Origin of the sequence: uncultured Psychroserpens sp. (assembly GCF_947503375.1) — a bacterium.
Taxonomy (GTDB): Bacteria; Bacteroidota; Bacteroidia; order Flavobacteriales; family Flavobacteriaceae; genus Psychroserpens.
Genome location: NZ_CANNDQ010000001.1, coordinates 576,715 through 634,385, shown reverse-complemented (window position 1 = coordinate 634,385; position 57,671 = coordinate 576,715). Strand labels below are relative to the sequence as shown.

General features: G+C 33.4%; 55 protein-coding genes and 1 tRNA gene (2 of these 56 only partly in view). 36 read left to right on the top strand and 20 right to left on the bottom strand.

Annotation, left to right across the window (positions count from 1 at the left end; genetic code table 11):
• The 8 genes from Q0876_RS02845 to Q0876_RS02810 form a co-directional block, all read left to right on the top strand.
• A protein-coding gene (locus tag Q0876_RS02845) for an RHS repeat domain-containing protein (protein ID WP_367276631.1) crosses the window boundary here: on the top strand, positions 1-364 show its end. It extends 644 nt beyond the left edge of the window; 364 of the gene's 1,008 nt are visible here — the last part of the coding sequence; its start codon lies off the left edge, out of view; its stop codon occupies positions 362-364.
• Entirely contained in the window at positions 345-1,079 is a 735-nt protein-coding gene (locus Q0876_RS02840) for a hypothetical protein (protein WP_299223808.1), read from the top strand. The genes Q0876_RS02845 and Q0876_RS02840 overlap by 20 nt, the downstream gene beginning before the upstream one ends.
• 181 nt (positions 1,080-1,260) lie before the next feature.
• The gene (locus Q0876_RS02835) at positions 1,261-1,923 is read left to right on the top strand and encodes an IS1 family transposase (RefSeq protein ID WP_299223806.1); all 663 of its coding nucleotides are present in this window, start codon (positions 1,261-1,263) and stop codon (positions 1,921-1,923) included.
• A gap of 99 nt (positions 1,924-2,022) precedes the next feature.
• Positions 2,023-3,042 carry an RHS repeat-associated core domain-containing protein gene (locus Q0876_RS02830; RefSeq protein WP_299223804.1) on the top strand — a complete coding sequence of 340 codons (1,020 nt, stop codon included), beginning with the start codon at positions 2,023-2,025 and terminating at the stop codon, positions 3,040-3,042.
• 1 nt (position 3,043) lies between these two features.
• Positions 3,044-3,277, top strand: a complete 234-nt coding sequence (locus tag Q0876_RS02825; RefSeq protein WP_299223802.1) for a hypothetical protein — start codon at positions 3,044-3,046, stop codon at positions 3,275-3,277.
• Positions 3,278-3,451: 174 nt separating this feature from the next.
• On the top strand, positions 3,452-3,661 hold the full coding sequence (locus tag Q0876_RS02820; RefSeq protein WP_299223801.1) for a hypothetical protein: 210 nt from the start codon (positions 3,452-3,454) through the stop codon (positions 3,659-3,661).
• Positions 3,662-3,664: 3 nt separating this feature from the next.
• Positions 3,665-4,159 (top strand): Imm26 family immunity protein, encoded by a 495-nt coding sequence (locus Q0876_RS02815; RefSeq protein ID WP_299223799.1) that lies wholly within the window; start codon positions 3,665-3,667, stop codon positions 4,157-4,159.
• Complete coding sequence (locus Q0876_RS02810; protein ID WP_299223797.1) at positions 4,156-4,398, top strand: hypothetical protein; 243 nt, start codon at positions 4,156-4,158, stop codon at positions 4,396-4,398. The genes Q0876_RS02815 and Q0876_RS02810 overlap by 4 nt, the downstream gene beginning before the upstream one ends.
• 496 nt (positions 4,399-4,894) lie before the next feature.
• Here Q0876_RS02810 and Q0876_RS02805 read toward each other — a convergent pair whose 3' ends face one another.
• The 4 genes from Q0876_RS02805 to Q0876_RS02790 form a co-directional block, all read right to left on the bottom strand.
• Positions 4,895-5,203, bottom strand: coding sequence for a hypothetical protein (locus Q0876_RS02805; RefSeq protein WP_299223795.1), 309 nt, complete (start codon positions 5,201-5,203; stop codon positions 4,895-4,897).
• Positions 5,204-5,481: 278 nt separating this feature from the next.
• A tRNA-Asn gene (locus tag Q0876_RS02800) sits at positions 5,482-5,555 on the bottom strand.
• Positions 5,556-5,698: 143 nt separating this feature from the next.
• The gene (rseP, locus tag Q0876_RS02795; protein ID WP_299223793.1) at positions 5,699-7,129 is read right to left on the bottom strand and encodes an RIP metalloprotease RseP; all 1,431 of its coding nucleotides are present in this window, start codon (positions 7,127-7,129) and stop codon (positions 5,699-5,701) included.
• A gap of 112 nt (positions 7,130-7,241) precedes the next feature.
• Positions 7,242-9,179, bottom strand: coding sequence for a M1 family aminopeptidase (locus tag Q0876_RS02790; protein ID WP_299223791.1), 1,938 nt, complete (start codon positions 9,177-9,179; stop codon positions 7,242-7,244).
• A gap of 115 nt (positions 9,180-9,294) precedes the next feature.
• Here Q0876_RS02790 and Q0876_RS02785 point away from each other — a divergent pair, with 115 nt between their 5' ends.
• From Q0876_RS02785 to feoB, 3 genes are all read left to right on the top strand, one after another.
• Entirely contained in the window at positions 9,295-9,966 is a 672-nt protein-coding gene (locus Q0876_RS02785; protein ID WP_299223789.1) for an SCO family protein, read from the top strand.
• A 72-nt stretch (positions 9,967-10,038) separates the two neighbouring features.
• Entirely contained in the window at positions 10,039-10,272 is a 234-nt protein-coding gene (locus Q0876_RS02780) for a FeoA family protein (protein ID WP_299223787.1), read from the top strand.
• Positions 10,265-12,364 carry a ferrous iron transport protein B gene (gene feoB / locus Q0876_RS02775; protein WP_299223785.1) on the top strand — a complete coding sequence of 700 codons (2,100 nt, stop codon included), beginning with the start codon at positions 10,265-10,267 and terminating at the stop codon, positions 12,362-12,364. Before Q0876_RS02780 ends, feoB begins: the two co-directional genes overlap by 8 nt.
• A gap of 427 nt (positions 12,365-12,791) precedes the next feature.
• Here the strand turns inward: feoB and Q0876_RS02770 are convergent, their stop codons facing one another.
• Positions 12,792-14,819, bottom strand: coding sequence for a S9 family peptidase (locus Q0876_RS02770; RefSeq protein ID WP_299223783.1), 2,028 nt, complete (start codon positions 14,817-14,819; stop codon positions 12,792-12,794).
• 124 nt (positions 14,820-14,943) lie between these two features.
• Here Q0876_RS02770 and Q0876_RS02765 point away from each other — a divergent pair, with 124 nt between their 5' ends.
• The 6 genes from Q0876_RS02765 to Q0876_RS02740 are packed head-to-tail and all read left to right on the top strand — an operon-like array spanning position 14,944 to position 20,342.
• Positions 14,944-15,600: a metal-dependent transcriptional regulator gene (locus Q0876_RS02765; RefSeq protein ID WP_299223974.1), complete on the top strand. Its 657-nt coding sequence runs from the start codon at positions 14,944-14,946 to the stop codon at positions 15,598-15,600.
• Complete coding sequence (locus Q0876_RS02760) at positions 15,590-16,411, top strand: transporter (protein ID WP_299223781.1); 822 nt, start codon at positions 15,590-15,592, stop codon at positions 16,409-16,411. Before Q0876_RS02765 ends, Q0876_RS02760 begins: the two co-directional genes overlap by 11 nt.
• Positions 16,408-17,325 (top strand): zinc ABC transporter substrate-binding protein, encoded by a 918-nt coding sequence (locus Q0876_RS02755; RefSeq protein ID WP_299223779.1) that lies wholly within the window; start codon positions 16,408-16,410, stop codon positions 17,323-17,325. Before Q0876_RS02760 ends, Q0876_RS02755 begins: the two co-directional genes overlap by 4 nt.
• Positions 17,325-18,062: a metal ABC transporter ATP-binding protein gene (locus Q0876_RS02750; RefSeq protein ID WP_299223777.1), complete on the top strand. Its 738-nt coding sequence runs from the start codon at positions 17,325-17,327 to the stop codon at positions 18,060-18,062. Before Q0876_RS02755 ends, Q0876_RS02750 begins: the two co-directional genes overlap by 1 nt.
• Entirely contained in the window at positions 18,062-19,189 is a 1,128-nt protein-coding gene (locus Q0876_RS02745) for a metal ABC transporter permease (protein ID WP_299223775.1), read from the top strand. Before Q0876_RS02750 ends, Q0876_RS02745 begins: the two co-directional genes overlap by 1 nt.
• Positions 19,182-20,342: a metal ABC transporter permease gene (locus tag Q0876_RS02740; RefSeq protein ID WP_299223773.1), complete on the top strand. Its 1,161-nt coding sequence runs from the start codon at positions 19,182-19,184 to the stop codon at positions 20,340-20,342. The genes Q0876_RS02745 and Q0876_RS02740 overlap by 8 nt, the downstream gene beginning before the upstream one ends.
• Here the strand turns inward: Q0876_RS02740 and Q0876_RS02735 are convergent.
• Positions 20,332-20,769 (bottom strand): hypothetical protein, encoded by a 438-nt coding sequence (locus tag Q0876_RS02735; protein WP_299223771.1) that lies wholly within the window; start codon positions 20,767-20,769, stop codon positions 20,332-20,334. The genes Q0876_RS02740 and Q0876_RS02735 overlap by 11 nt on opposite strands.
• A gap of 53 nt (positions 20,770-20,822) precedes the next feature.
• Positions 20,823-21,146, bottom strand: a complete 324-nt coding sequence (locus Q0876_RS02730; RefSeq protein WP_299223769.1) for a TraR/DksA C4-type zinc finger protein — start codon at positions 21,144-21,146, stop codon at positions 20,823-20,825.
• 89 nt (positions 21,147-21,235) lie between these two features.
• Between Q0876_RS02730 and Q0876_RS02725 the strand changes: the two genes are divergently transcribed.
• The gene (locus Q0876_RS02725; RefSeq protein ID WP_299223767.1) at positions 21,236-21,391 is read left to right on the top strand and encodes a hypothetical protein; all 156 of its coding nucleotides are present in this window, start codon (positions 21,236-21,238) and stop codon (positions 21,389-21,391) included.
• On the opposite strand, the gene Q0876_RS02720 is transcribed toward Q0876_RS02725, so the two are convergent.
• On the bottom strand, positions 21,388-22,191 hold the full coding sequence (locus Q0876_RS02720) for a TerB family tellurite resistance protein (RefSeq protein ID WP_299223765.1): 804 nt from the start codon (positions 22,189-22,191) through the stop codon (positions 21,388-21,390). The genes Q0876_RS02725 and Q0876_RS02720 overlap by 4 nt on opposite strands.
• Positions 22,192-22,379: 188 nt before the next feature.
• Between Q0876_RS02720 and Q0876_RS02715 the strand changes: the two genes are divergently transcribed.
• From Q0876_RS02715 to Q0876_RS02705, 3 genes are all read left to right on the top strand, one after another.
• Positions 22,380-22,790, top strand: a complete 411-nt coding sequence (locus Q0876_RS02715) for a BrxA/BrxB family bacilliredoxin (RefSeq protein ID WP_299223763.1) — start codon at positions 22,380-22,382, stop codon at positions 22,788-22,790.
• 87 nt (positions 22,791-22,877) lie between these two features.
• On the top strand, positions 22,878-23,621 hold the full coding sequence (locus Q0876_RS02710) for a 1-acyl-sn-glycerol-3-phosphate acyltransferase (RefSeq protein ID WP_299223761.1): 744 nt from the start codon (positions 22,878-22,880) through the stop codon (positions 23,619-23,621).
• Positions 23,618-24,277: an HD domain-containing protein gene (locus Q0876_RS02705; RefSeq protein ID WP_299223759.1), complete on the top strand. Its 660-nt coding sequence runs from the start codon at positions 23,618-23,620 to the stop codon at positions 24,275-24,277. Before Q0876_RS02710 ends, Q0876_RS02705 begins: the two co-directional genes overlap by 4 nt.
• A 50-nt stretch (positions 24,278-24,327) precedes the next feature.
• Here the strand turns inward: Q0876_RS02705 and Q0876_RS02700 are convergent, their stop codons facing one another.
• The 11 genes from Q0876_RS02700 to Q0876_RS02650 all read right to left on the bottom strand — a co-directional run bounded on the left by Q0876_RS02700 (position 24,328) and on the right by Q0876_RS02650 (position 40,513).
• Complete coding sequence (locus tag Q0876_RS02700; RefSeq protein ID WP_299223758.1) at positions 24,328-25,104, bottom strand: hypothetical protein; 777 nt, start codon at positions 25,102-25,104, stop codon at positions 24,328-24,330.
• Positions 25,105-25,202: 98 nt separating this feature from the next.
• Positions 25,203-28,580, bottom strand: coding sequence for a VCBS repeat-containing protein (locus Q0876_RS02695; RefSeq protein ID WP_299223756.1), 3,378 nt, complete (start codon positions 28,578-28,580; stop codon positions 25,203-25,205).
• Positions 28,573-29,886 (bottom strand): vanadium-dependent haloperoxidase, encoded by a 1,314-nt coding sequence (locus tag Q0876_RS02690; protein WP_299223754.1) that lies wholly within the window; start codon positions 29,884-29,886, stop codon positions 28,573-28,575. Before Q0876_RS02690 ends, Q0876_RS02695 begins: the two co-directional genes overlap by 8 nt.
• A gap of 95 nt (positions 29,887-29,981) precedes the next feature.
• The gene (locus Q0876_RS02685) at positions 29,982-31,055 is read right to left on the bottom strand and encodes a PA0069 family radical SAM protein (protein WP_299223752.1); all 1,074 of its coding nucleotides are present in this window, start codon (positions 31,053-31,055) and stop codon (positions 29,982-29,984) included.
• Between the two features lie 74 nt (positions 31,056-31,129).
• Positions 31,130-31,912, bottom strand: a complete 783-nt coding sequence (locus Q0876_RS02680) for an enoyl-CoA hydratase-related protein (RefSeq protein WP_299223750.1) — start codon at positions 31,910-31,912, stop codon at positions 31,130-31,132.
• Between the two features lie 14 nt (positions 31,913-31,926).
• A complete protein-coding gene (locus Q0876_RS02675) occupies positions 31,927-33,381 on the bottom strand; it encodes an ATP-binding protein (RefSeq protein WP_299223748.1) in 1,455 nt (484 codons plus the stop codon).
• A 45-nt stretch (positions 33,382-33,426) separates the two neighbouring features.
• The gene (locus Q0876_RS02670) at positions 33,427-33,975 is read right to left on the bottom strand and encodes a CopD family protein (protein WP_299223971.1); all 549 of its coding nucleotides are present in this window, start codon (positions 33,973-33,975) and stop codon (positions 33,427-33,429) included.
• Position 33,976: 1 nt separating this feature from the next.
• Positions 33,977-37,072, bottom strand: a complete 3,096-nt coding sequence (locus Q0876_RS02665) for a glycosyl hydrolase (protein WP_299223746.1) — start codon at positions 37,070-37,072, stop codon at positions 33,977-33,979.
• Between the two features lie 49 nt (positions 37,073-37,121).
• Entirely contained in the window at positions 37,122-38,474 is a 1,353-nt protein-coding gene (locus tag Q0876_RS02660) for an MATE family efflux transporter (protein ID WP_299223744.1), read from the bottom strand.
• Positions 38,474-39,505, bottom strand: a complete 1,032-nt coding sequence (hemH, locus tag Q0876_RS02655) for a ferrochelatase (RefSeq protein ID WP_299223742.1) — start codon at positions 39,503-39,505, stop codon at positions 38,474-38,476. Before hemH ends, Q0876_RS02660 begins: the two co-directional genes overlap by 1 nt.
• Before the next feature lie 87 nt (positions 39,506-39,592).
• Positions 39,593-40,513 carry a helix-turn-helix transcriptional regulator gene (locus Q0876_RS02650; RefSeq protein WP_299223740.1) on the bottom strand — a complete coding sequence of 307 codons (921 nt, stop codon included), beginning with the start codon at positions 40,511-40,513 and terminating at the stop codon, positions 39,593-39,595.
• 170 nt (positions 40,514-40,683) lie between these two features.
• Here Q0876_RS02650 and hemA point away from each other — a divergent pair, with 170 nt between their 5' ends.
• From hemA to Q0876_RS02575, 15 genes are all read left to right on the top strand, one after another.
• Positions 40,684-41,946: a glutamyl-tRNA reductase gene (gene hemA, locus Q0876_RS02645; protein ID WP_299223738.1), complete on the top strand. Its 1,263-nt coding sequence runs from the start codon at positions 40,684-40,686 to the stop codon at positions 41,944-41,946.
• Entirely contained in the window at positions 41,939-43,513 is a 1,575-nt protein-coding gene (gene hemC / locus Q0876_RS02640) for a hydroxymethylbilane synthase (protein WP_299223736.1), read from the top strand. Before hemA ends, hemC begins: the two co-directional genes overlap by 8 nt.
• 1 nt (position 43,514) lies before the next feature.
• The gene (hemE, locus tag Q0876_RS02635; RefSeq protein ID WP_299223734.1) at positions 43,515-44,540 is read left to right on the top strand and encodes a uroporphyrinogen decarboxylase; all 1,026 of its coding nucleotides are present in this window, start codon (positions 43,515-43,517) and stop codon (positions 44,538-44,540) included.
• A 1-nt stretch (position 44,541) separates the two neighbouring features.
• Positions 44,542-45,897 carry a TrkH family potassium uptake protein gene (locus Q0876_RS02630; RefSeq protein ID WP_299223732.1) on the top strand — a complete coding sequence of 452 codons (1,356 nt, stop codon included), beginning with the start codon at positions 44,542-44,544 and terminating at the stop codon, positions 45,895-45,897.
• 2 nt (positions 45,898-45,899) lie between these two features.
• Positions 45,900-46,670, top strand: a complete 771-nt coding sequence (locus Q0876_RS02625; RefSeq protein ID WP_299223730.1) for an EI24 domain-containing protein — start codon at positions 45,900-45,902, stop codon at positions 46,668-46,670.
• Entirely contained in the window at positions 46,667-47,203 is a 537-nt protein-coding gene (locus tag Q0876_RS02620) for a GNAT family protein (protein WP_299223728.1), read from the top strand. Before Q0876_RS02625 ends, Q0876_RS02620 begins: the two co-directional genes overlap by 4 nt.
• A 3-nt stretch (positions 47,204-47,206) precedes the next feature.
• A complete protein-coding gene (gene hemF / locus Q0876_RS02615; RefSeq protein WP_299223726.1) occupies positions 47,207-48,109 on the top strand; it encodes an oxygen-dependent coproporphyrinogen oxidase in 903 nt (300 codons plus the stop codon).
• 2 nt (positions 48,110-48,111) lie between these two features.
• Positions 48,112-49,101: a porphobilinogen synthase gene (gene hemB, locus Q0876_RS02610; RefSeq protein WP_299223724.1), complete on the top strand. Its 990-nt coding sequence runs from the start codon at positions 48,112-48,114 to the stop codon at positions 49,099-49,101.
• Between the two features lie 3 nt (positions 49,102-49,104).
• Positions 49,105-49,491 (top strand): cytochrome c, encoded by a 387-nt coding sequence (locus tag Q0876_RS02605; RefSeq protein ID WP_299223722.1) that lies wholly within the window; start codon positions 49,105-49,107, stop codon positions 49,489-49,491.
• 42 nt (positions 49,492-49,533) lie between these two features.
• Positions 49,534-50,658, top strand: a complete 1,125-nt coding sequence (locus Q0876_RS02600; protein ID WP_299223720.1) for a CNNM domain-containing protein — start codon at positions 49,534-49,536, stop codon at positions 50,656-50,658.
• Between the two features lie 4 nt (positions 50,659-50,662).
• Positions 50,663-51,136: a methylated-DNA--[protein]-cysteine S-methyltransferase gene (locus Q0876_RS02595; protein WP_299223718.1), complete on the top strand. Its 474-nt coding sequence runs from the start codon at positions 50,663-50,665 to the stop codon at positions 51,134-51,136.
• Positions 51,137-51,216: 80 nt separating this feature from the next.
• Positions 51,217-51,648 carry a PaaI family thioesterase gene (locus Q0876_RS02590; RefSeq protein ID WP_299223716.1) on the top strand — a complete coding sequence of 144 codons (432 nt, stop codon included), beginning with the start codon at positions 51,217-51,219 and terminating at the stop codon, positions 51,646-51,648.
• A 69-nt stretch (positions 51,649-51,717) separates the two neighbouring features.
• Complete coding sequence (locus Q0876_RS02585; protein WP_299223714.1) at positions 51,718-54,135, top strand: penicillin acylase family protein; 2,418 nt, start codon at positions 51,718-51,720, stop codon at positions 54,133-54,135.
• Complete coding sequence (locus Q0876_RS02580; RefSeq protein WP_299223712.1) at positions 54,132-54,494, top strand: hypothetical protein; 363 nt, start codon at positions 54,132-54,134, stop codon at positions 54,492-54,494. Before Q0876_RS02585 ends, Q0876_RS02580 begins: the two co-directional genes overlap by 4 nt.
• Positions 54,495-54,497: 3 nt before the next feature.
• The gene (locus Q0876_RS02575) at positions 54,498-55,211 is read left to right on the top strand and encodes a 3'-5' exonuclease (RefSeq protein WP_299223711.1); all 714 of its coding nucleotides are present in this window, start codon (positions 54,498-54,500) and stop codon (positions 55,209-55,211) included.
• Between the two features lie 73 nt (positions 55,212-55,284).
• Here the strand turns inward: Q0876_RS02575 and Q0876_RS02570 are convergent, their stop codons facing one another.
• Positions 55,285-57,671, bottom strand: the 3' portion of a protein-coding gene (locus Q0876_RS02570; RefSeq protein ID WP_299223709.1) for an immunoglobulin-like domain-containing protein. 2,323 nt of this gene lie beyond the right edge of the window; 2,387 of the gene's 4,710 nt are visible here — the last part of the coding sequence; the start codon falls outside the window, past its right edge; its stop codon occupies positions 55,285-55,287.

Here is a 57,671-nt window from a genome sequence, read left to right as displayed (position 1 = left end):
TACTAATAATATTAGGAAATATTTTCTTGCCGATCGTAATACATATGCATTTGATCTTCCTTTTGAGATTGGAGATAGAACTCTTATTGCAAAAGTTGAGATATATTTGAAAGCAAGTAGAAGAGATCTAAATTTTAAGTATCTTAATTTTGGGGCTTCTGGTAATGATCAAAATGGAGCGGTCTTTGGCCAATTTGCAATATTAAATGACAAAGGGTTTTTAGTTGCCAGAATTCGTTTTGCAAATCAACAAGAGTTTAACGCTTTTGAGAAAAAATATGTGACTAATCCAAGGTTGAGAGCGCATTACGGATATATAAGAGAGTATAATGAAAAAAAGAGAAATGAAAAAAAGAAGAATTAAAATTGGTTTTTTAATTCTTACATTAATTATCCTATTTTATATCTTAATTACCAACAGTAAGCTAGGTAGTATAGTAATTCAAAATATAGATAGACATCAGGTTAGCCAAATTGATAAAAACACTCTAGGAAAAATATATGATGCATACAGATTTAAAAATTATTTTGGTTCAAATAATAAAAAAGAATTTTTAGAATATGTTAAAACCTATGATAAAGTTTTATACAAGCAACTGCAGAATAATAAAATAGATTTATATGCTCTCCCTAAGTCAAGAAATTATTATGATTTTGAAGGTGTTTTTTATTATGGATTGAAACTGTCAAATGATGGTAGTTTTGATTCTATAGATCAACCGATTCACGTATTCAATTCACAGAAATATAAACTAAATACAATATATGGTATTAGCGATAATGAAATTACACCTTTAAAAAATATTAGTATTTTTAAATTGGCTTCTGAATTAATGCCTTGTAAAATAGAAAATATTAAAACTGTTTTTAATGACACTATTTATGATAATAATTACCCAGAGTTTAAATTTTTGATAAAATCAGAGAAAGATATTCAATACTCTAACGATATCGACCAAAAGCTTTTGAATAAAATTTTAAAGGACCCTTTTTTTAGTGAATTTTCTGAGAAATATGATGGTGTTTTTCTTCAATTTTTTTATGAACCTTTGGAAAAATTTTATTGCAATGATAGGTAAGGTAGGTAGTGTAGTAAACTAGGTCATAGACCAAAATGAAATTATAAACAACTGAAAACCAATAGTTAAAGTAAAATTTAATTATTGGTTTTTTATGTTCATTGATATCTTGATAGAAAACAAAATTGCTTAGAGCTTTTAAAACCTAGGTTCTTTAAATCGTTATGTAGTAAATTAGGTCATGGAAAAAATCCAATGTCCCAGATGCAATGGAATCTCGATTAAAAATGGATTTCAGAACAATAAGCAGTGCTATAAATGTAAAGTTTGTAATAAACGATTTCAACTAAAGTATAGTTATAGAGCTTACAATTCCGATACCAATGCATTAATCAAAAGTTTATTAAAAGAAGGTTGTGGTATCAGAAGTATTTCTCGAATCATTGATATTTCAGCTAAAACAGTGTTGTCAAGAATGCTCAAAATAAGTAAGGCTATTAAACCGCCTTACTTTCAAAAGCTTGGCTGCAAATTTGAAGTTGATGAGCTTTGGAGTTTTATAGGTAATAAAGATAATGTCACTTGGACTACTTATGCTATAGAACGACAAACAAAATTTGTGATAGATTTTTTTGTTGGCAGAAAAACGTCAGAAAATATAAAGCCACTTATCAATAAATTATTATTGTTAGATCCAAAGCGCATTTATACAGATCGATTAAATATTTATCCGAGCATCATTCCGAAATCAATTCATAAACGGTTTCAATATTGTACAAACAGAATTGAAAGACACAATCTAACACTTCGAACACATATTAAAAGATTAAGTAGAAAAACGATTTGTTTTTCAAGAAACAAGATTTATCTTGAAGCTCATTTAAGAATCAATTTTTGGGGATAGAAGTTCTAAATTGAAGATTCTTAGTAAAGAGAAACGTTCTTTAAAATACTGTAGTAAAAGTTGGAAATGGCTTGTTAAAATTATTGAAAGGTCAAAAAAATGGTCTTAGACTACTATCCCTTTGGCTTAAAACATAAGGGCTATAATGACGCAATTGTAAATGCTAATGTTGCATTAAATTGGAAATTTGGTGGTAAAGAATTCTCTGAAGAATTAGATTTGAATACTTATGATTTTGGAGCCAGAAATTATAATCCTGATCTAGGAAGGTGGTCAAACATTGATGCTCTATCAGATGCAAAGGGGCAGATACATAATTCCCTTTATGCATACACTATGAATAACCCAATCTTCTTTGCTGATCCAGATGGAAATTGTCCAGAGGGTGTTGATTGTAATGAAGTTGGCACAGTTAGTGAGAATAATTCAGACAGTGAAAATATGCAAATTGCTGTTAAAAGAAAAGCAAAGAGTGTATGGAATGGTTTGAAAGCAATTGGTAGTGCATATATCAACCCAGAACAAGTCGGTTCTATGATTGTTAATTCATTTTCATCAGCAGCACCATACGCTAAAGCTCTTTCTGAAAATGGTATTTCAGGATTAGGTGGGGCTATAGTTGATGGTATTACTTCTGATATGCAGCAAATTGCACATGAAGAGGGCATAAGTCATTACGATGGGGCACAAGTATGGGCATATGAAGCTGCATTTGATGCAACAGCTATGGTGTTAACTGAAGGTTCTTTTTCAACCGTTAATACAACAACTAAAGTCATGACAAAAGTTGCTGATGATATAGTAGTACCAAGTAAAGTTGTAGATGATGTTTCAAAATCAAAATCTATAAAAGCATCTAATGGGATCGAAGTAACTGGATTTACTAAGCATGGTTTAGATCAAAAAATGGATAGAGGTGTTAGTTCATCAAGTATGCTTCAAGCAATTAAAGAACCTCTTCAAATTGGACCTGTTAAATTTGATGATTTAGGTAGACCTTCGCAGAGATTCGTCGGAGAGAAAGGAACTATAGCAGTAAATCCACAAACTGGTAAGGTCGTTTCAGTAAATCCAACATCAACAAAAAGAGCCGCAAGATTAAAAAGAAAACAAGAATAAAATGAAAATAAAACTATCGAAAAAAGAATATGATTATTTACTAAAGTTTAAAAAAGTAAATAATGACATGGTTTCTGAAGAATCAAAAGTGATAATAGATTTTGATGAAGACTATCTATTAGATTTGCATGATTGGGTTAATGACCAACTTCTGACCACTGGTTTTGATGAGAATTATGAATTAAACGATGATGGTAAAATTTTAGATAATTTAGTTGATATTTTAAATGTATGATTTATTTAGGTAGTATCGGTAGTGTCCCAAACTAGGATATGACTTAAAAATAGAATTTAAATCACTGAAAGACAGTAGTTAACAGAAGTGTTGATTGCTGTCTATCTAGGTTTAGATTTTAGTAGTAATATACGATATGTTGGAATTACTAGTAGAAGCCCTAATATCCGTTTCTTGGAGCATTTAAACTCGCTAGGAACAGGTAAAGAATTTCTAAGATATAGAGCAATACCAGGTGCAACTCAACTCAATAAGCAAGCAGCTAGGATTTTAGAACAAGGATATATTAATAAATATGGTTTACGTAAACACGGTGGGCAATTATTAAATGAAATAAACTCAATTAGCCCAACCAAATGGAGTAAATACGGAATAAAGAATTAAATTATGGCTAGAAGAATAGTAGTAAAAAGGGGAGATGTTTTTGAAGTTAAATTAAATAATAATAAGAAAGGGTATTTTCAATTTATTATGCTAGATACGACTCAGTTAAACTCAGAAGTTATTAGAGTGTTTAAAAGAAAATATGAGATTAATGAAAATCCAAATTTGAATGACATTATTGAATCTGATATTGATTTTTATGCCCATGTTATTATTAAATTTGGAATAAAGATGAATCTTTGGAGAAAAATAGGTAACATACCTATTAGTAAAAATATCACTAACCCAAGTTTTAGAGATACTAAAGATTATGGCACATCTAATATAGAAGTATCTAATAAGTGGTTTAAATGGAAAGCTAACGAAAGCTTCATTGAGGTTGGAATTTTAAATGAAGATGAAACCAAATTAGATATTGGTATTGTTGTTACTCCATTGGATATTGTGGATAAAATGAATACTGGAAAATATAATTTTGTTTATCCTAAATATTTATGATTATAAAAGTACATATCAAAATAAATGAGAAAACAAAAACGGATTTTTCACTCCGTCATATTTTAGCTGATACAATTGAAGAACGTAAAATAGGTAAAGTAATCGAAGAAGGTACATCGGCAGATGGTTTTCATGTTTTGGTATCTTTTAATGATAAATCAACTATTAAAAAAAATGAAATCTTCTCATTAGTTCAGAGCTTAGGGTTAGGGAAAGCAATGATTTTAAATATGGGGTAATGGTACAGATTGGTAGTGGGTAGTGTAGTAAACTAGGTCATAGACCAAAATGCAATTGTAAACAATTGAAAACCAATAGTTAAAGTAAAATTTAATTGTTGGTTTTTTATGTTCATTGATATCTTGATAGAAAACAAAATTGCTTAGAGCTTTTAAAACCTAGGTTCTTTAAATCGTTATGTAGTAAATTAGGTCATGGAAAAAATCCAATGTCCCAAATGCAATGGAATCTCGATTAAAAATGGATTTCAAAACAATAAACAACGCTATAAATGTAAAGGGCATTAATCGTAAAAACCGCGATAGGGCTGAGTGTTAAAAAACAATACAGTGTATTGTTTTAATGAAGTTGCCAGATGGCGGGTTGGCATTCCAAAGTTGGAACAGTATTGAAATAGAGTAAGTTAGAGTTAAGGCAGTTTTAAAAACTGTCTTATCTCTTTTTTAAGTTCATTGATATATTGAAAATTGATTTTGAGAATTAGGATTTGAAAGACTATGATCTTTTGCATCCTATTCTTGTGCTGAGCGTAGCCGAAGTATTGACGATACATTTATTAAAGTTTCTATTGATTTCTAATCTATTGATCCTTGCATTACTAAGCGTTTCAGAAAACATCGATTTATCGATACTTTCTCCTTTAATAATTTCCATAGGCGTTTTACCATACAATCGGCAAGGATATCTATGATGATTATAATATGTCATAAATGCATCAAGACTTTTAATATGTGAGGCTTGATCTTCGGATTGCTTTCCACCCATAAATTCTGATTTGTAAATACTATGGGTAATTTCAGACATGGCATTTGAGAAAGGAAAGCCTGAGTAAGAACCTTGAAGAGTATTTAAAACTCGGAATATCATTTATGCATGCATAGATAAACTCTATAAATCATCGCCAACAAATATTAAAAAAAAGATTTCGGGTTCGATATTTCCTGAAACATTGATTTTTTTTAAAAATAAGTATCGAATCGCAAAATTAGATCCTTTCATTGCGCTTATCCGTAGCAAACATAAGCCTTTCAAGAGGCTGGAAATAAAAAATCCCGCCAAAAATGACGGGAAGTCTAAGAAAGCTCCTCTTCTTGGGCTCGAACCAAGGACCCTCTGATTAACAGTCAGATGCTCTAACCAACTGAGCTAAAGAGGAGTGTTATTCTTCGCTTTTGCGAGCGCAAATATAGGTTATTTTTTAATTTATGCAAAACGACTTTATAATTTTAATCGTTTTTTTTAATAGAAATTAATATCAGCATCGTATCTAATACAAATCAGTAAGATTCTATGCCAGTTTTAGTTCGTGATCGCCTTGAATATATCATTTCCATTAGCAAAAAGCACTAATGCAATTAATATTAAGAACCCAATCATTTGTGCACGTTCTAAAAAGCGCTCACTAGGCTTACGGCCAGAAATCATCTCATATAATAAGAACATGACATGTCCGCCATCTAAAGCTGGTATTGGTAATAAATTAAGCACACCTAACATGATAGAAAGAAAGGCTGTAATTCCCCAGAAAAACTCCCAACTCCACGTATCTGGAAACACATTATAAATGGCATAAAACCCTCCTACACCTTGATACGCTCCTGTACTTGGCGTAAAAATTAACTTTAGTTGTTCGCCATACTTTTTAAATTGCTTTATAAACTTCGTCGTACCTGCTCCAAAGCTTTCAGTAAACGTATACTCTTTCCTTACCACATCTACATAACCCAACTTATCAAAAACATCAATATTACCACCTCTTATAATTCCTAACTTACCATCTTCATTAATATTAAGAGGTAGTTTGATTTCATTTTTATCCCTAAGTATCGTTGCTGTAACCGTTTGATTCTTATAAGCATTCAAAACGTCTGGAAACTGATCAAAGTACTTTAATTTCCTATTGTTGATTCCAACAATAACATCGCCTTCTTTTATTTGGGCTTTAGCATTTTGCATCGTATCTATGGCACCTTTAATATAAAAAGGAACTCTTAACTTTAATAATGCACCATCTTCTTTTTTAGACTTTGTAAGTTGCCCTGGGAAATCTACTGGAAAATCAATTTTTAGTTCTTCTCCATCCCTAACAACGTGCGCTTCTTTGGCTGTTATAAAACTGTAACTTAAGTCTGCAAGGTTCTCATAAGTTGTTCCATTAACCGAAACAATTTGATCTCCAGTTTTAAGACCTACACTTTTTAGCACAGGGTTGTCTATTATATAACCATCTTTTATACTGTTTGTAGCTACTGTAGTATCACCATAATATCCTGAAACAAAAACATAAATCGCCCAAGCTAGAACAAAATTCACTATAACACCACCTAGCATAATGATAAGACGTTGCCAAGCTGGCTTAGAACGAAATTCCCATGGTTGAGGCGGTAAAGCCATTTGCTCTTTGTCCATACTTTCGTCTATCATTCCAGATATTTTCACATAGCCACCCAATGGTAGCCAACCAATACCATACTCTGTTTCTCCAATTTTTTTTCTTAAAAGTGCTAGACTTTTAGGTTCAAATTTATCCCAAAAAGAAGGTTTAAAGGCTTCGCCTTCAGCTTCATAATCTTTTGCTTTCTGTTCTCTAAAAGAGACTAACTGCTCTTTCGAACGTCGTTTAGCCCAAGGATCGAAAAATAAAAAAAACTTTTCTACGCGCGTTTTAAAAGCTTTTGCTGGTAAGTAATGACCAAATTCATGTAAAACAATTAATACTGATAAACTCAATAAAAATTGAGATATTTTAATTACAAACTCCATCTATCAAATGCGTTAATTTTATAAACGCACAAAAGTACATTTTTAAAATCACATTATAAAGCAATGTGTATAGAGCTTATTAGTTTTTTAACACGGATCTGTGAACTACCCCTTTGTTTGTAGAAATTCTGAAAAACAACATTCCTGAAGCCATATTTTCTATCGATATACGATTTGAAAAATTTTGCTTTTGAACTAATTGACCAAGTGTGTTGAATATTTCGATAGACTCGATAGTAATTGTGTTTGGCACTTTAATATTAACGATGTCTTTTGAAGGGTTAGGATAGACTACTATATCGTTGTCAAATTCAAATTCTTCAACTCCAAGGATAATTTGATTATTAGCTGAAATTAAATCTGATTCTGGATCAAAAAGCACATCTTGAACTATAAAACCAACGGTCTCAAAAAAGTTTTGCTGGTTAGTCGTATGATCTAAAATAAGGTCTAACGTTTCTCCAGAAGTGCCAATAAGCCTAATAGGAACTGGAGCTTCAAAGAACGAAACTGATGGGTGGCTTTGCATTTGTGAAAGCTCAATAGAAATTTCTCCTATACTAGGTTGATTCCAAGTTAACGTATAAATAGGAAATCCTTGATTATATAACCAATCATCAAAAAACGCTGTTAAGTCTTCTCCTGATGACGCTTCAACAATTGAAATAAAATCTTCGGTTTTAGCATAATCAAAGGCATGTTCAGGTGTACTTAAATAGGTCTTTAATGCCTGAAAAAAGTTAACATCGCCTAGCTTTTTTCGAAGCATGTGTAATACCATAGCACCTTTATTGTAGCTTAATCTTCCATTAAAAATCCTACTTACATTCGTAGTATCTGCATCTGTTAAGTAAACAGCTCCACCAGAAAAAGCAGTTATTGAGTTATTTCGTTGTTGTTTCCATAATCTAAATGTATCATTACCATCAAGGTTTTCAAAAACAAGACCAGAAAGGTATGTGGCAAAGCCTTCATTAAGCCAAATGTCTTTCCAACTCCCACATGTAATTTTATTTCCAAACCACTGATGTGCTAATTCATGAGCTATTAGGTTTCGGTTATAGCTTCCCATAAATGATACTGTTGTATGTTCCATTCCTCCGCCAAAACCAAATTGTGCATGACCATATTTTTCGTTTTCAAAAGGGTAAGACTCAAATAAATCAATAAACAAATTCATGATATCTACAGTCACTGGTGTACTGGCTTGTGCATTGACCAAACTCTCTGGATATACATAATTTATAATCTCAAACGGACTACCATCATTAGGCACCTCATGTGAATATACTTCATAGTTTGTAGCTGAAATAGCAATTAAATAAGCAGGTATTGGGTACCGATGCTTAAAATGTGTAGTTTTTTCTGTTGCATTGATGACTTGGCTTTGCTCTAAACCATTTGAAACTGCTATATATGCTTCGTTAGATAGATTAAAACGAGGCGTAGTTAAAAACACATCTACAGAATCGATCTTATCAATTAAATCTTGTTTACAAGGCCACCATGCTTTAGCACCATAAGGCTCAGACAGTGTCCAAATTATTGGGTCTCCATTATGTGTTTCCTGTACAAAAGAACCCAGCCCAGAACTCACAGGATTACCAGAATAACTAATCGTTAATGAATCTAAAACTCCTGCACTTTGTATTGTTGGCAGTGTAATTATTAATTCATCATCACCATTTTGAGTAAAAGTTAGTGAGTTACCTCGCTGCATGACTTGAGAGACCATCATATTGCTTGCTAGGTCAAATGTAACCTCACTCATGTTTGATTTAGCTTCAAAGTAGGACGTAACATCTCCTGTAATAAATGAAACCGAAGGGTCTATATCTAGTTCAAGTCTGTGATATTTCAAATCATAATTACCTGTATTCAAATTTGCACGATGAAAAATCTGCTGTAAAGCTGATTTGGCTTCAGCTAGTCGTACACCTTCTAAAGTTTCATTGAAATCTTGAGAGAACAAACTGAATGACAGTAAGCTTAGAAACGTGAATAATGAGATCCTCATGAAGAATAATAGTTTTCTTTTTTAGCAATATAGCATGTTAAAAGTACTGAATTTGTAGAGAATCTGTCGTATTTTTGCACTCGAATCTTACAGTAAAGCCTTAAAAAATCAAGTCATGTTCGCTTTTTTCAAACAATTCAAACTCTTTTTTATTGTATTATTAATCGTTTCTATTGTAATCATCTCAATATTCTATTCAATTTTAAAAGTAGAACAACCATTACCTATTTACCAACCAAATAGAGTAGATGTTTCATTAGTAGACAGCACGATAAGACATCAAAAAAAATACCATACGATTGCAGATTTCAAATTAGTTAATCAAAATGGAAAAACGATAACTCAAGAAGATTATAAAGACAAAATATATGTTGCTGATTTCTTTTTTACGACCTGTCAAACTATATGTCCTGTAATGACAGATCAAATGCATCGCATTCAGGAAGAACTAATCAATGATAATGAAGTCATGCTTTTATCACATTCTGTAACACCTAAGATTGATTCGGTTGAGCAATTAAAACGTTATGCTAAATTAAAAGGTGTTAATGATAAGAAATGGAATTTAGTCACTGGTGATAAAAAACATATTTATGAACTTGCCAGGAAAAGTTACTTAGCGGTAAAAACTAACGGAAATGGAGATCAATACGATATGATTCATACCGAAAACTTTATGCTCATTGATAAAAAACGTCAAATTCGTGGATTCTATAATGGCACAAGTTCATCTTCAATCGACTCTCTTTTACAAGATATTAAAACCTTAAAAAAAGAATATAAATAGTTTTATCACAACTATTTCCTTAGCAAGATTTTTTCACTTATTTTTGCTTCTTTAAAATCAATCTAAATAAGCTTGCAAATCACATTAGCAGAAATTAAACGAGGACAACAGGGTATCATTACTGATGTGTCTTCTGCACATGTTCCTCTTAAATTATTAGAAATGGGATGTTTGCCTGGTAATGTTGTAGAACTGGTACAAGTTGCACCTTTTGCAGACCCAATGTACCTCAACATTAACGGTACGCATTTAGCCATAAGAAAAGAAACTGCCATTCACATCTTAATTGACATTACTAATGCCTAAACAAATCAATGTTGCTCTTATTGGAAACCCAAATACTGGCAAAACTTCTGTTTTTAATGCGTTGACAGGTTTAAACCAAAAAGTAGGGAATTATCCTGGAATTACTGTAGAAAAAAAGGAAGGTGTTTGTAAATTACCCAGAGGAGTTAAAGCACACATCATTGATCTGCCTGGCACCTACAGTTTAAATGCCTCTTCTTTAGATGAAAATGTGGTTATTGAATTACTACTCAATAAAAATGACAAAGATTTTCCTGATGTAGCCGTTGTAGTTAGTGATGTTGAGAATTTAAAACGAAACCTATTACTCTTTACTCAAATAAAAGACCTAGAGATCCCTACCATTTTAGTGATCAACATGTCTGATCGAATGCGTTATAAAGGTATTTCGTTAGATATTGAGTATTTAGAAGAAAAGTTACAAACTAAAATCGCATTGATAAGTACTCGTAAGAATGAAGGAATTTCAAAACTAAAAGAACTTATCATTGATTATAGAGAACTTACAACAGCACCATGCTTAAATGCATCTGAAATTGATCGTAACTATTTTGACAGTCTGAAAAGTACATTTCCTAATCAATTACTTTACAAACTATGGCTAGTAATTACACAAGATGTGAATTTTGGTAAAACAGATAGAAATGAAATTGATGCCTTAAACAATTTTAAGACAAAAAGCAAGCCAGACCTCAAACGCTTACAGCAAAAAGAAACAATCAAACGTTATCAATTTATAAATACAATTCTTAAAAAAGGGCAAACCATAGATTTAAAATCTGCTAAAGATTTGAGAATTCGGTTTGATAGAATTCTAACTCATAAATTTTGGGGATATTTAATTTTCTTTGTCATATTACTTACTATTTTTCAAGCCATTTACGATTGGGCTGAAGTTCCTATGGATTTTATAGATAGTGCGTTTGCCTCACTAAGTGAATGGACAAAAAATAAACTTCCTGAAGGTCCATTTACCAGTTTACTAGCCGAAGGTATTATTCCTGGTCTTGGAGGTATTGTAATCTTCATTCCTCAAATCGCATTCTTATTCTTATTCATTGCCGTTTTAGAAGAAAGTGGTTATATGAGTCGTGTCGTATTTTTAATGGATCGAATTATGCGTCGATTTGGATTAAGTGGTAAAAGTGTTGTGCCTTTAATATCTGGAACTGCCTGTGCTATTCCAGCCATAATGGCTACGAGAAACATTGAAAGTTGGAAAGAACGACTCATAACAATTTTGGTCACACCATTTACTACGTGTTCTGCGAGGCTTCCAGTATACCTCATTATTATTTCACTAGTTATCCCTCAAGGACGACTTTTAGGATTAAGTTATCAGGCACTAACATTGATGCTATTATATTTAATCGGATTTGGAGCCGCTATTTTGTCAGCTTGGATTTTAAATAAAGTCTTAAAGATAAAAAGTAAGACCTTCTTTGTAGTAGAAATGCCCAATTACAAATTACCACTACTTAAAAATGTGGCATTAACCGTGATTGAAAAAACCAAATCGTTTGTATTTGGTGCAGGTAAAATTATTCTAGCAATTTCAATTGTTTTATGGTTTTTGGCTTCCTATGGTCCTGGTGATGAATTCAATAATGCAGAAGAAATAGTCACAACAGCTTACGCTTCAGAAAATTTATCTGACGAAGAATTACAACAAAAAATAGCATCTCACAAATTGGAACATTCGTTTATAGGAATTACAGGACAAGCTATAGAACCTGCTATAAGACCTTTAGGCTACGACTGGAAAATAGGGATTGCAATTGTGAGTTCATTTGCTGCAAGAGAAGTTTTTGTTGGAACATTAGCTACTATTTACAGTGTTGGCAGTGATGAAGAAGAAACTATAAAAAATAGAATGGCTGGTGAGATCAATCCAATTTTAGGAACACCATTATTTAATTTTGCTAGCGGGATCTCATTGCTTCTATTTTATGCCTTTGCAATGCAGTGCATGAGTACATTAGCTATTGTAAAACGCGAAACCAATAGCTGGAAATGGCCAACCTTACAACTCTTCATCATGAGTGGATTTGCATATGTTGTAGCTTTAATTGCTTATCAATTATTAAAATAGTAATTTGTAAAGATGAATGTCATAATACAAAACAGTCTCGTTTTCATTGCTTTGAGTATTGCTATTTGGTTTTTACTGCATAAGTTTGGAATTATCGCTAGGAAAAAAAAGTCAATATCCAAACAATGTGGTGAAGATGATTGTGGTTGTCATTAAAACACTCTAGCTAAGTAAACCTTTTCTTTTTGAGTTTAATATTAATTATTGTAGCATATTATTTTGATTACAAATCAGCGCCTCACACTTTTTCGAATGATTTGACGAGTGGTTTGTGTTTCGTTGGCGCATTTATAATTTATACACTCGTCTTGAAATATGTACTTAGCATAGGTGTATTGTATATCGTATTTTCAATAGGAATAGAACTTATTGTAATATTCGTTCTTAAAGGCATGATTAAAAAATAATAATCAAACACGCAAGTAAGCTATTCGTTATATTTTCTAAACCAAGCCAAAGTATGAGTAACCTTACTTATTAAATTACTAGGTTTTCTTGCTATACCATGTGAGGCCTCATAGATTTCTACAAGAACAGTTTCTATTTTTCTTAGCTTTAGAGCATGATATAATTGCTTAGCTTCACTTGGTGGTGTTCGCAAATCATTCATACCCACCATAACCATTGTTGGTGTTTCTATGTTTCCTACCAAAGAAATAGGGGAAAATTTCCAGTAGGTTTCAAAATTCTCCCATGGCTGCCCAGGATATCTAGAATTAGCATATCCAAAATAATTATCTGCCACCAATGTTTTACTAATCCAATTCATAACAGGTTTAGCTACTACAGCAGCTTTGAAACGATTATTTTTTCCAATCATCCAAGCGGTCATGATACCACCAGCACTTCCGCCTGTTACAAATAACTTATCATTATCTACAATGCCTTGATCTACCAAATAGTCTACACCATCCATAACATCGTTATAATCTTGCCCTGGATAATTATTATATAATAGATTTCCGAATTCTTCTCCATAACTGGTGCTACCTCTAGGGTTTGGATAGAATACCACATAACCATCTGCAGCATATAATTGAATTTCAGCAGTAAAACGGTCTCCATAATTCAAAATAGGTCCACCATGATTTTCAACCAATAAAGGATAGGTTTTTGAAGCGTCATAGAAAGGTGGCTTTACGATCCAGCCTTGAATCGCTCTTCCATCATAAGATGATTTATACCAGACTTCTTCTGTTTCTCCTAATTGGCGGTAATCTAAAATGTCTTTATTTAAATAGGTTATGCGTTTTGGTGGTTTTTTATTTTGAATAACGGCAAGGTCTGCAGGATATTCTGGTCGTGTTTGAGTAAAAACTAGTGTCCCGTTGTTTGACACTGTATAAGAACCAGATGCATAAGGTCTTCCCAAAGTGGTGCCTCCAAGGTTATCTGCAAGCTTTGAGATTTTTCCTGTAGTAGTTATATGAGCTATTTTAGAGTTTCCTTTATCGTCGTAAGTAAAATATAATCCTTTTCCTGAAGTATCCCATGAAATATTAGAAACACTTTCATCTAAATTTGAGGAAATAATTTTACGATTACTACCATCAACATTCATTAAGTGTAAAACAGTGTTTTGATGTGCTTGTACTTTATCTAGATAGCCCAAAAAAGCAATAGTTTTTCCATCGGGTGAAACTTTCGGCGAATAATCTGGTCCATCTTGAGTAGTCAACACCTTTATGTTTTTAGTAGCTAGATTTACTTCATATATCTCACTATTATTAAATCTGTATTCCCAATCTTCTACTCTATTGGCAGAAAAGTAAATATGTTTACCATCAGGTGAATATGAAAGACTACTATTATGATCATAATTGCCACTCGTAATCTGTCGAGCCGAACCACCTTCCGCTGGGATGATAAAAATATGTCTAAAACCAGGTTCCATATATCCACGACCATCAGTTTCATGTTTTAACCTATTGGTAATTCGTGCAGGTTTAGCCCACTTCGCACTTTTAGGCTTTTTTGGCATATTTACAATTACTGGTGGTTTTTGCGAAACAAACATTGTAAATGCAATAGATTCTCCATCAGGTAACCAGATTAAATTTCTTGGCGATTGTTCAAGTTGAGATAATTTGGCTATCTGACCCGTTTTAACCCAATACATATATATTTCTGACCCTTCATCTGTAGAGCTTATAAATGCAATTCGATCACCATTAGGAGACCACCTTGCTTGAGATTCATTAACTTCTCTTGAAGTGAGTTTGCGATGCGAAGTACCATCAGAATTAACGATCCAGAGATTGCCTCTTGACCTGTCACTCATAATATCAAAATCATTTCGCTTGTATACAATTTGAGAACCACTAGGTGAAATTTGCGGATCTGAAGCCCATTCTAATTCAAAAACATCTATAGGCTGAAAAGGTGTTTTTTTAGTCTGAGCAGAAACATTAAGACCAATATATAAAAACAACAAAAAGGTAGAGAATCGATACATTAATAAACCTATTTAAATTAAAGCGTGAAATTACTAATTAATGGAAAGACGTCCTAACTTAAATTTTTTAGTTACATTTGTAAAATATTTAAGTAAGCTTAAAAAATTAATTAAAGCACTAAAAATGTCTATAGCAATTGAAAATTTTGTAAAAGCTATTTATAATAACGATAAGCACGATGTAAAAGACACTAAGCCTGGAAACATAGCCAAACAACTTGGTATTTCAAGTCCCGCAGCTACAGACATGGCTAAGAAATTAGCAGCAAAAAACTTACTGCATTATGAGAAATATAAAGCTTTACAACTGACTGAAAAAGGCAAAAAAATGGCACTCAATGTAGTACGCAAGCATCGTCTTTGGGAGGCCTTTTTGTTTAAAATGTTTGATCTGTCATTACATGATATACATCGTGAAGCAGAATTACTGGAACATCAAACCTCAGATTTACTTGCAGAGAAAATAAGTGCTTATCTAGGTCATCCAAAGTTTGATCCTCATGGAGATCCTATACCTAATGCTGATGGAAAGATTACTACAAAAGATACATCTATTACACTTGCAGATGCTATTGAAGGAAAAACATATACTATCTCAAGACTCATGAGTGACGATAAAGAATTTTTTGAATTTTGCGCTTTGAATGAAATTAAATACAGAAACACATTAAAGGTTTCAAAACAATTTAACACTAATAAAATGACCCAAATATCTATTGGTATGAATACCATCGTTTTAAATGAAAATTTCACCAAAATTATTTATGTTGATGAAAACTAAAAGCACAAATTTACTTCTTGCATTATTAATTTTTAGCAATGTATTGATTGCTCAGAATGAAGGCGCTAATACTGTTGTTGCTTCAGAACCATTGATCACAGATAGACCAGATGCTACAGAATCACCTCAAACTATTGCTCCTGGATTTATTCAAATTGAAACAGGTGGTTTTTATGAGAGCTTTGAAGATAATAGTATTAAATCTGAAACCTATACCTATAACACAACTCTGGTTAGATTGGGTTTACTAGATAACCTCGAATTACGTGTTGGATGGGATTTTGTAGAAGGACAAACCACAATAAATGGAAATAAATTAGACGATATTACTAGTGGATTTAATCCATTATTATTAGGTACGAAATTTAAAATAGTTGATGAAAACGGCTGGATACCAACTATAGGGTTTTTAGGACATTTGTATTTGCCGTTTACTGCTAGTCAAGATTACAGACCAGAAACAACAGGTGTTGATTTTCGATTCTCATTTGCTCACTCATTAAACGAAAAATCAAGTTTATCTTACAATCTTGGCGCACAATGGCGAGACGATTCCCCAGAAACAGCTTACATATACACCCTGTCTTATGGTTATAGTATTTCAGATAAATTGGGTGCTTATGTAGAAGTTTACGGCGATTTCCCTGAAGACAGTAAAGCTAACCATCTTTGGGATGCAGGACTCACTTACTTAGTATCAAACAATGTACAACTTGATGCAACTGTTGGTTCAGCAATAACTAAAGGACAAGATATACTTATCAGTGCTGGCGTAAGCTTTAGATTACCTATTAAAAAACAATCAAAATGAGACTATCAAAAAACATATTAATTCTACTTATTGTTATTATAATTTCTAGCTGTAATAACGAAACTAAGACTAATGAAAAACTTAATGTGGTAACCACAACCACCATGATTACAGATTTGGTTAAGAATATTGGAGGAGAGGCCATCAATGTAGAAGGTCTCATGGGTAGTGGTGTTGACCCTCACCTTTATAAAGCTAGCGAAGGAGATGTTAGTAAATTGGTAAATGCAGACATTATTTTTTACAATGGGTTGCACCTTGAAGGAAAGCTTGTTGAAGTTTTTGAAAAAATGAAAAGCAAAACAAAAACACCAATTGCATTAGGAGAAGAATTGGATAAGAGCACGTTGATTGGGTCAGATTATTTTGCATCAAATTATGATCCTCATGTTTGGTTTGATATTAATTATTACAAGCAATTTGCAAAAAAAATCACCAAAACACTTACTGAACAAGACTCTAAAAATGCTGAAATTTATAAAACCAATGAAGCAGCTTATCTTTCTAAGTTAGATACACTCCAATCAAGGTTGAAAACTAGTATTGAAAGACTACCGAAGGAGAAAAGAATTTTAGTAACTGCTCATGATGCTTTTAATTACTTTGGAAAAGCTTATGATTTTCAAGTTGTTGGTTTACAAGGATTATCAACAGCTACTGAAGCTGGCGTCCAAGATGTACAAAAATTATCAGCATTTATTATTGAAAAAAATATCAAAGCCATTTTTGTTGAAAGTTCTGTTCCAAAACGTACGATTGAAGCTTTACAAGCAGCCGTAAAATCCAAAGGTCATCAAGTGGTCATTGGTGGCACTTTATATTCTGACGCTCTTGGAAATGCAGGTACTGTTGAGGGAACTTATATTGGTATGTTTGAATACAATGTAAATACTATTGTAAATGCACTAAAATAATGAATAATAAGATTGCTGTACAAGTAGACGATTTAACTGTGGCTTATAATTATAAGCCTGTACTTTGGGATATCGACCTAGAAATTCCTGAAGGTGTACTCATGGCTATTGTTGGGCCAAATGGTGCTGGGAAATCTACACTAATCAAATCTATTTTAGGCATATTAAACCCTATTGCTGGTTCTGTGTCAATCTATGGAAAATCATATAAAAAACAACGGTCATTAGTAGCTTATGTCCCTCAAAAAGGAAGTGTAGATTGGGATTTCCCTACCACAGCACTTGATGTCGTTATGATGGGTACTTACGGTAGTTTAGGTTGGATAAAACGTCCTCGACAAAAAGAAAAAAAAGCGACTTTAGAAGCACTTGAAAAAGTAGGAATGCTTCCGTTCAAGAACAGACAAATAAGCCAATTATCTGGAGGTCAACAACAACGCATTTTTTTAGCTAGAGCCTTAGTGCAAGATGCCGCTATTTATTTTATGGATGAGCCTTTCCAGGGCGTTGATGCAACTACAGAAATAGCAATTATCAATATTTTAAAAGAATTACGTAAAGTAGGAAAAACAGTAGTTGTTGTTCATCACGACTTACAAACAGTTCCTGAGTATTTTGATTGGGTAACATTTTTAAATGTTAAAAAAATTGCTACTGGCCCAGTTAAAGATATTTTCAATGACGATAATCTTACAAAGACCTATGGTATCAATTATAAAGTGAGTATACAAGAATAATGAATATTCAAGAGTATTTTTATTTAGTATTTTCAGATTATACGCTGCGAACCATTACGCTTGGAACAGCAATCTTAGGTGCTGTAACAGGAATGTTAGGTAGCTTTGCTGTACTTAGAAAACAAAGCCTTTTAGGTGATGCTATTTCTCATGCAGCTTTACCTGGAATCGCAATTTCATTTTTAATTACAGGTGCTAAAGATAGTAATACTTTATTATTAGGTGCTTTGGTGAGCGGTTTGATAGGTACCTTTTGGATTCGAGGTATTATCACTAAAACACATTTAAAATCTGATACTGCTTTAGGTTTGATCTTGTCATTATTTTTTGGCTTTGGCATGCTGCTTCTCACATTCATACAAAAACAACCAAACGCAAATCAGGCTGGACTCGACAAATACTTATTTGGTCAAGCAGCCACATTAATCGAAAGTGATGTTTGGATGATGGCAATTGTTACTGGTTTATGCTTATTTGTACTTCTTTTATTTTGGAAAGAATTCAAAATTTTATTGTTCGATAAAGATTATGCTAAAACACTCGGCTTTAATACTAAAACTATTGATGTTTTAATCACGAGTTTTATCGTATTGGCTATCGTTCTAGGCTTACAAACCGTAGGTGTTGTATTAATGAGTGCAATGCTCTTAGCTCCTGCTGCTGCTGCCAGACAGTGGACTAATAGCTTAGCAAAAATGGTGTTTCTTGCTGCGTTATTTGGTGCATGCTCTGGTGTTTTTGGGACAGCTATTAGTGCAAGCCAAAATAATTTATCTACAGGTCCCGTTATTGTTATTGTTGCTGCTGTTTTTGTTTTTATCTCTTTTGTGTTTTCACCGAGTCGAGGTTTATTATTTAAACAAATTAGATTCATTAAGAATAGGCGTGATTTAGAGCTTCATAAAACATTGGCTTTCATGTATGGTATTGCAGAAACACATGAAAACATATCTCATCCGCATGAAATTAAGATCCTAAATAATTTTCAAGGTTTTACAAAAGGAACACTTAAAAAACTAGTTGAAAAAAAGTATGTAATCATAAAAGGCACTACATGGAGTTTAACTAATGAAGGGTTTAAATCTGCTTCAAATTTGTATAATCAATTAACTCAACAAGATGAGTAGCGCTCAATTTGAAATACAACTCATAGCTAGCTTAGTAGCTATAGCTTGCGCAATTCCTGGTACATTTTTAGTGCTTCGAAAAATGGCTATGATAAGTGATGCCATAAGCCACTCTATACTTCCGGGAATAGTTGTTGGCTTCTTTATAACTCAAGATTTGAACTCGCCTCTACTCATTTTACTTGCAGCAATTACTGGAGTGATAACAGTAGTTTTAGTTGAATACATTCAGAAAACAGGTTTAGTAAAAGAGGATACAGCTATAGGTCTCGTTTTTCCAGTGTTGTTTAGTGTAGGCGTGATCATGATTGCAAAAAATGCCAATGATGTTCACTTAGATGTCGATGCTGTTTTACTTGGAGAATTGGCTTTTGCGCCTTTTGACCGACTCTTAATTTCAGAAGTTGATGTTGGTCCAAAGTCATTATGGGTTATTGGCATCATATTAATGATTACAATAACACTCTTGATTGCATTTTTCAAAGAATTGAAGCTAAGTACTTTTGATAAAGGTCTTGCGGCGTCGTTGGGTTTTTCTCCTGCTATAATTCATTACGGATTAATGTCTGTGTCTTCAATAACTACTGTTGGCGCTTTTGATGCTGTTGGTGCCATACTGGTAGTAGCACTAATGATTGCGCCCTCAGCTTCAGCCTATTTATTAACTAAAAATTTGAAGAAAATGCTCTTTTTATCTATTGTATTTGGTGTGTTTAGTGCTATTTCAGGATATTGGTTTGCAAATTGGTTAGATGCCTCAATAGCCGGATCGATCACCACCTTATTAGGGCTTTTGTTTCTAGCCATATATCTCTTTGCACCAAATAAAGGAATCATTGCCGTTCTATATAGAGAAAAGCAACAACGTACTGAAGTTTCATTATTAACTTTCCTACTGCATTTAAAAAACCATGATGAAGTATCTGAACGTCATGTAAATCATCTTAACGAACATATCAATTGGCAAAAAGTACGCGCTAAAACAGTATTAGATCTTGCTATAAAAAATAATATGATTGTAATTGACAACAATATTGTTTCATTGACCTCTAAAGGCAACACGTTTACGTCACAAGCCATAGATTACATCATTACTAATGAAGACGCTCAAATTGAAGACATGAAAGATGACTTCTTTTTGTTTAGAGGGTGATTTCTTTTTTTAAAAGTTTCATTCCTTTAATCCAAAAAATTTCAGATTCATAAAAACTAAGTGCTGTTTTTATTATTCGATCTGATTTGTCACGTGGAGATTTACTAATAAACCTAGCTTTAGTACCTGTGAAATTTAAGGTAAATTTATCATCCATATCTGATTGTGCTGTAGTAAAAATAATCACTTTGTTTTCTCTTTTCCAAGTGCCTTTCCCATAAGTATGTGTCTCTGGAGGGATCCCTCTTTTAACTCTTCGATAGTTATAATACTCAAAAGTACCATTAGAATTAAGCGTAAGTATACGTTTTAATTCAAAATCACTAGAGTCATTAGAATTAGATTGTAATTCATAAGTCCCAACAACATCTTGAGCATTGACGATTATTGAACTTAACACTAGTAAAAACGATAAAAAATATTTCATGAAAATTATATTGGTTTACTAATCATTTGCAACAAATTTTGTGCCTTATATATTTATCTAGCACAATTAACACAAAGTAAGCTCTCAGGTCTTATAAGTATTCGACCAACAGGAATAGCTTGCTTACATTTTAAACACATACCGAAATCGTCATCATCAATTTTAGACCATACACGCTTCAAACTATTAAGTTTCATTTCTGCCTGACGTAAAGAAGCTTCGTTGATACTCTTATTATTAATAGCATCCATTCTACTTACACGTCCAATAGCATCATTTGGCGAAATTGGCTTGGTGAGTTCTTTATAATGTTCTATTGAAACTTCTGTCTTTGAGATCTCAGTTTCAATAGCCGTTTTGATAGCACGTTTATTCATATCGTTTAATCAAGCATTTCATCTAAAATAAACTATATATATGAAAGTTTTATATTTAATTTCGACCACAAAGCTTCAAACCACATATTATGAATATAATTGAATACATGACGGGTAAAGGCGGAATCATGATTCTTGGTCTAATCGTAGTTACTATATTTGTTTTTAGGAAATATAAAGAAAAACGTTATTTCAAAGCTGTCGAGAAACGAATCCAAGAAAAAGATCAAAAGCTCAATAGTTAAAAGCCTCTTTCTTTTTGTAGTTTTTCATAAGCTTGTTGAACCTGTCTGAATTTTTCTTCAGCACCTTTTTGATGTTCTTTGCCTAGATGAATCACTTTATCTGGGTGGTATTTCTTCGCCATTTTCCGATAGGCTTTCTTAACTTCATCGTCTGTAACATCTTTAGTGATTTCTAGAATTTTATAGGCATTATCACTACTATCATAGAACATAGCCTTTATACTTCCATAATCTCGAGAACTAATTCCTAAATACCCAGAGATCATATAAATCTGAGAAACTTCATCATCAGTAACCATCCCATCAGCCTTAGCAATTCCAAAAAGAAAATGAAGCAGTTGTAATCGTGATGAATGATCCATCATCTGTTTGATCTGTAAACAGACTTGGCGCGTTGGAATTTGTTGCTTATTAATATTTTTGAATAACTTAAATGCATGATTTGCTCGTTCCTTTCCATACATACTAACAAATTGCTGACGCACATAGTCTAATTCTCTTTGGTCTTGAATACCATCTGCTTTTATAACTACTGAAGCCAAAATGAGTAAGCTTACTTCAAAATCACCAGATTGAGTTTGAGCTCTTCGTGATTGCCTTTTATAATTAGGTGCCTTTCGATATGAGCCACCTCTAGTTTGTGATCGTCTTCGTGATGTTGATTCACCATCTCCGAGTAAAAAACCACCCTCTTGAGCAGCGCCATCAATAAAACTCCCAACAGCTAGACCAATAATTGCTCCTATTGGACCACCAAAAGACCATCCTATGGCTCCACCTATCCATTTTGCAAAACTCATATATAAAATTTATTTGTAGGTTCAAATATACTATAGTTAGTTGTTTTTTAGTTGTATTTGTTACCGAATTTAACCATTGAAATCTCTAATAGCACCATTCAAACAGATAACTATATAAGTCTTACTACCCACTATTTTTCTTTATCTTTGTAATATAAAATTCTAATCTTAATAAAAATTTAAAATATATGTATCCAGCAGAATTAGTAAAACCAATGCGAGAAGACCTAACTAATGTAGGTTTTGAAGAATTACATACCCCTGAAGCTGTTGAAAATGCACTAGCAAAAGATGGCACAACACTAATCGTGGTTAATTCGGTTTGCGGTTGTGCAGCAGCAAACGCTCGACCTGGTGCAAGAATGAGTTTGCAAAATGCTAAAAGACCAGACCATATTGTTACAGTATTTGCTGGTGTTGACAAAGATGCCGTTGATGCTGCAAGAGCACATATGATTCCATTTCCTCCAAGTTCTCCAAGTATGGCTCTATTTAAAGATGGAGAACTGGTACATATGTTAGAACGTCATCATATCGAGGGTCGCCCAGCAGAATTAATTGCTGAGAACTTAATGGACGCATATAACGATCATTGTTAAAAAAGTTAAAATCATACCTAGTTATAAAAAGCCACGATTAAACCGTGGTTTTTTTGTTCATTATTGGCATTGAATTATTTTTGCGCTATGAGAAAATTATTAGCCTACCCATTAACCCTTTTATATTTCGTGGTTTTTGGAATAACATTACTTATTTTTCATCCAATTCAATGGCTATGCTTTAATTTTTTTGGATATCAAGCACATAAAACAAGTGTAGATATATTACAATTTTCTTTAATGCGTTGCTTGAATATTTTAGGAACACGTTTTACGTTTACAAATCCGTATAAAATTCCAACTCATAAACCTTTACTTATTGTATCAAACCATCAAAGCATGTATGATATCTCACCCATAATGTGGTACATGCGAAAACATCATGTTAAATTTGTAAGCAAAAAAGAATTAGGAAAAGGAATCCCTAGCGTATCTTATAATTTGAGACATGGAGGTTCTGTATTGATAGACCGTAAAAACCCTCGTCAAGCATTACCTGCTATGATGCGCTTTGGCGAATATATTGAAAACACAAATCGTGCTGCAGTAATATTTCCAGAAGGTACTCGTAGTAAAGATGGCTCTCTAAAACCTTTTAAAACAAAAGGATTAGAGCTTCTATTTAAAAAAGTGCCTTCAGCGATTGTAGTTCCAATTACCGTAAACAATTCATGGAAAATGTTAAGATATGGCAAATTCCCTATGGGAATAGGTAATCATTTGAAATTTACTGTACATCAACCTATCACGTTAAGCAAAGAAACAAGTTATTTAGAATTAATTCAAAATTTAGAACACACCATTGGTAGTGCTCTAACACTAGACCAATGACAACTACAGAACAGCAACAAATTCAATTTACTAAATCGTTTGTACAGAAAACACTTGAAGGTGCTGAAGGCGGTCACGATTGGTTTCACATTCATCGCGTTTATAACAATGCTTTATTGATCTCTAAAAGTGAAAATGTAAGTGCTTTTATTGTTTCTCTAGGTGCTTTATTACATGATATTGCAGACAGTAAATTTAATAATGGAGATGAGTCTATCGGACCTCAAAAAGCTCGAGAATTCTTATTTGGAATCAATGTTGATTCTGTTGTAATAGAACATGTGATTAAAATTATTGAAAATGTATCCTTTAAAGGAGGTAATGAAGCGCAAAAGTTTACTTCTCCAGAATTAGCTGTAGTTCAAGATGCCGATCGTTTAGATGCACTAGGTGCTATTGGTATTGCTCGAACTTTTAATTATGGTGGATTTAAAAATCGAAAACTATTTGATCCCTCTATCAAACCTGATTTAAATATGGATAAAGAAGCATATAAAGCCTCTACAGCTCCTACTATAAATCATTTCTACGAAAAATTATTACTCCTAAAAGATAGAATGAATACTAAAACCGGAAAACGTATTGCTACAGATAGGCATAGATATATGGAGACCTTTCTTGACCAATTCTATGCCGAATGGGATGGTAAAAAATAAAAAGGGATTATCAAAAATAATAACCCCTTTTATCATCATTTCTTCTTACACTAGTTTGTAGGTAAGTATGTATACGTTAACGTAAATACATTAATTTCAAAAGCTACACCATCGTCATATTTTGTTTCTGTTACAGTCCCAGACGTTGGGTAGTTATCTGAGTTATATGCAAAATCTGCAACAACGTCTCCTAACACTTCTCCATCCATATCAGAGTATGTGACCTTTTTAATATTTCTTGAAGGAAATAACATTCTTGCTTGTACAATTTCTGGGGCATTTACATCTGCGCTAAAATTTAATTCTACTTCATCCATAATAGCAATACCTCCAGCAGCTTGAATGGTATAAAAATACGGATTTGGTTTATCATCATACATCACTTCAGCTCTATATTCTACAGTAACATCACTATTAGTTTGCCAGTCGTATTCAGTTTCAAAAAACCTAATATTCTGTGGGTTGTTATTACTGTCGTAGTTAATTACTTCTCCAGTTTCAAAAGCATCATATGGTGATTCGTATAAATCTTCAACATTAAACGTTTCCATGTTACTTGTTAAACTTGCCAATTCTCCATTCTCGTATGCTAAAATGCCTGTGTCTTCACCATCGCTAACACTAGTTACTCGATTGTTCGAGTCATAATTTATAGTAATGGTTGCATTATCTGTTGGGTCTTGAGCAGAAACCACTGAAATACTCGTAATAAGCCTAGCAATTGCATCTGGGTTATTATCCATGAATTCATCTGAAGTAGAATCGCTATCGCAAGCAGTAAACAGAATGATTGCTAACGAAAAAATTGAAAGAAATTTAAATTTCATAATAATTTGAGTTTTTAATATTGATTGTTGTAACGAAAGTACTAAAATAGATTAATTCTCAAGTCAAATACACGCATTAAGTTGAACTGTTACGCTATTTATTTTAACTTAATCAAACTGCTTATATCATTGTTACGAACAATTATAAAATACAAGTCACTTCCTATTTGAATAGATTGAATACGTCTCACATTACCCGGAATAGACCATCCGCTTTCTGTAGCTGATATGGCTTCAAAAGTGGTGTTGTCTTTATTTAATAAAACTGTTCCTACAGATGCGTCGTATCTACCGAACTCTGCATCGGTTCCATAAAAATTTCCACCAGTAATAATATCATTTTGCCCATCACCATTTACATCTAATACATAAGCATCGTTTAACACAGAAATTTGTGTTTCATTTGGCAATACTTGAGCACTGAATGATTGTCCGTTTTTATTTATATATAACGTGTGTTCAAAATGATTTGCTTCTAAGACCTTTGTGTTTTTTAACTCATTAGGTGTGAAGATATCAGTTATCGTAGCATTTGCATAGGGTTCGTATCTTGTGAAACGTTTTTTTAACATGACCATATGATCAAGCAATCGGTCTCTGTTATGAACTGGATAACTCACACCATTAACATAAGTACACAATACTGCATCAACACTACCATTGGCATCAAAATCATCATAATAAAGTAGAGCTGGTTCATTTTTAGAAGCCTTGAAAAAGGAATTCAACCCTAAGTTACCAGCAATAATATCTTGATAACCATCAGCATTAATATCTGCTATTGTAATTGCGTTCCACCAACCAATCTTATTTGCTAAACCAAAGTCTTTTGTTTTATTAGTAAATGTACCACCAACAAATTCGAATACCGAAATTGGCATCCATTCACCAGCGAGTATCAATTCTTTAGTACCATCGTTATTTAAATCGGAAAATTCAGCATCAGTAATCATCCCAATTGTTGATAGTGTCTTAGCCCATTGAGAAGTAACGTCTTTGAATATACCATTCGTGTTCTTTAAAAAATAGCTTCTAGGAAGTTCAGGGTAACGTCCTGGTTTTACACGACCACCAATAAAAATATCCAACTGACCGTCGTTATCAATATCATGTACTTTTACTACAGCACCACTCACAAAACTATTAGGAAGCGCTTCAGAATTCCTTTTAAAATTACCAGCACCATCATTCATATACAGACGGTCATTATAATTTTTTGATTTAAACTCATATTCATTACCTCCACTTACAACGTATAGATCGTTATAACCATCAGAATTAGCATCAAAAAACAAAGCATCAACATCTTCAAACATTTTATCATCAACAAAGTCTGAAGCAGTTTTAACACTAAATCGACCAGATGAGGTTTGAATAAATAACTTTCCTTCAGAACCTATAGCACCTCCAAGATATACATCATCCAATCCATCACCATTTACATCAGCTACGGCTATTGCAGGCCCTTCCTCACTAAATTTATGATGTAGTAGAATTTCTCTTTTAAAATCAATAAAGTCGTTCTCTTTATGGCTAAAACTTCTGCTTAACTTTGCTGTTGCATCTTCAAAATATTTTGAATCATTTTTTGTGTTATTTTTTATTTTGTTAGAGTTTTTGTTCACTGATATGATTTGGTTCAACCCTACATCTGGAATGTGCTGAGTTTTTCTGTCTGGCCATGTGATCTCTAGTGACTCAATTGCAAGACCTTCTTTAATTCCGAAATGTAGCTTATGTTGTGAAGATGACAAGAAGCCTCTGGTTGGATTATACACATCGATTAAAACGGTTCCGTCAGAAAGTGTAAGCTTAGCTTTAGTACCTTGAAGTATTTCTCCTTTTTTATGCACTAAGTTTAAAGTAATGAAATTGTTTTGAATGGTTTCACCTCCTTTATTTTTCATTATAAACGGGCTTTCATTTATATTATTCACCACAATATCAATGTAGCCATCGTTGTTTAAGTCTGAATATGCTGAACCATTTGAAAAAGCTGATGGACCACTATTCCATAAATCAGATGCATCTTTAAATCTATTATTACCTTGATTTTTAAATAAAAATGCTGGCACTGGAACACTAGGAATTTGTTCTATCCATTGTTTCAATGTAATCTCTTTTGCATTTAATTTTTTTTGAAGATTATCCATCTTATATCTTGAATAATCATTATTAGTAACATCTCTTTTATATCCGTTTGTAATGTGTATATCTTTAAGTCCGTCATTATCAAAATCGGCTAAAAGAGAGCTCCAGCTCCATTCGGTTTGGGCTAGATTATCAACAAAGGAAATATTAGAAAAACGACCATTTCCAAGATTAAGTTGTAGTGCGTTAGACGAATATTGTGTGCCAAAACCATAGGTAGTCATCTTTTCAAACTTATCATAGTTTTGTGCCATCATCATCATTTTACGCCTGTAATTTTCGTTTGGAGACATATCTAGAGTGTACAAGTCTAAGTATCCATCATTATTGATGTCTGCAAAATCAGATCCCATAGATGAAAAAGAGGTGTGGCTAAAATAGTTCTCTATTTCGTCTGTAAAAACGTTACTACCTTTATTAATAAATAATCGATCAGGTTTGATATAATCATTACATACATATATATCTGGTCTAAAATCGTTATTAAAATCTCCTACCACAGCGCTTAAACTAAATGCATCGTTTAGCACTCCAGCACTTTTAGATACATCTTTAAAGATATTGCTTTTGTTTTCGTAAAGTCTATTTGAAATATAATCGTACGATTTTGGCTTTGCTAATTCAAGTTCGCCTTTATTGTTTTGGGTAACCTTTATACTATTTGCTTCTCTCATGTTACTTGGGTGATTCAATACAAACACATCCAAATCATTGTCTCCATCTGAATCAAAAAAATAAGCTTGAACAGAATACCCTGAATCATCTAGACCATATTCTTCTGATTTATCACTAAACGTTAAATTGCCATTATTTATGTAAAGCACATTCTTTCTATATATTTTATTTTGAAGAGCAGACTTGCATACATATATATCTAACAACCCATCATTGTTAACATCTACCATGGTGACTCCTGTTTTAAAACCTTTGCCACCGTCTACATTAGCAGAGGCTGTTATGTCTTTAAATTTAAAATCTCCAAGATTGAGATATAGTTTATTCTTTATAGTATTTCCTGAAAAATAAATGTCGTCTAAACCATCATTATTAACATCTCCAACAGCTACGCCTCCTCCATTGTATAAGTATTCATAAAACAAAATATTAAAGGTATCTGTTTCTAAGATCTCGTTCTTAAAATCAATATTTGTTTGTTTAGGACTTAAAAACTCGAATAAATGATTAACATTATTTGTAGAAACTTGATTGGTCTCATTCTTGACTTGTTGAATAGGCTTTTCTTTAGTATCATTTTCACAAGCAAAAACAACTAAAACAATGATCAAAAAAGTGATTGACTTAAAACTATGCATGCGATTACTCATGAAGTTTGTTTAATATAATTGAAGCAATAAAAGCGCCTTGCCTACCTCCTTCTTCTACACCTTGTTTGTAGTGTATTCCTCCATAAAAGCGACTCAAATTAACTTGATGAGCAGCTTCTTTAAAGGAATTGAATGTGCGCTCTTCTAAACCAAAACGTAATTGCGTCTGATCTGTAAACATATAATTTTCACCAAAAATAGAGGTTAACACCTCAGCCGCTGAGGCTGATGTAGCACTATGACCACTGGTGTATTCAGGGAAAGGAGGCGTTTGTAAAATAGGCTCCCAATCTGGGTCTATATATTCTTGAATATATGTAATTGGTCTTACCAAATCAGTCTTATATTTCACATGCCATGCACCAATTATAGCATCAAACATAGCGATAGAAGTCAACATGTAAGCTTTCGTTGTGGTGATGTAGTTTGAGTTTTCTTTTTCGGTGATCTGACTTACAATATTAAGCCAATGGCCTGGTGGTGTAAACTTATGAATAGTAGTTACCATATGGCCTTTATGTACCGTTAGTAAAGGATTACAATCCCAAAACCATGCTATTTTACCTTTCTCTTCTGTGGTATTAAGAGACTCTTCATAAACCTCATACACCATTTTGTAAAATTCAGAGTCTTTATTAGCACTATAGGCTGGCAATGGTTTTGGTTTAAATACATTTGCACTATCAATTACCAAAGTTCTAATATTATCCCAATACGGTTCTAAGCCAGTAGCATAATCTGGCGGTGTTTCTCTCCAGTTTTCTGGCTTCTTAGTGCTTGTGAAACGAGGATAAGTTCTAGTTTCTATATACTTGTCTTTATCAATCCAAGCACTTAATTGAGTTGTAATCTCTAAAGCGTAATTTTCTGAATTTTTTATTACAGTTTCTGATAGTCCATTATCAACTGCTTTTTCCTTTAAATTAAAAGCAAGGTCTTCAAAAAACTGTTCAGAATAAATAAGTTTTTTTCCAATCTTTGAAAAAGCAAGTAATGCTGAAAGTTCAGCATTGATTTCAAGTTTTTCAGGGTTTTTAAACGATTCAAGTCCTTTGATTTTAGATATTATTTCTGGCAAACTATCTTTATAAACGCTTTGCAATGTGATATAGTGTGCCAAATGTGAGTACGCATAAATCCTGCTAGCCACTGGTGGTGTAAAAGCATCTTCCATGACACTTTCAAGGAGTACTTTATTTGCTGCATTTAAATCGTTTTTAGTAAAGATATTTGAAGACTGCTTAGAGTTTTCTTTACATGAAAATACAAATACAATAAGTATAAAAAAAAGGTATGTTGATCTCATTATTTTCAAAACATTTATTCGCTAAATATAATTAAATATTTATAGCAAATAAGCATTATTACTGTTGCTTTAAGATAAACTACTTATAAAAATAGTTAGAACAACTTGAGTTGATCGTCCTTATGATTATAGTGTAAGGAGGTGTTTAGTTTAGGCATTTGCTTGTCCTTAAAATATTTTAATCTTGCTAATTTTACAAGGTCGTTAATCTGTTTGGCTATTTCGCCTTCTCCTCGCATCCGTTTTCCAAAACGTGAGTCATTTAATGTTCCGCCATGGCAATTCTCGATTTGATGTAATACTTTATGAGCTCGATCTGGCATAGTTTTACGAATCCAGTCTGTGAAAATTTCACCAATCGCACCATTTAATCTCACAATGGTATGCGCAATACTTAAAGCTCCAGCATTTGAAACGGCTTTGGCTAATGATAAAATTTCATGACTATTTATAGATGGTATAATTGGTGCTATCATTACATTTACAGGAATCCCATTCTCGCTTAAAACCTCAACTGTTTCCAGTCTTTTTTTTATGCTAGCTGTTCTAGGCTCTAAAATACGCCTTGTAGTTTCTGATAATGAAGTAATAGATATGTTCACTCCAATCAAATTATCTTGAGCTAATTGTTTTAGTATATCTAAATCACGACGTATCAAAGCATTCTTAGTTATAATAGCAACTGGATGTTTATATTTTAAAAATACTTCTAGACAAGCTCTTGTTAGTCCATATTTTTTTTCTGCAGGCTGATAACAATCTGTATTACCAGACATTACTATTGGATAGGCTTGCCAGGTTTTGCGTTTAATAAATGCTTCTAATAATTTTGGAGCATCTTTCTTTACTAAAATTCGTCTCTCAAAATCTAATCCAGCACTGTAACCCCAAAATTCATGACTGTTCCTCGCATAGCAATATATACAACCATGTTCACAGCCTTGGTACATATTCATGGAGTAGGCCATGCCTACATCTGGGCTCTTTACTTTGTTAACTATAGTTTTTGGAAAAACAGGCAAGTATTTTGTTTTGTTGTTATCTGGTGTCTCGCCTTCTTTTGAACAAAATTCTAAAAAATCATCACGTTGTTCATGACTTAATTCAAAAAAACGATTATGTACATTACGTTGTGCTCCACGACCCTTTAAAACAGACTTGTTAAACATATTATATTATTTTTTGTAAAATTACAAAAAATAATATTTGCTAAAGCATCTAACTTATTAACAAATTACAAGATTTAAGCGTTTGGAAAGTTTGCCTTTCGTTTTTCTAAAAAAGCAGATGTTCCTTCCTTAAAGTCTTCTGTTCCAAAACACTTTCCAAACTGTTTGACCTCAACTTTGTAGCCATCAACTCCATCTTTAAAATTGGCATTAATAGCTTTTACAGCTGCTTTTATAGCTACTGAAGAATTTCGCATTATTTTACCTGCAATCTTTTCAGCCAAACTAATGAGTTCATCTGGCTCAACAACGTGATTTACTAGTCCGAACTGAAACGCTTTATTGGCATCTATCATACCTGCAGTCATTATCATTTCCATGGCTCTACCCTTGCCAACAAGTTGTGGTAAACGTTGTGTGCCACCATAACCAGGAATAACCCCTAAGGACACCTCTGGTAAACCCATTTTGGCATTTGTACTCGCCACTCTAAAATGACAAGCCATGGCTAACTCTAATCCACCACCTAGAGCAAATCCATTAACTGCTGCGATAACTGGAGTAGATAGGTTCTCTACAAAATCAAAAAGCAATTCTTGGCCTTTAGCAGCTAATTGCTTCCCTTTTACAACATCAAAATCTGCAAATTCACTTATATCTGCACCAGCTACAAATGCTTTTTCTCCGCTTCCAGTAAGTATAATTACTTTCGTTTCTTGGTTTTTATTCTCAGTCTTAAATGCTTCGTGCAGTTCTTGAATTGTTGCCCTATTTAACGCATTTAACTTATTAGGTCTATTAATGGTAATAGTTGTAATTCCATTACTTGTATGAGATAGAATATTTTGATATTTCATTTGCTTAGGTCTTATTATAGCTTAGGAAACGTAACTTTAAATGTTGTTCCAACATTTTGTTGTGATGTAAAGGTAATATTTCCTTTATAAGTTTCCACAATATTTTTTACCATAGCTAAGCCTAGTCCCATACCACTCGATTTGGTTGTAAACTTAGGTTCAAATACTTTTGATTTATTATCTTCAGATATTCCAATTCCGTTATCTGCAACAGTGATAATAACTTCGTTATTTAAAGAACCAACATGAACAATAATTTTAGGTGCTTTATTATTGTCTGATATAGATTGAATACTGTTCTTAACTAGATTAGTTACCACTCGGATAAGTTGTGTGCGGTCAAAATTTGCTAAAATTTCTTCATCTTCTGATGTGAAAAGAATATAATCTTCACTGAAAATATCCAATCCTAGCTTCACAATATTCACAACATTTAAACTTTCATTTTGCTGTGCAGGCATTTTTGCAAAGTTAGAAAATGCAGAAGCTATAGAACTCATGGTATCTATTTGTTGAATCAATGTCTTGCTATATTCATCTACTTTTTGATGTATGTTTTCATCCTCAGGATCAAATTTACGCTGAAAGCTTTGCACGCTCAATCGCATAGGTGTTAATGGGTTTTTGATCTCATGTGCTACTTGCTTTGCCATTTCTCTCCATGCTTGTTCCCGTTCACTTCTAGCCAACTTTACAGCACTCTCTTCAAGCTCATCAATCATACTATTGTAAGAATTAACAAGTGTTGATATTTCTTCACTTGATGTCCCAATATCAATTTTCTTGTTTCGCTTTTCTAAACGTGTTTGATTGATTTTATCTGAAATGGTCTTTAAGGTTCTTGTAATATATTTTGATAATAGCAAAGCCAATACTACTGCGATTAACATCATAAAAATATAAGCATAACCTAAACGCTCTAAAAACTCATTAAGCTCTTTATTTAAAAATTGATCATCTTCTAAATAAGGCAAGTTTAGAATTGCCAAAGGCTTAGATTTTGAATCGTAGATATAGGTATATGACGATTGAAATGTTTCTCCGTTTTTTTGGTTTTTAATAACAAACCTATGCTCTGCCGAATTTGAAATAGCATTTAAAATATCGGTCTCTATACATCTTGAAATCGTATCAACCGTAAAACTAGCTTTGGATGATTTTAAAAGTGTTCCGTCTAAATCATATAAGTAAATCCTTAAACCATGTATCGCCGATATTCTATAAATTTCGTCTTTGAATATCAAGGCAATTTTTTCTGTCTCTACTGGATAAGTCGTTTCTCTAATCACATAATCTATATCACTAATTATAGCGCGTTCTTTACGCTCTAAACGCTCCTTGTGGTAGTCTCTAGCTTCTTCGTTGTATTGATAAACTGTAACGCCAGCAATCAATATAGATGCAATAAGCACCAACAATATCATGGCAAAGAATATTCGAACGCGTAAAGACAGTTTTTTTAACTTCATTTCAAATGTTGTAGCGCAATAAATGTAACAATAATTAAGCCAATGTTACGCATCAGGGTTTTTGCTTCTCATATTTTTATAGAGTTTGAACCCTAGCATTACTAAAATTCCTAAAACGAAAATTCCTATTACTCCGAAGACCCAATTGAATGCATTCTTTAAGATCACTAAAAATATAACAGCAAACAAAATAAACGTTGCGCCTTCATTCCAAAGTCTCATAAAATTAGAGGTTTTTTTAACTTGATCTTTCTGAAGCTGTTTATAGAATTGTTGTGTTTTTAAGTGATATATAATTAGTAGCACTACAAAGGCGAGTTTAACATGCATCCAAGTTTGTTCAAGTAAAAAAGGCCTCATAATCAATAGCCAAATAGCAAAGAAAGTGGCTAATACTGCTGAAGGCCATGTGATTATATTCCAAAGGCGTTTGGCCATTAATTTAAGTTGTTTGCCAAGAATTTCCTTATCAGGTGAAGGCTTATGAAAGGCTTCAATTTGATACACAAAAAGCCTAGGAATATAGAATAACCCAGCAAACCATGTGATAATAAAAATTACATGTAATGCTTTTATGTAGTTGTAATAATCCATGTTAATCTTCAACAAATAGATAATTTAGTTGTTTCGTGTTAAAAGCAGAGTTAAATGCATGTATCTTGTCATTCACTAAAATATTGAAGGCATCTAGTTGCATTTTTATTTGAGCAGTTAATTCATTTTTAACAGCAATATCTTGATCTGTCGGTGCAAAATCTCCCATACTAACTAACGCATTTAGATGTCCTAACTTATTGGTCAATCGAATAGGGAAGTTTAGAGGATCCTGTCTACTTTGATTTTTAGTTTGATACAAAGTTTCCTCTATTTTAGTGAATTCTTCTTTAAGAAGTTTAGCATCTTCTAATAATTGTTTCAAATCTTCATCTCCTTTATATTGACTTTCAAAAGCGGTTAGCTGTTTTTTAATATTTCTAATTTTCTTAATTGATTTATGTGCCTTATCCATAATGGCATTCACATCTTTAATAAAATCAAATTGTTTTTGCATATCAACTAGAGTACTTTCTGCTCTTGGATCGGCAACGATATTGAACGTTTGTGATAATTCTGTTTCATTGATATTTAAACGTACTTTATAAGTTCCTGGAGTCGCTTGCGGACCATCTAAACTTGCCCACCATAAAATCATATCATCTAACTTTTCCGCACCTTCATAAGTCATATCCCAAACAAATTGATTCATTCCTTCTTTAACTTTTAACTTGTCCTTTTTCTTATTTTTTGTAGAAAACGTTTTAATCGTATCTCCTTTTTGATCAAAATAGGTTAGTGAAATCTCATCGTTCTCTTCATCATAGCTTTTTATATTGAAGTATGTCATAACACCATTTGGATGATTTGTTCCTACCGTTAAACTTTCTTTAGTATAACCACCAGACATACGATAGGTGTCTTTAGGCTTAAATAACCTATTCTTTTCTAAACTTGTATCGTCATATAATTGATGTAAAACTGTCAAGTCATCCATCATCCATAGGCTTCTCCCTTGCGTTGCTACAATTAAGTTATTATCTTTTATAGTTAAGTCTGTAATAGGAACTATTGGAAGATTTAACTGAAATGGTACCCAATTTTGACCATCATTGAACGATATATACATTCCTGTTTCAGTGCCTGCATATAATAATCCTTTTTGCTTTGGATCTTCTCTCAAAACTCTAGTAAAATGCTCTGGATGAATGCCACTAGTAATTTTTTGCCATGTTTCCCCATAATCATTGGTTTTATAAAGGTATGGTTTGAAATCACCTGTTTTGTATTTTGTCCCTGCCACATAACAGGTTCCTGCATCAAAAGCACTAGGCTCAATACTATTTATCATCATCCATTCTGGCATTCCTTTAGGAGTGACATTTTCCCAATTGCTTCCACCATCTTTGGTTAAATGAATTAGTCCATCATCACTTCCCACCCAAAGCAATCCTTCGGTTATTGGTGACTCTTGAGCAGCAAAAATAGTACAGTAATACTCAACAGAAGTATTATCTTGCGTGATAGGACCTCCTGAGGATTTTAACTTTTCTGGGACGTTTCTAGTTAAATCTGGACTAATAATTTTCCACGATTGTCCTTCATTTTCAGTAACATGAACATGCTGTGAAAATGTATATAAACGATCAGGATTATGTTTCGAAAATATAATAGGAAAATTCCATTGAAAACGATATTTCATCCCTTCTGCGCCATGACCCATTGGGTTATCTGGCCAAACATTTATGGCTCTAACTGTACCTCGTTTGTGATTTACTCGCGTTAAAAACCCATCATAACTGCCACCGTAAATAATATCGTTATCTTCAGGGTCTATTGCTATATGTGCAGATTCACCTCCAGCTGTCGACTCCCAGTCATCTTCAGTAATCGATCTTCCGTCTGTTCTGTGAGGGATTCTTAGTGTAGAATTATCTTGTTGAGCTACGTAAATTCGATATGGAAAATGATTATCTGTAGTAACTCTATAAAATTGTGATGTAGGTTGGTTGTGATAGGTGCTCCACGTCTCACCTCCATCGTAGGTTACTTGTGCGCCACCATCATCTCCAATAATCATTCGATTTGGGTTTTCAGGAGCAATCCATAAATCATGATGATCTCCATGAGGTGCATTGTAAGTATTAAATGTTTTCCCTCCATCTGTACTTTTATGGTAACGTACATTTAACACATAAACTTTATCTACATCTTTTGTGTCTGCATAAACTCGAGTATAATACCAAGCGCGCTGACGTAATTTTCGTTCACTATTTACTTGTTTCCAAGTGTCACCACCGTCATCACTTCTATACAATCCCCCTTCATCTTTGTTTTCAACCATAGCCCAAACACGCTGATTATTTACAGGTGAAACTGTTACTCCAATAATTCCTAAGATTCCTTTAGGAAAACCCTTTTTTGTTGAAATTTCTGTCCAAGTTTCACCCTTATCAGTACTTTTCCATAAAGCCGACCCTTCTCCTCCTGAACTCAAACTATATGGTGTTCGTTGTACTCGCCATGTTGATGCATATATTATTCTTGGGTTGGTTGGGTCAATCAATAAATCTACTACTCCAGCTTGATCATTAACGAACAATGTTTTTTTCCATGTTTTTCCTCCATCGGTACTTTTGTAAAGACCACGTTCTTGAGTTGGTTTATATATATTACCTAAAACACCTGCATAAACTGTATTATGATCTGTTTGATCAACAGCTATTCTTGGCACATGACGCGAGTTTTTTAATCCTGAAGATATCCACGTTTTACCAGCATCAACACTTTTCCATATTCCATAGCCTGAAGAGACATTGCCCCGAACTGTTTTTTCACCGCCTCCAACGTAGATGACATTTGGATCGCTTTTAGATACGGTTATTGCGCCAATACTGCCGCCAAAAAAACCATCAGAAATGTTTTCCCAAGTACGTCCTCCATCTAATGTTTTCCAAATGCCTCCTCCTGTAGATCCAAAATAATACAAGTTAGGTTTGTTAGGAACGCCTGTTACGGCAGCACTTCTTCCGCCTCTAAAAGGCCCTAAAAGCCGATATTCTAATGCTTCGTATTGAGATTCATCAAAGGGTTGTGCATATAAACTTGAATAAATTCCAAAGGATAAAAAACAGAGTAATGATATGTATAATCTCATGTGTATACTAATTTAACTAACATGCCTTAAAATTAATAATTAAAACACATTAAATAGGTTTACGAATTAAATTTAACTTGACCTCACGATGTAAAAAGATACCAGTAACTATGGTGGATAAGACATCTGCTATTGGAAACGACATCCAAACACCTAGCTCACCATAAAAATTAGGGAGAATTAAAATAAGTGGAATAAAGAAAAATCCTTGTCTAGTCAACGTTAATAATAACGCAGGAATGGCTTTGCCTACGGCTTGAAAATATGCAGCTCCAATTAACTGAATAGCTATAATTGGTGTTGCTGCAAACACCCAACGCATTGCTGATGGTGTTTCTTGAATAACCTCAGAATCAGTAGTAAATAACTTTGTAATAGGCTCTGGGAAAATCATTAGTAAGATAAATATTATTGTAGCTAAGCCTGCAGCATATTTCAAAGCTGTAGCAATGGTTAGCTTTACGCGATTATACTCATTAGCACCATAATTAAATCCAGCAATAGGAAGGAAGCCCTGGGTTATACCATATACAGGAAACAATGCAAACATCAGCATTCGACCTACTATTGCGTATGCTGTTACTGAAGTTTCTCCACCAAGGTCAAATAAAATATTATTCATGAATAAATAAGTAATACTTACTACTGCTTGTCTGGACAAGGTTACAAAACCTAATGCGCCAATTTCTTTAATGATTGGGAGTCTTAGTCTGAAATAACAATTTGTAAGTTTTAGCTCTGAATTTTTAGACAGAAAAAACCAAACAATATACGCCAAGCACAAGAAGTAGGACCCTGTAGTTGCCCAAGCAGCACCATGCATTCCGTAATCTAAAACATTAATTAAAACATAATCTAAAACAAGGTTTCCTACAGATGGAATCATCATAGCGTACATGGCAAATTTTGGCTTGCCTTCTGCTCTTATGACTGTATTTCCCATCATGCACAATGCCAAAAAAGGAATTCCATAAAGAACAATAGTATAGTAGATTTTTGCAGGGTCGAAAATAGCACCTTTACCTCCAAATGTTGGAATTATATTATCAACGAATAATAATCCAGGCACAACCAATAATGTTGTTAACAAAAGTGTTAATGTAATTTGGTTACCAAATGTTTGTAACGCTTTTGTATTGTTATTAGCGCCAAGAGCTCTAGAAATTATTGACGAACCACCAATACCAATACTCATACCAAGAGCTGCTATGAAGAAAGAAACTGGAAGCACTACATTGATAGCTGCAATTGCTATAGAACCAATCCATTGGCCAACAAAAATAGTATCAACTAAGATATTAAGTGACATTACCAAAATACCTATCGATGCTGGAACCGCCTGTTTTATGAGTAGTTTTCCTATGGGTTGCGTCCCTAGATCTTTTGAAGCCGTATTAGTCATTATGCAGTAACCGTTTCAGTCATAGCCCATTTGTTTATCCAATTTGATAATAAAGCAACCCATTCGTCATTATCATTTAAACAAGGGATTGTTGTAAACTCCTCTCCTCCCATTTCATGAAAGATTTCTTCGCCTTCCATTGCAATTTCTTCAAGAGTCTCAAGACAATCACTAACAAACGCTGGTGTTACTATTGCCATTTTTTTGACACCTTCTTTACCTAAACGTTCTATTGTTCTATCGGTATATGGCTGTAACCATGGGTCAAATCCTAATCGCGATTGAAACGATGTTGAATAAGTGCCTTCTTCTAAGTTAAGCATTTCGGCAACTAATCTTGTAACCTCTATGCACTGATGTCTGTAACAAAATTCATGTGCAGGAGATGGTGTGATACAACAGCTACCATCAATTTTACAATGAGATCTTGTTACGTCACTCTTCCTAATATGTCGTTCAGGTACACCATGATATGAGAATAGTAAGTGTTCATAATCCTTACCATTCAAATGTCTTTTAATAGAGTTTGACAAGACATCTATGTAACTGCTGTTGTTATAAAAAGCTGGTAAGTCACTAATTTTTATATTTGGAAAGCAGGTCTTTCTAATATCTTCTGCTAATACTAGAATAGTTTCAGTAGTAGCCATAGCAAACTGAGGATACAATGGAATTAAAAATACATCATCAACACCTTTATCTATTAACTCTTGAATACCATTTTTTATCGTCATACTTCCATAGCGCATGGCTAAGCTAACAGGTATATTTGTTTGTTTTTGAATAGCTTGTTGTAAGCGTTCTGAAATCACAATTAATGGTGAGCCATCTTCCCACCATATCTTTTGATAGGCTTTTGCTGAAGCTTTTGGGCGAGTATTTAGAATAATCCCTTTAACCAGAAGTGTTCTAGCCCAAAGCGGCACATCAATAACTCGCTCGTCCATTAAAAATTCACCTAAATATCGTTTGACGTCTTTTGGTTCAGGACTATCTGGAGAACCTAAATTTACGAGTAAGACTCCTTTCATATAGTATAGTTTTCTTTTAGCAATTTATTTTGCAAAAATACGACAGTATTTTTTAAGCTTTAAATAATTATAATTCCATTAGTAGTTTTATCCTAAAGCCATCAAATACTTTTTAGGTGTAGTTCCATATTTTTTTTTAAATGCCGCAATAAAATGACTTGAAGTACTATATCCTACTTTTAGACCAACCTCATTAACATTATGATCGCCCGCTTCAAGTAATTTCCTAGCAACTTCCATTTTATAATCAACTAAAAAACTAAATACCGAATCACCATAGATTTGTTTAAACCCTTCTTTGAGTTTTTTAAGACTTAAACCTATCTCTTCAGAGAGTTCTTGTAAGGTTGGTGGTTCAGCCATACGCGAAATGATTATATCCTTAGCTTTTCGTATTTTAATAACGTTAGTCTCATCGACTAGGAATGGGCATTGCTCTATGTTAGCGTCTTCATTTCTGTTGAAATATAAACTTAATAATTCTAACACCTTCCCTTTAAAATACAGTGTTTTAATAGATGTATTCAAATTAAAATTAATGAGTTGGTTGAGTGCTATTGCCATTGAAGGCGAAATCTTTCCATCTTTATAATATTTTTTGTCCTTATTATCATCACTCAAAAAAGTTATGTAATCTGCTTCTTGTGAGAATAAGCCATGAAATTTCTTTATTGATATTAAAACAGAAACCAGCCAAGAGTTAGGGCTAATCTCTAAATGGATTGGAAGATCACGTTGTGGATTATATAATAACAACGAATTTTCCTCTTCTATCTTTAAACGATAATTTCCTTTATTAAATATAAATTCACTTGCCCCCTTTAAACAAAAATGAAATTGAATATAGCTACTATCGATCTCACGTTCAAGAGTTTGTGTTTTACTATTTTCATTTTGATAAGTAAGTACGAAAAAACCATCATCTAATTTCGTCTCTTCAAAAGAACCGCTAGCGATATTTTTTAAGTTCAAAATTTCAGAATTATTTTTAATACTATTTAGATTCATTCTAAACTAATGTGGTTTAATCCATTGATATTACTGCAAAAATATGACATTTATCATATAATAATAAGAATTCTTATTAAAAAACCACAAACGATACTTAAAGTTCTTCTAGCGTTGTTTTTTATTACTTACACTTTTTATTTTTGTTCTCGTAATTTTCCAAATCAGGTATGGAGCACTACAATATATCGAGAGGCACTACATTTTATGCTATAGGATTGAGCTACAAAAAGGCTGATGCTGAAGTTCGTGGTCATTTTAGTTTGGATGACAACTCGAAACTTGCTGTGTTAGAACAAGCAAAACAAAATGGTATTGAAAGCCTGATTGTGACCTCAACATGCAACAGAACTGAAATTTATGGTTTTGCAGAACATCCTTATCAACTTATTCAACTGCTTTGTGACAATACAAAAGGTACTGTTGAGGCATTTCAAAAAGTAGCTTACGTATATAAAAATAAAGATGCAATATCTCACATGTTTCGTGTTGGATCTGGCTTAGACAGTCAAATTCTTGGTGATTTTGAAATTATAAGCCAAATAAAGGTTAGTGCTAAACTATCAAAAGTTCATGGACTATTCAACCCTTTCTTAGAGCGTTTGGTAAATGCAGTGATTCAAGCCTCAAAACGTATCAAAACTGAAACTGAAATATCATCTGGTGCTACTTCTGTAGCGTTTGCATCTGTTCAATACATTATGAACACAATCTCACACATTTCAGAGAAAAATATTCTACTCTTTGGTACAGGTAAAATTGGAAGAAACACATGTGAAAACCTGGTGAAACATACCAAAAATGAGCATATTACTTTAATCAATAGAACCAAAACTAAAGCTGAAGCTATAGCTGGAAAATTTAACTTGATTGTTAAAGATTATGCAAATCTTCAAGAAGAAGTCAATACTTCAGATATTTTGATTGTAGCCACGGGAGCTCAAAACCCTACCATTGATAAATATTGCATTCAAACACCTAAACCGTTGTTGATTTTAGACTTGTCTATTCCTAAAAATGTTAATCCTAACGTCACAGACCTAGACAATGTTACACTAATTCATTTAGACGACCTTTCGCAGATCACAGATGACACTTTAGAGCGAAGAAAAGCTCATATTCCTTTCGCTGAAATAATAATTGAAGAGATTAAAACCGAATTCAATGCCTGGCTAACAACTCGCAAATTTGCACCAACTATCAAGGCATTAAAACATAAACTTACAGACTTTGCTAATGCCGAGTTAGATACACAACGTAAAAAGATGAATGATTTCAATGAAGTACAAGCTGAACTGATTAGTAATAACATCATTCAAAAAATTACCAACCATTTTGCACATCATTTAAAAGGTGATGATGTATCAACTGATGATAGTTTAGAACTCATAAAAAAAGTGTTTCAACTAGAAGCAACTACAGACAATGTCTAAAATTATAAGAATTGGAACTCGTGACAGTGAATTAGCATTATGGCAAGCTAAAACCGTACAAAAACAGTTAGAACATTTAGGTTATAAAACGCAATTGATTCCTGTAAAATCTACAGGTGACCTAGTACTTAATAAACCCATTTATGAACTAGGGATTACTGGTGTTTTTACAAAAACATTAGATATTGCAATGCTAAATGAAGAAATTGACATTGCAGTCCATTCACTTAAAGATGTACCTACCTTGTTGCCAAAAGGTATTGTTCAAGCAGCAGTTTTAAAACGAGGAAATGTTAAAGATTGTCTTGTATATAAAGACAATGAAGAATTTTTATCGCAACGCGATGCTATAATTGCAACTGGTAGTTTACGCCGAAGAGCACAATGGTTAAACCATTACCCTACTCATACTTTAGTAGATCTTCGTGGTAATGTTAATTCTCGGTTACAAAAACTAAAAGACAACAATTGGAATGCTGCAATTTTTGCTGCCGCTGGTTTAGGTCGCATCGGTTTGCGTCCAGAAGAAGCTTTTAATTTAGACTGGATGGTTCCTGCACCAGCTCAAGGCGCTGTTATGGTTACTGCTTTAGAAGATGATAAGGATATCAGAGCTATTTGTGCAGAAATAAATCATGAAGAAACACACATTTGCACATCCATTGAACGTAAATTCTTAAATCTTTTAGAAGGCGGTTGTTCAGCACCTATTGGTGCTTTAGCGTTTATAAAAAATGAAGAAGTGCATTTTCAAGGCGTCTTATTAAGCCTTGATGGAAGTAAAAAAATAGAAGTCCAACGTACCGTTAAATTAGGTAAGCACGATGATTTAGCTGATTTTTGTGCCAATTTTATTATCGAACGTGGCGGAAACCGATTAATGGACGATTTAAAAAAATCTTCTGGAGAAGTAAACATCTATTCAACAAAAACCTTAACAGACGATCAAAAGCAATTGTTTCATGATAATGTTATTAGTGAAAGCTCAGACTTTATAAAAATAAGTTTGAATAGAATGACGCAAAGAGTGTTGAACCCTAGTCCAAAAAATGTCATTATAACTAGTAAAAATACTGTTGAGGCATTACTAATGAATTTCTCAGCTGAAACTCTGAAATTTAAAAACATTTATTGCGTAGGCAGGCGAACAAAGCGTATGGTTGAACGCAAAATTGGTAAGGTAAAGCATATTGAAAACAACTCTAAAAAACTAGCTGAATATCTTGTAGAGTATATGGATGGCACTGAAGTGACTTACTTTTGTAGTGATATTCGATTAGATGAATTACCTGCTATTTTAAAAGAAAATCATATTGAAGTTAATGAGGTTATTGCTTATGAAACTAAATACGATTCAAAAAAGATAAAAGAGACGGTTGAAGGTGTCATGTTTTATAGTCCATCAACCGTACAGAGCTATAAACAAGAGAATGATGATGATGTAATTGCATTTTGCATTGGTGAAACCACAGCAAAAGAAGCAAGCAAACACTTTAAGGATGTGAGAATAGCCAAAGTACCTACTGTAGAAAGTGTCATAGAATTAGTGAACGAACATTACGTTTAAAATGATAAAAAACGATTTATTTTTAAGAGCATTAAAAGGAAAAACCGTAGAACGTCCACCTGTATGGATGATGCGCCAAGCTGGTCGTTACCTCCCAGAATTTATGGAAATTAAAGCCAAATATGATTTCTTTACACGATGTCAAACTCCAGAATTAGCAAGCGAGATTACTGTTCAGCCCATAAGAAGATACGGAATGGACGCTGCAATTTTATTTAGCGATATTTTAGTAATCCCTCAGGCAATGAACATTGAGGTTCAGATGAAACCAAATTTTGGTCCTTATCTACCAAGCCCTGTTCGTTCGCAAAGAGATGTTGACAACGTTATTGTTCCAGATGTTAAAGAAGCATTGAATTATGTTTATGAGGCTATAAAAGCCACAAAAGAAAAACTCAATAATGAGATACCATTAATAGGTTTTGCAGGTTCGCCATGGACTATTTTATGCTACTGTGTACAAGGGCAAGGCAGCAAAAATTTTGATAAGGCTAAAGAATTTTGCTTTACGAACCCAATAGCAGCACATGAGTTATTGCAAAAAATCACAGACACTACAGTTGCCTATTTAAAAGAAAAAGTAAAAGCTGGGTGTAATGCAGTACAAGTATTCGATTCTTGGGGAGGTATGCTGTCTCCTGTTGATTATCAAGAATTTTCATGGCAATACATTCAACAAATCATTGATGCATTAAAAGACGACACTCCTGTTATTGCCTTTGGTAAAGGGTGTTGGTTTGCATTAGGAGAAATGGCTAAATCAGGAGCATCAGCTCTTGGCGTTGATTGGACATGCTCTGCTAAAAATGCACGTTATTTAACTGGAGGAAACATTACACTACAAGGTAATTTTGATCCAACCCGATTATTCTCACCGCCTTCAGAAATCAAAAAAATGGTGCATCAGATGATTGATGATTTCGGAAAAGACAAGTATATTGTTAATTTAGGGCATGGAATCTTACCAAATATTCCGCTTGAAAACGCAAAAGCATTTATAGATGCTGTAAAAGAATACAAAACTTAAAATGGGTATACCTTTTCAGAAATTAGCAAAGCGATATGTTCTTTTAAAAAAGGGTTGGACACCACAACAAAACTTATTTTATGGGTTTCTTACTTATATCCTTTTAGGTGCTATTTTATTGTGTTTACCTTTTTTCCAAAAACAAAGTGCTCCTCTATTAGACCATTTATTTATTGCTACCTCTGCAGTTTCTACTACAGGCTTAGTGACTGTATCAATATTTGATACCTATAATTTTTTCGGTCAGTTTATCATTATGATATTAATTCAGCTTGGTGGTATTGGTTACCTAACCTTTACCACATTCATGTTATTATCTACAACTCGAAGAATGACGCTATGGCACAAAAAAATTCTATCGACAGAATTCACTTTACCAGTTACAATTAAAATCAAAGATTTTATAAAGTCTGTCATCCTATTTACACTCATCATGGAAACATTAGGTGCTATTCTTTTTTTTATAGCATTTAAAGGTGAAGGGATGAATACATTAGAGGCCATTTGGTCATCTGTTTTTCATAGTATAAGTACATTTTGTACTGCTGGCTTTAGTTTGTTTAACAACAGTTTTGTTGATTATGTAGATAATAGCTTTATAAACTTCATCATATCAATGTTAGCGATTTGTGGTTCATTAGGCTTTATTGTAATAACCGATTTCGGAATGATGATCAAAAACAAGGCACATAAACTGAGCTTTACGACTAAAATCATTTTTTATGGTTTTATAATCTTACTCACATTCGGCACCAGTTTCTTTTATTTTTTCGAGCCTACAATCACAACCCTAGATTATTCATCAAGGTTTTTAGCTGCCTTTTTTCAATGTATGACTGCAATGACTACAGTTGGGTTTAATACTATTGATTTTGGAGGCTTCTCTCAAGCTATGCTCATTATATGTGTTATCTTGATGTATGTTGGTGCATCTCCATCTGGAACAGCGGGAGGAATTAAGATCACCACACTTACTGCAGTATTCTCTATTATGAAAAGTAGATTACGAGGCAGTAAAAACATTACTTTTTTGGGGCGAATCATTCCATACGAACGCTTATACATTGCTACTTCGGCCTTTATTTTTTATACTACAATTATTGGGATAGGTACTTTTTTAATCACATTTGTTGATACGTTTGATTTTAAAGATATTTTATTTGAAGTAGCTTCAGCTTTAGGAACAGTAGGAATAAGTAGAGGGATCACAGGAGATTTATCACTATTTAGTAAAGGTGTTGTGATAATACTAATGTTCATAGGACGACTAGGTGTACTCACTTTTGGGCTTGCCATTTGGTCAAAAAACATAACCCAAGAAGAGCGTGAAGTTTTAAAAGAAGATATAGCAGTATAACTATGATAAAAAATATATTTAAAGGCATACAAGCTTATTCAGGAGCGTTGAGCTTGATTTCAAAGCTTAAGCTTTGGAAGTACTTTTTTATTCCAATAGCGATTAGTGTGATCACTGCTATCATTATTGGTTTGTCGGCTTATGGGCTTTCAGATAATATTGGTCGTTTTATTGCAAAAATTTGGGTTTGGGATTTTGGTAAAGAAACTTTTACAGCCATCTCAACACTTATTGGTGCTATTGTAGTCTTAGCTATAGGACTTATTTTGTATAAACATATCATCATGGCTTTGTCTGCGCCTTTTATGAGCCCTGTTTCTGAAAAGATAGAAGCTCATTTAATGGGTAAGGAATCACATGAACATAGAAATACGTCATTCAAAGAACAACTTTGGAGAGGTATTAGAATAAACATGCGAAACCTAGCAAAAGAATTATTGATTACCATCCCTATCTTGCTGCTTAAACTCATTCCTATTGTTAATATATTTTCTACTGTTTTACTTTTCTTAATTCAAGCCTATTATGCGGGCTTTGGTAATATGGATTACACATTAGAGCGCCACTTCAAATATAGAGATAGCATTCAATTTGTTAGAAAACATAAGGGGATAGCCATTGGTAATGGTATTGTATTTATACTGTTTTTACTGATTCCAGTTATAGGTGTTATTCTTGTTTTACCAATGAGTGTTACTGCAGCTTCACTAAAAACGGTTTCACTTTTAAAAGAAGAGCACTTGCTTTCAGAACAAAAAACTATAGCGTCATGATCACTCCATTTGATGGTTTTGAAATTAATCCAATCCATGAAGGCGATTCCTGGAAATTATGTGACTTTATAGTTTCAAATACCGATCGAATAAAGTTATATTTTCCTAAAACATTAGAGCAGAATTCCAATCCGTCTTTATCTCAACTCTATGTCCAGCAAAAAGTAAAAGAATTTAATCAAAAAGCGCTTTTTTTATTCACACTTAAACATTCTGAAACACGGCAACTCGCTGGACTTATATTCATTAAAAAATTAGATTGGCAAAAAAAACAAGGTGAATTTGCCTACTGTATAGACTATAACTTTACAGGGAGAAAGTTAGCTAGTAAGGCATTAAAAAACCTAATCCCTTATGCAATAGACCACTTAGGGTTAGAACGTTTTCAAATTATTGTACATAAAAGTAATCTCTTTAGTATTAACGTTGCTAAACGTTGTGGTTTTAAATGGCAAAAAACTGTTGAAAATGGTTTTATTTCATTAGGAAACCAACCCATAGATGTTGAATTATATGAATTACATAAAAACTAAATTTTGAAAGATAAATTCTTTAACTACATACAAGAGCTTCAAAATACCATTACTTCTAAATTAGAAGTAATTGATGGTAAAGCAAAATTCCAAGAAGATCTATGGAAACGACCTGAAGGTGGAGGTGGGCGAACTCGTGTTATTGAAAACGGGAATGTGTTTGAAAAAGGTGGTGTTAATATTTCTGGTGTTCATGGAAAGCTACCTAATAGTATGCAACAGTATTTTGGAGTTAAAGATGCCGATTTCTTTGCCTGTGGATTAAGCTTAGTTTTGCATCCAAAAAATCCAATGATTCCAACTGTTCATGCTAATTGGCGCTATTTTGAAATGTATGATCAAAATGGAACAATTGTAGACCAGTGGTTTGGTGGCGGACAAGATCTTACGCCTTATTATTTGTTTGAAGAAGATGCTAAACACTTTCACTTAACCTGCAAAACGGCGTGTGACAAACACAATCCAGAATTTTATCCAAAATACAAAGTGAGATGTGATGAATACTTTTACAATTCACATCGCAATGAAAGCAGAGGTATTGGTGGTTTGTTCTTTGATTATTGCAAAAAATCGGAAGACATGAGCATGCAAAACTGGTACGATTTTGTAACTGAAGTTGGAAATAGTTTTCTTGAAGCTTACGTTCCAATCGTTGAAAAACGAAAGAATTCAAACTATACTAAAACACAACGAAATTGGCAAGAAATTAGACGTGGTCGTTATGTCGAATTCAATTTAGTTCATGACAAAGGCACTCTATTTGGATTAAAGACCAATGGACGAATAGAAAGTATTTTGATGAGCCTACCTCCTCATGTACAATGGGTGTATGACCATCATCCTGAGCCTGGAAGCGAAGAGGAAAAATTAATTAAAGTATTACAACAACCAAAAAACTGGGTTTAATTATGTATCCATTAAGACGAAACCGAAGATTAAGAACTAACGGCGCTATTAGAAGCTTAGTTAGAGAAACCATCATCTCTCCAAACGATTTTTTAGTACCACTTTTTGTAGTAGAAGGCAAAGGCGTTAAAGAAGAGATTGAATCTATGCCAAATTACTTTCGCTACAGTTTGGATCTACTTGAACACGAGGTGAAAGAACTATGGAAACTTGGTTTAAAATCGGTATTATTATTTGTAAAAGTACCCGATAATTTAAAAGACAATAAAGGCGCTGAAGCTTTAAATCCTAACGGATTGATGCAACGCACCATTAAAACCGTAAAAAATGCTTGTCCAGATATGTTGGTCATGACAGATGTTGCTTTAGATCCTTATTCTACCCATGGTCATGATGGTATCGTTGAACATGGCAAAATAATTAACGATGCTACTTCAGATGTTTTAGCCGAAATGAGCCTCTCTCATGCCGAAGCTGGCGCCAACTTTGTAGCACCAAGTGATATGATGGATGGACGCATTTTGAACATTCGTGAAGCTTTAGAAGGGCATGGGTTTACAGATACAGGTATTATGAGTTATTCAGCTAAGTATGCCTCAGCATTTTATGGCCCTTTTCGTGATGCTTTAGATTCTGCACCTGTAGATTTAAAAGACATTCCAAAAGACAAAAGAACCTATCAAATGGATTTTGCCAATCGTTTTGAGGCTATTAAAGAAACTGAAATGGATATTGATGAAGGTGCAGATATTGTGATGATAAAACCTGGTCTATGTTATTTAGATATCGTTCGTGAAATTAAAAATGAGGTTGATGTACCTGTAGCCGTTTATCAAGTATCTGGCGAATATGCTATGCTTAAAGCTGCTGCCGAAAAAGGATGGCTAGATCATGATGCTGTAATGCTAGAACAAATAACGGCTATCAAACGTGCAGGTGCTAATATCATTGCAAGTTATTTTGCAAAAGATGTGGTCAAGCTATTATACTAATTAATGAAACGTTTAATCTACATTTCTAGTTTTATTATACTTTCAGGTTTAGGACTTTTGTTTTTAGTGTTCAATAAGCCCCAAAAATTACTTGGTTGCGGAGTAAAAAACGATACGTTTTTCTGTGGTACCCAAGCTTTTCATAACGAATCTTCTTCTGAAGGTAAAACAATATTCAATACCAATTGTGCCGCTTGTCATAAATTAGATAAAAAAATGACTGGTCCTTCACTTAGAGGTGTTTCTGAAACATACGACTCGTTAAGTCTATACAATTATATTCGTGGAAATAAACATGAAATTCAAAGTAAAGGTTATAATCAAACCTGTATAAGTTTTCCACAACTCACCGATAAAGACATTTCAGATTTATTATCTTATACCAATTAGTTTAATTTCAATAAATTTGTAGTTATAAACTCAAACCAATTCATGGGATTACTTATCTTTTACGCGCTCATTTCTATTTTCTTTTCATTTTTATGCTCTATTCTCGAAGCAGTTTTATTAAGTATAACACCAACATTTCTCAACGTAAAAAAAAGCGAAGGAAAAACTTATGCTGAAGATTTAGAAACTCTCAAAAAAGATGTAGATCGTCCATTAATTGCTATTCTAACACTCAATACCATTGCTCATACGGTTGGAGCTATTTTAGTTGGTGTACAGGCAAAAGTAGCCTATGCCGAACTTTATGGTAGTGAAAGTTACACTGTTTTTGGTCTTAGATTTACTGAAGATGTTATGGTTGGTGTGGTTTCTACCCTCATGACTATTTTGATTTTAGTTGCTTCTGAGATCATTCCTAAAACTATTGGTGCCACATACTGGAAACAACTGGCTAACTTTACTACCAAAGCATTGAATATCTTAATCTTTCCTTTAAAATGGACTGGCATTTTATGGATATTACAACTCACCACCAAACTTATCGGTGGTAAAGGTCACGGAAGTGTATTAAGCAGAGAAGGTTTCTTAGTCATGGCAGATATGGCTCATGAAGAGGGTGTGTTTCAAGAAAACGAGAGTAAAATCATTAAAAACCTACTGACCTTTAAGGAAGTATTTGCGAAAGATGTCATGACACCTCGAACGGTTATGAAAGCTGAAGACGAAAAAACTACCGTTGAAGCTTTCTTTAAAAAGAATATGAACCTTCGTTTCTCAAGAATTCCTATCTACTCTGGAAATCCTGACAACATTAAAGGGTTGGTGTTAAAAGATGAGGTCTTCAAAGAAATGGCTTTAGACAATGGCACAAAAAAGTTAGCTGAACTTAAACGACAAATCATTGTGGTTGAACGTAATTTGCCTATCCCAAAGTTATTTGAAAAATTAGTAGAAAGCAGAAACCATATGGCCCTTGTTGTTGATGAATATGGCTCAGTAAGTGGCTTAGTGACTATGGAAGATGTAATAGAAACACTTCTCGGTCTAGAGATCATGGATGAAAGCGATAATGTTTCTGACCTTCAATACATGGCTAGAAAAAGCTGGGAATCTAGAGCTAAAAAGCTTGGCATTCTTGAAGATGAATCTTCTGAAGATAATCAATAGAGTAATGGAGACATGCATCATTAAATCGCCTTTAGGTTTTACCAAAATAGTTGGTGATGAAAGTGGCATAGCAGAAGTAACCGTATTAAATTCTAAAGTTCAAACAACAGACATTATTCCTACCATACTTGAAGATTGTGTCACTCAACTTCAAGAATATTTTGATGGCTCTCGCAAAGAATTCGACTTAATCTTAAATGCAGAAGGCACGCCCTTTCAAAAAAGGGTTTGGAAACAATTAGAACAAATTCCATACGGAAAGACCTTATCTTATCTTGAACTCTCAAAACAATTAGGAGATGTAAAAGCTATTAGAGCTGTAGCTAATGCTAACGGCAAAAATCCTTTATGGATCATAGTGCCATGTCATCGGGTAATTGGTAGTGACGGAAGCTTAACAGGTTATGCTGGAGGACTTCATAGAAAACAATGGCTATTAGAACATGAAAGCCCTTACAAACAACAATCTTTGTTTTAATGTATAAAGTTATTACTCAATTTTTAAACCGCTTTTTTAAACCTGCAACCATTTATCGATACGGTTTTAATTGGTCTCCGATGTATAGACGCACTACAGCTAAAATTATTGAGGTCAGTGATGATTTGCACAAAGTAGTTATTAGCATGACTATTAATTGGAAAAATAAAAACTATGCAGGCTCTATATTTGGAGGTAGCATGTTAGCTGCAACTGACCCGATTTATATGATACAACTCATCCAAATTCTTGGAGATGATTATGTGGTTTGGGATAAAGCTGTTGAAGCTCGCTATAAAAGACCTGCAAAGAGTAGAATTTATGGGGAATTTATTTTTTCTCATGATGAAATTACTAAGATCAAAGAAAATGTTCGTAATAGAAATGAATTAGATATTGTCAAAACCATGAGTCTTGTTGATGACAAACAAAATATTATTGCTACTTTTAATAAAACGCTATATATCGCTGATAAAGCGTACTATAAGCAGAAAATAAAACAACGAAACTAGTTATCGATATTGATTTTATAGAAAATATTCTATAAATTTATATCTTTAGCTTAATATAGTTACCATTTTATGAAATACATTAAGTTCATCTCAGCCTTAATAGCAACTGTTGCTATATTTTATGTGTTAAATACCAAGCTTGGGAGTTTACCTCCTATTGGTAAATTTTTATCGCCATCAGAAGGGATCTGGCAAAATGAAGTCACAGAATCTACACAAGGTTCACTTCAAATAGAAGGTATAGAAGCTGATGTTATTGTACATTATGATGCACAACTCATACCGCATGTATTTGCTGAAAATGATTACGATTTATATAAAGCTCAAGGATATATCACTGCCAAACACAGGTTATGGCAAATGGAGTTTCAGACCTTTGCTGCTGCTGGAAGACTTTCTGAGATCATAGGAGAAAAAGCATTAAACTTTGATAGAACACAACGTAGGAAGGGAATGCTTTATGGTGCGGAAAACAGTTTAGACGTTATAAAGAAAGATCCAAAATCTCTTAAATATCTTGAAGCTTACAGTGATGGTGTTAACGCATACATTAACCAATTAATACCAGAAGATTATCCTGTTGAATATAAATTATTAGACTATCAACCAGAGGCATGGAATATTGATAAAACCATGCATTTATTAATGTATATGACAGATATGTTATGTGGTGGAGATAAAGATTTAGAGTATACAAATTTACTAAGGGAATTAGGCAAAGACCGCTTTGATATGTTATATCCAGATTTTTATGATTTTCATGAACCTGTTATTCCTTCAGAAACAGATTGGAGCTTTATTGATATTGAAAGAACTAAAAAACCTCAGAGTAAACAACCCTTAGATTCTTTGTCTTCGGTAATGGAAAAACCAGACGCTCAACTTGGTAGTAATAATTGGGCAGTAGGACCAGATAAATCTTACTCAGGCAACGCTATTTTAGCTAACGATCCTCATTTAGGATTAAAACTACCATCTATTTGGTTTGTAATGCAATTAAATTCTCCTAATCAAAATGTATTAGGCGCAACATTACCTGGAGCTTTAGGGATTATAATTGGTTTTAATGAAGATATTTCTTGGGGAGTTACAAACGCCACCAGAGACGTTAAAGATTGGTACAAAATAGAATTTGAAGACGAAACTAGAGCTAAGTACAAACATGGAAATGACTGGAAAAACACCAATCTTAAAGTTGAACATATAAAAATAAAAGGCAAAGAGACTTTTAAAGATTCTGTAATTTATACACATCATGGACCAGTAAGTTATGATCATACCTTTAAAAGCGATGATGAAAAAATGGGTTATGCCATGAAATGGGCTGGACACATTGGACATAACTTTACAAAGCTCTTTTTAAAACTTAATAGCGCTAAAAATTACAATGATTACAAAGACGCTATAGCAAATCATGTAGCTCCAGCTCAAAATTTTGTATTTGCCTCATCCGAAGGTGATATTGCACTTTGGGTTCAAGGACAATTTCCAAATAAATGGGAAGGACAAGGGAAATTTTTAATGGATGGAAGTAATCCAGATCATGATTGGCAAAGTTTTATTCCAAGAAAATTTAACGCGCATACTAAAAATCCTGAGCAAGGCTATGTGAGTTCTTCAAATCAGCACCCTACAGATTCGCTATATCCTTTTTATGTATTCAATGATAATTATGATGCCTATCGCACCAGAGTAATTAATGATTTTTTTAGATCTAAGGATAAATTCAATATTCAAGATTTTAAAGACTTACAAAATAATAATCTTAATAAGAAAGCTTCAGATTTGTTACCATATATGTTTAAGCACATGGATACATCTAATTTAACTACTGAAGAACAAGAGCTTCTTTCTACTATTAAAGCTTGGAACTTTTACAGTGATACTGAAAAGTTAGCGCCAAGTATTTGGGATTCATGGTGGAATAATTTATATGCATTAATCTGGGATGAATATGACCAAAAAGAAGATCTGGTGTTAATTAAACCTACATCATATGATGCCATTACTCTGTTGAAAAATAGGCCTAATGATTCATTTATGGATATCTTGGATACTCCTGAAAAAGAAACATCGCATGATTTATTTTTGATTGCCTTTAAAGCTGCTGCAAAAGAATTGACAGACTGGAAAACTAAAAATGGAAATTATAGTTGGCAATATTACAAAGGAACTTATGTTGGTCATTTATTACAATCGTTACCAGCTTTTTCTAGGTTTGATTTGCCTATTGGAGGCGATAAAGAAATAGTAAATGCAGCTGGTGAGAACTTTGGGCCTTCTTGGCGAATGATTGTTGAAATGTCCTCTCCCCCTAAAGCTTATGGCATTTATCCAGGTGGTCAATCTGGAAATCCGGGTAGTATTTATTACGATAATTTTATAGACGATTGGGCTGTTGGAAACTACTATAATCTTTTATTTATGCAGGACCAAAACCATACCGAAAAAATCATATCAACACAAACCCTAACACCAAAACAATGAAAAAAAATCTAACAAATTTTATTGCAACTATATTTATTGCATTGTTATTATCACAAATTCTACCTTGGTGGTCTATTATGTTGGCTGCATTTTTAACTGCCATCGTTTTTCCTTTAAAAAAAAGCGCTGTTTTTTTTATTCCTTTTATAGCTATCGCTTTGTTTTGGATGATTTATGCGTTTTGGTTGAGTAGCACAAATGATTTTACACTAGCAAAAAAAATAGCTGTTTTATTCCCTTTAGAAGGAAATCCATATCTACTTATTTTAATTACAGGAGTTATTGGTGGACTAGCTGCAGGAATTGCTGCAATTTTTGGAAAACAATGTGCTTCACTTGTAAAATCATCAAAAGCGTAACTTATGATTTCTAAGCTTAATTTAGAACATATTTTATTTCTAGATATTGAAACTGTTCCAGAAACAGAACATTTTTCAGATCTAGATAATACAAAGCAGCAACTTTGGGAACTTAAAACACAATATCAAAGACGAGATGAGTTTACATCTGAAGAATTCTATGATCGTGCTGGTATTTGGGCAGAGTTTGGGAAAATCATATGTATTTCTGTAGGTTACTTTACATATAAAGGCGAAATAAGAGCGTTCAGAGTAACTTCTTTTTACGGAGATGAGGTTAAAATCCTTAAAGACTTTAAAAACCTTTTGATTTCTCATTTTAGCCAAACCAAACATTTACTTTGCGCACATAATGGCAAAGAATTTGATTTTCCTTATATCGCTAGGCGAATGATCATTAATCATATTGAATTGCCTTATAAACTAAATCTTTTTGGAAAAAAACCATGGGAAGTTCCTCATTTAGACACGCTTGACCTTTGGAAATTTGGAGATTATAAGTCTTATACATCCTTGAAGTTATTAACCAATGTTTTAGGTATTCCTTCTCCTAAAGATGATATTGATGGTAGTGAAGTTTACAATGTATACTATAAAGAGAACAATATAGATCGCATCATAACCTATTGCGAAAAAGATACGATTGCTGTAGCTCAAATCTTTTTAAGATTACGAGGTGATAAGTTGCTTCATGACAATGAAATTATACATATTTGATCTACTCGATAAATACATAATGAAAAAAGCCCAGACATTACATCTGGACTTTGTTTATTAACTACTATTTAAATTATTGTTTGATAAATCGCTTAATAAAGGTTTTACCTTCAGTTGTAAACTTAATTTGATAAATCGCTCCATCTAAGTTACTGACATCTATAGTATTGTTTTTAAGGATTCCTTTTGCAACAATTTGACCAACCGTATTATATACTTCATATGTTACATCCTTATACGTTGTAACAACATGCAAGCTGTTTCCTTTTACAGGATTTGGATACAACTTTATCTCTTTAATAACATTAGTAGTATCATCAATTAATTCTGGTCTAGCTGTTTCTCCTTTGGATTGAGCTGAAATGAGCCTAATATTATCTATTGCAATATCTGCTTGCCATGTACTACCTGTTATTCTGTTAAAACGCAATTGAACACTTCCGCCTGCATATGCAGATAAGTTAATATTAGCTGTCTGCCATGAATTACCAAGATTCCCAGAACTATTCCATATAGAAATCCAACTTGTGCCATTATCATTACTTGCTTCTAAATCTATAGTTCCCATATTAGAAGAACCAAATTGATGATAATCAAAGCTAAAACTAGCCGAGGTTTGACTACTTAAATCAAAACATGGTGAATTAATAATAGCTTGTTTATTTGGATATCCTGTGCCATTTACCGAGGCTTCTACATAAATGTAAAAGCTTCCTTCATTAGCACTTGATGGCCCTGTTCCATTTGATGGTGTTCCGTTAGCATCTCTAGTCCAATTGATATCATCTGCTCCAGACTGAGTCCAACCCCCTAAAGACGATTCAAAACCTTCAGTATATGGGAAAGTAGAAATTCCTCCTGAACAACCTTCAACAACTATTTCTCCTTCTACTAAACTCAAATCATCAATAGCAATATCTGCTTGCCATGTGCTTCCAGTAATTCTATTAAAGCGTAATTGAACGCTTCCTCCAACATAAGCATCTAAATTTATATTTGCTGTTTGCCACGAGTTTCCTAAATTACCTGAACTATTCCAGATAGAAGTCCAGCTAACACCATCATCATCACTTATTTCTAAATCTATAGTTCCCATATCAGAAGCTCCAAATTGGTGATATTTGAATGTGAACGTAGCTTCAGATAGAGCTGATAAATTGAAACATGGCGAATTTAATATGGCTTGTTTATTTGGATAGCCAGTTCCATTTACTGAAGCTTCTACATACGCATAGAACGTGCCTTCAAATGCGCTAGATGGCCCAGTACCATTAGATGGTGTGCCGTTTGCATTTCTGGTCCAATTAATATCATCTGCTCCAGATTGAGTCCAAGCACCTAAAGACGATTCAAACCCTTCAGCATATGGGAAAGTAGAAATTCCTCCCGAGCATCCTGTTGATGATTCAGAAACATTAACTATTCTTAAAACTTGTATAGCATTATTTCCAGCTGAATCACTTACATCATAAGTTACATTATATATTCCGGCTACAGATGTATTAACAGAGCCTCCAATAACAATATTAGAGGTTATATCGCCATCGATATTATCTGTGGCTGTAGCGCCTTGTTCACTATAATTTTCCCCTATATTCAAACTAATTGTTGAAGCTCCAATTAAAGTAATAATAGGTGCAGTAGTATCAGGATTTATAGTAACTGCTCTCGTAATTTCAGCCGCAGAATTTCCAGCAGCATCACTTACATTGTAAGTTACTACATAAGTACCTGGCAAACTTGTATTTACTGTATCTCCACCAACAACAATACTTGATGTAATATCGCCATCGATATTATCAGTTGCAGTTGCTCCTTGATCTGTATAGGATGCTCCAAGTTCTAAATTAATAGTTGACGATCCAATAAGTGTAATTATAGGTGGAGTAGTATCTGGAATCACATTGACTGTTCGCGTAACCTCAACAGCAGCATTTCCAGCAGCATCACTTACATTATAAGTTACGACATACGTACCTGGTAAACTTGTATTTACTGTATCTCCTCCAATAACAATACTAGAAGTTAGGTTACCATCGATATTATCGGTTGCTGTAGCTCCTAATTCTGTATACGTTTCTCCTACGTTTAAATTAACAGTTGAACTGCCATTTAATGTAATTACTGGAGCTTCGACATCTGGACCAGACCCTTCTATAACAACAGTGTAATCTTCAACTTCTCCATAGGTGAAATTATCACAAGGCCCTGGTACTTGATTATATCGCATAGTTACTCTCATTCTAGTCGCATTTTCTACTGCACTAGATGGGATTGTGAAACTTCCACTTACTGGTGTTTCTTGAGTATTACCTTGTGTAAACACCAACTCATTAGCATCATTAAAATCACCATCTCTATTATAATCAATCCAAACGCCATATGCTTCATTGTAAATAGTGCCTGTCCATGTTGGGGTTACGGTAATGGTATATTGTGTATCCTTAGTTAGTGTAGTTG

Excerpts from the sequence above, each read along its gene's own strand:
- Q0876_RS02585 (WP_299223714.1), top strand. The coding sequence starts at position 51,718 with ATGAAATACATTAAGTTCATCTCAGCCTTAATAGCAACTGTTGCTATA.
- Q0876_RS02705 (WP_299223759.1), top strand. The coding sequence starts at position 23,618 with ATGACAACTACAGAACAGCAACAAATTCAATTTACTAAATCGTTTGTA.
- Q0876_RS02620 (WP_299223728.1), top strand. The coding sequence starts at position 46,667 with ATGATCACTCCATTTGATGGTTTTGAAATTAATCCAATCCATGAAGGC.
- hemC (WP_299223736.1), top strand. The coding sequence starts at position 41,939 with ATGTCTAAAATTATAAGAATTGGAACTCGTGACAGTGAATTAGCATTA.
- Q0876_RS02690 (WP_299223754.1), bottom strand. The coding sequence starts at position 29,886 with ATGAGATCAACATACCTTTTTTTTATACTTATTGTATTTGTATTTTCA.
- Q0876_RS02805 (WP_299223795.1), bottom strand. The coding sequence starts at position 5,203 with ATGTCTGAAATTACCCATAGTATTTACAAATCAGAATTTATGGGTGGA.
- Q0876_RS02670 (WP_299223971.1), bottom strand. The coding sequence starts at position 33,975 with ATGGATTATTACAACTACATAAAAGCATTACATGTAATTTTTATTATC.
- Q0876_RS02715 (WP_299223763.1), top strand. The coding sequence starts at position 22,380 with ATGTATCCAGCAGAATTAGTAAAACCAATGCGAGAAGACCTAACTAAT.
- Q0876_RS02630 (WP_299223732.1), top strand. The coding sequence starts at position 44,542 with ATGGGTATACCTTTTCAGAAATTAGCAAAGCGATATGTTCTTTTAAAA.
- Q0876_RS02675 (WP_299223748.1), bottom strand. The coding sequence starts at position 33,381 with ATGAAGTTAAAAAAACTGTCTTTACGCGTTCGAATATTCTTTGCCATG.
- Q0876_RS02760 (WP_299223781.1), top strand. The coding sequence starts at position 15,590 with ATGAAAACTAAAAGCACAAATTTACTTCTTGCATTATTAATTTTTAGC.
- Q0876_RS02785 (WP_299223789.1), top strand. The coding sequence starts at position 9,295 with ATGTTCGCTTTTTTCAAACAATTCAAACTCTTTTTTATTGTATTATTA.
- Q0876_RS02680 (WP_299223750.1), bottom strand. The coding sequence starts at position 31,912 with ATGAAATATCAAAATATTCTATCTCATACAAGTAATGGAATTACAACT.
- Q0876_RS02725 (WP_299223767.1), top strand. The coding sequence starts at position 21,236 with ATGAATATAATTGAATACATGACGGGTAAAGGCGGAATCATGATTCTT.
- Q0876_RS02580 (WP_299223712.1), top strand. The coding sequence starts at position 54,132 with ATGAAAAAAAATCTAACAAATTTTATTGCAACTATATTTATTGCATTG.
- Q0876_RS02710 (WP_299223761.1), top strand. The coding sequence starts at position 22,878 with ATGAGAAAATTATTAGCCTACCCATTAACCCTTTTATATTTCGTGGTT.
- hemH (WP_299223742.1), bottom strand. The coding sequence starts at position 39,505 with ATGAAAGGAGTCTTACTCGTAAATTTAGGTTCTCCAGATAGTCCTGAA.
- Q0876_RS02720 (WP_299223765.1), bottom strand. The coding sequence starts at position 22,191 with ATGAGTTTTGCAAAATGGATAGGTGGAGCCATAGGATGGTCTTTTGGT.
- Q0876_RS02740 (WP_299223773.1), top strand. The coding sequence starts at position 19,182 with ATGAGTAGCGCTCAATTTGAAATACAACTCATAGCTAGCTTAGTAGCT.
- Q0876_RS02810 (WP_299223797.1), top strand. The coding sequence starts at position 4,156 with ATGATTATAAAAGTACATATCAAAATAAATGAGAAAACAAAAACGGAT.
- Q0876_RS02735 (WP_299223771.1), bottom strand. The coding sequence starts at position 20,769 with ATGAAATATTTTTTATCGTTTTTACTAGTGTTAAGTTCAATAATCGTC.
- hemB (WP_299223724.1), top strand. The coding sequence starts at position 48,112 with ATGTATCCATTAAGACGAAACCGAAGATTAAGAACTAACGGCGCTATT.
- Q0876_RS02650 (WP_299223740.1), bottom strand. The coding sequence starts at position 40,513 with ATGAATCTAAATAGTATTAAAAATAATTCTGAAATTTTGAACTTAAAA.
- Q0876_RS02745 (WP_299223775.1), top strand. The coding sequence starts at position 18,062 with ATGAATATTCAAGAGTATTTTTATTTAGTATTTTCAGATTATACGCTG.
- Q0876_RS02685 (WP_299223752.1), bottom strand. The coding sequence starts at position 31,055 with ATGTTTAACAAGTCTGTTTTAAAGGGTCGTGGAGCACAACGTAATGTA.
- Q0876_RS02815 (WP_299223799.1), top strand. The coding sequence starts at position 3,665 with ATGGCTAGAAGAATAGTAGTAAAAAGGGGAGATGTTTTTGAAGTTAAA.
- Q0876_RS02730 (WP_299223769.1), bottom strand. The coding sequence starts at position 21,146 with ATGAATAAACGTGCTATCAAAACGGCTATTGAAACTGAGATCTCAAAG.
- Q0876_RS02695 (WP_299223756.1), bottom strand. The coding sequence starts at position 28,580 with ATGAGTAATCGCATGCATAGTTTTAAGTCAATCACTTTTTTGATCATT.
- Q0876_RS02700 (WP_299223758.1), bottom strand. The coding sequence starts at position 25,104 with ATGAAATTTAAATTTCTTTCAATTTTTTCGTTAGCAATCATTCTGTTT.
- Q0876_RS02755 (WP_299223779.1), top strand. The coding sequence starts at position 16,408 with ATGAGACTATCAAAAAACATATTAATTCTACTTATTGTTATTATAATT.
- Q0876_RS02600 (WP_299223720.1), top strand. The coding sequence starts at position 49,534 with ATGGGATTACTTATCTTTTACGCGCTCATTTCTATTTTCTTTTCATTT.
- Q0876_RS02665 (WP_299223746.1), bottom strand. The coding sequence starts at position 37,072 with ATGAGATTATACATATCATTACTCTGTTTTTTATCCTTTGGAATTTAT.
- hemA (WP_299223738.1), top strand. The coding sequence starts at position 40,684 with ATGGAGCACTACAATATATCGAGAGGCACTACATTTTATGCTATAGGA.
- Q0876_RS02750 (WP_299223777.1), top strand. The coding sequence starts at position 17,325 with ATGAATAATAAGATTGCTGTACAAGTAGACGATTTAACTGTGGCTTAT.
- Q0876_RS02840 (WP_299223808.1), top strand. The coding sequence starts at position 345 with ATGAAAAAAAGAAGAATTAAAATTGGTTTTTTAATTCTTACATTAATT.
- Q0876_RS02625 (WP_299223730.1), top strand. The coding sequence starts at position 45,900 with ATGATAAAAAATATATTTAAAGGCATACAAGCTTATTCAGGAGCGTTG.
- hemE (WP_299223734.1), top strand. The coding sequence starts at position 43,515 with ATGATAAAAAACGATTTATTTTTAAGAGCATTAAAAGGAAAAACCGTA.
- Q0876_RS02660 (WP_299223744.1), bottom strand. The coding sequence starts at position 38,474 with ATGACTAATACGGCTTCAAAAGATCTAGGGACGCAACCCATAGGAAAA.
- Q0876_RS02790 (WP_299223791.1), bottom strand. The coding sequence starts at position 9,179 with ATGAGGATCTCATTATTCACGTTTCTAAGCTTACTGTCATTCAGTTTG.
- Q0876_RS02770 (WP_299223783.1), bottom strand. The coding sequence starts at position 14,819 with ATGTATCGATTCTCTACCTTTTTGTTGTTTTTATATATTGGTCTTAAT.
- Q0876_RS02825 (WP_299223802.1), top strand. The coding sequence starts at position 3,044 with ATGAAAATAAAACTATCGAAAAAAGAATATGATTATTTACTAAAGTTT.
- Q0876_RS02835 (WP_299223806.1), top strand. The coding sequence starts at position 1,261 with ATGGAAAAAATCCAATGTCCCAGATGCAATGGAATCTCGATTAAAAAT.
- Q0876_RS02765 (WP_299223974.1), top strand. The coding sequence starts at position 14,944 with ATGTCTATAGCAATTGAAAATTTTGTAAAAGCTATTTATAATAACGAT.
- Q0876_RS02830 (WP_299223804.1), top strand. The coding sequence starts at position 2,023 with ATGGTCTTAGACTACTATCCCTTTGGCTTAAAACATAAGGGCTATAAT.
- feoB (WP_299223785.1), top strand. The coding sequence starts at position 10,265 with ATGCCTAAACAAATCAATGTTGCTCTTATTGGAAACCCAAATACTGGC.
- Q0876_RS02575 (WP_299223711.1), top strand. The coding sequence starts at position 54,498 with ATGATTTCTAAGCTTAATTTAGAACATATTTTATTTCTAGATATTGAA.
- Q0876_RS02590 (WP_299223716.1), top strand. The coding sequence starts at position 51,217 with ATGTATAGACGCACTACAGCTAAAATTATTGAGGTCAGTGATGATTTG.
- Q0876_RS02595 (WP_299223718.1), top strand. The coding sequence starts at position 50,663 with ATGGAGACATGCATCATTAAATCGCCTTTAGGTTTTACCAAAATAGTT.
- Q0876_RS02605 (WP_299223722.1), top strand. The coding sequence starts at position 49,105 with ATGAAACGTTTAATCTACATTTCTAGTTTTATTATACTTTCAGGTTTA.